This is a genomic window from Kribbella sp. ALI-6-A, from assembly GCF_001984195.1.
GTDB lineage: Bacteria > Actinomycetota > Actinomycetes > Propionibacteriales > Kribbellaceae > Kribbella.
Window position 1 is genome coordinate 280,868 of sequence record NZ_MTQN01000007.1, and the last position, 57,024, is coordinate 337,891.

General features: G+C 70.2%; 50 protein-coding genes and 2 tRNA genes (1 of these 52 running past the window's edge). 33 read left to right on the forward strand and 19 right to left on the reverse strand.

The window, feature by feature from the left end; all coding sequences use genetic code 11:
* Positions 1 to 421 carry the beginning of a LacI family DNA-binding transcriptional regulator gene (locus BWI15_RS05330; protein WP_077013154.1) on the reverse strand. 575 nt of this gene lie to the left of the window's left edge, so 421 of the gene's 996 nt are visible here — the first part of the coding sequence; the start codon lies at positions 419 to 421; its stop codon lies off the left edge, out of view.
* Between the two features lie 199 nt (positions 422 to 620).
* Between BWI15_RS05330 and BWI15_RS05335 the strand changes: the two genes are divergently transcribed.
* The 8 genes from BWI15_RS05335 to BWI15_RS05365 all read left to right on the forward strand — a co-directional run bounded on the left by BWI15_RS05335 (position 621) and on the right by BWI15_RS05365 (position 12,648).
* Positions 621 to 2,357: a discoidin domain-containing protein gene (locus BWI15_RS05335; RefSeq protein ID WP_143465411.1), complete on the forward strand. Its 1,737-nt coding sequence runs from the start codon at positions 621 to 623 to the stop codon at positions 2,355 to 2,357.
* Positions 2,354 to 3,616: a DUF1996 domain-containing protein gene (locus BWI15_RS05340; protein ID WP_077013156.1), complete on the forward strand. Its 1,263-nt coding sequence runs from the start codon at positions 2,354 to 2,356 to the stop codon at positions 3,614 to 3,616. Before BWI15_RS05335 ends, BWI15_RS05340 begins: the two co-directional genes overlap by 4 nt.
* Positions 3,617 to 3,765: 149 nt before the next feature.
* Positions 3,766 to 4,344 (forward strand): DUF305 domain-containing protein, encoded by a 579-nt coding sequence (locus BWI15_RS05345; RefSeq protein ID WP_077013157.1) that lies wholly within the window; start codon positions 3,766 to 3,768, stop codon positions 4,342 to 4,344.
* Between the two features lie 157 nt (positions 4,345 to 4,501).
* Positions 4,502 to 7,072 (forward strand): class III lanthionine synthetase LanKC, encoded by a 2,571-nt coding sequence (gene lanKC / locus BWI15_RS05350; RefSeq protein ID WP_077013158.1) that lies wholly within the window; start codon positions 4,502 to 4,504, stop codon positions 7,070 to 7,072.
* 4 nt (positions 7,073 to 7,076) lie between these two features.
* A complete protein-coding gene (locus tag BWI15_RS38675; RefSeq protein ID WP_143465412.1) occupies positions 7,077 to 7,211 on the forward strand; it encodes a SapB/AmfS family lanthipeptide in 135 nt (44 codons plus the stop codon).
* Positions 7,212 to 7,286: 75 nt separating this feature from the next.
* A complete protein-coding gene (locus BWI15_RS05355) occupies positions 7,287 to 9,266 on the forward strand; it encodes a prolyl oligopeptidase family serine peptidase (RefSeq protein WP_083750568.1) in 1,980 nt (659 codons plus the stop codon).
* A gap of 14 nt (positions 9,267 to 9,280) precedes the next feature.
* Positions 9,281 to 10,915 (forward strand): ABC transporter ATP-binding protein, encoded by a 1,635-nt coding sequence (locus BWI15_RS05360; RefSeq protein WP_237771137.1) that lies wholly within the window; start codon positions 9,281 to 9,283, stop codon positions 10,913 to 10,915.
* Positions 10,912 to 12,648 carry an ATP-binding cassette domain-containing protein gene (locus BWI15_RS05365; protein ID WP_077013160.1) on the forward strand — a complete coding sequence of 579 codons (1,737 nt, stop codon included), beginning with the start codon at positions 10,912 to 10,914 and terminating at the stop codon, positions 12,646 to 12,648. Before BWI15_RS05360 ends, BWI15_RS05365 begins: the two co-directional genes overlap by 4 nt.
* On the opposite strand, the gene BWI15_RS05370 is transcribed toward BWI15_RS05365, so the two are convergent.
* From BWI15_RS05370 to BWI15_RS05380, 3 genes are all read right to left on the reverse strand, one after another.
* Positions 12,627 to 13,229 (reverse strand): response regulator transcription factor, encoded by a 603-nt coding sequence (locus BWI15_RS05370; RefSeq protein WP_077013161.1) that lies wholly within the window; start codon positions 13,227 to 13,229, stop codon positions 12,627 to 12,629. The two genes, BWI15_RS05365 and BWI15_RS05370, sit on opposite strands and share 22 nt — an antisense overlap.
* 155 nt (positions 13,230 to 13,384) lie before the next feature.
* On the reverse strand, positions 13,385 to 13,693 hold the full coding sequence (locus BWI15_RS05375; RefSeq protein WP_077013162.1) for a DUF6703 family protein: 309 nt from the start codon (positions 13,691 to 13,693) through the stop codon (positions 13,385 to 13,387).
* Positions 13,694 to 13,755: 62 nt separating this feature from the next.
* Positions 13,756 to 14,466 (reverse strand): LysR substrate-binding domain-containing protein, encoded by a 711-nt coding sequence (locus tag BWI15_RS05380; protein ID WP_077013163.1) that lies wholly within the window; start codon positions 14,464 to 14,466, stop codon positions 13,756 to 13,758.
* 70 nt (positions 14,467 to 14,536) lie between these two features.
* Here BWI15_RS05380 and BWI15_RS38680 point away from each other — a divergent pair, with 70 nt between their 5' ends.
* The 4 genes from BWI15_RS38680 (at position 14,537) to dusB (ending at position 18,131) form a co-directional block, all read left to right on the forward strand.
* Positions 14,537 to 14,830, forward strand: coding sequence for an antibiotic biosynthesis monooxygenase family protein (locus BWI15_RS38680; protein ID WP_077013164.1), 294 nt, complete (start codon positions 14,537 to 14,539; stop codon positions 14,828 to 14,830).
* A gap of 90 nt (positions 14,831 to 14,920) precedes the next feature.
* The gene (locus tag BWI15_RS05390) at positions 14,921 to 16,306 is read left to right on the forward strand and encodes a glycine--tRNA ligase (RefSeq protein ID WP_077013165.1); all 1,386 of its coding nucleotides are present in this window, start codon (positions 14,921 to 14,923) and stop codon (positions 16,304 to 16,306) included.
* 2 nt (positions 16,307 to 16,308) lie between these two features.
* Complete coding sequence (locus BWI15_RS05395; protein WP_077013166.1) at positions 16,309 to 16,971, forward strand: hypothetical protein; 663 nt, start codon at positions 16,309 to 16,311, stop codon at positions 16,969 to 16,971.
* 2 nt (positions 16,972 to 16,973) lie between these two features.
* A complete protein-coding gene (dusB, locus tag BWI15_RS05400; RefSeq protein WP_269087156.1) occupies positions 16,974 to 18,131 on the forward strand; it encodes a tRNA dihydrouridine synthase DusB in 1,158 nt (385 codons plus the stop codon).
* Between the two features lie 90 nt (positions 18,132 to 18,221).
* Here dusB and BWI15_RS05405 read toward each other — a convergent pair whose 3' ends face one another.
* A complete protein-coding gene (locus tag BWI15_RS05405; protein ID WP_077013168.1) occupies positions 18,222 to 19,049 on the reverse strand; it encodes a DUF1028 domain-containing protein in 828 nt (275 codons plus the stop codon).
* 90 nt (positions 19,050 to 19,139) lie between these two features.
* Between BWI15_RS05405 and ligD the strand changes: the two genes are divergently transcribed.
* Complete coding sequence (gene ligD, locus BWI15_RS05410) at positions 19,140 to 20,111, forward strand: non-homologous end-joining DNA ligase (RefSeq protein ID WP_077013169.1); 972 nt, start codon at positions 19,140 to 19,142, stop codon at positions 20,109 to 20,111.
* A 21-nt stretch (positions 20,112 to 20,132) separates the two neighbouring features.
* On the opposite strand, the gene BWI15_RS05415 is transcribed toward ligD, so the two are convergent.
* The 3 genes from BWI15_RS05415 to BWI15_RS05425 form a co-directional block, all read right to left on the reverse strand.
* Positions 20,133 to 23,546, reverse strand: coding sequence for a hypothetical protein (locus tag BWI15_RS05415; protein WP_077013170.1), 3,414 nt, complete (start codon positions 23,544 to 23,546; stop codon positions 20,133 to 20,135).
* Positions 23,547 to 23,571: 25 nt separating this feature from the next.
* Positions 23,572 to 24,546: a small ribosomal subunit Rsm22 family protein gene (locus tag BWI15_RS05420; protein WP_077013171.1), complete on the reverse strand. Its 975-nt coding sequence runs from the start codon at positions 24,544 to 24,546 to the stop codon at positions 23,572 to 23,574.
* Positions 24,547 to 24,672: 126 nt separating this feature from the next.
* Positions 24,673 to 25,251: a TetR/AcrR family transcriptional regulator gene (locus BWI15_RS05425; RefSeq protein ID WP_077013172.1), complete on the reverse strand. Its 579-nt coding sequence runs from the start codon at positions 25,249 to 25,251 to the stop codon at positions 24,673 to 24,675.
* Between the two features lie 164 nt (positions 25,252 to 25,415).
* Here BWI15_RS05425 and BWI15_RS05430 point away from each other — a divergent pair, with 164 nt between their 5' ends.
* Positions 25,416 to 26,345, forward strand: a complete 930-nt coding sequence (locus BWI15_RS05430) for an alpha/beta hydrolase (protein ID WP_077013173.1) — start codon at positions 25,416 to 25,418, stop codon at positions 26,343 to 26,345.
* Positions 26,346 to 26,354: 9 nt separating this feature from the next.
* Here the strand turns inward: BWI15_RS05430 and mug are convergent, their stop codons facing one another.
* Positions 26,355 to 26,885: a G/U mismatch-specific DNA glycosylase gene (mug, locus tag BWI15_RS05435; protein WP_077013174.1), complete on the reverse strand. Its 531-nt coding sequence runs from the start codon at positions 26,883 to 26,885 to the stop codon at positions 26,355 to 26,357.
* A gap of 64 nt (positions 26,886 to 26,949) precedes the next feature.
* On the opposite strand from mug, the gene BWI15_RS05440 reads away from it, so the two are divergent.
* From BWI15_RS05440 to BWI15_RS05475, 8 genes are all read left to right on the forward strand, one after another.
* Positions 26,950 to 27,660: a Clp protease N-terminal domain-containing protein gene (locus BWI15_RS05440; RefSeq protein WP_077013175.1), complete on the forward strand. Its 711-nt coding sequence runs from the start codon at positions 26,950 to 26,952 to the stop codon at positions 27,658 to 27,660.
* A gap of 10 nt (positions 27,661 to 27,670) precedes the next feature.
* Positions 27,671 to 28,954, forward strand: a complete 1,284-nt coding sequence (locus tag BWI15_RS05445) for a serine hydrolase domain-containing protein (RefSeq protein ID WP_077013176.1) — start codon at positions 27,671 to 27,673, stop codon at positions 28,952 to 28,954.
* Entirely contained in the window at positions 28,951 to 29,646 is a 696-nt protein-coding gene (locus BWI15_RS05450; RefSeq protein WP_077013177.1) for a MerR family transcriptional regulator, read from the forward strand. Before BWI15_RS05445 ends, BWI15_RS05450 begins: the two co-directional genes overlap by 4 nt.
* Before the next feature lie 41 nt (positions 29,647 to 29,687).
* Entirely contained in the window at positions 29,688 to 31,085 is a 1,398-nt protein-coding gene (locus tag BWI15_RS05455; RefSeq protein ID WP_077013178.1) for an ATP-binding protein, read from the forward strand.
* Between the two features lie 33 nt (positions 31,086 to 31,118).
* Positions 31,119 to 33,110: a vWA domain-containing protein gene (locus tag BWI15_RS05460; RefSeq protein ID WP_077013179.1), complete on the forward strand. Its 1,992-nt coding sequence runs from the start codon at positions 31,119 to 31,121 to the stop codon at positions 33,108 to 33,110.
* Positions 33,111 to 33,392: 282 nt separating this feature from the next.
* The gene (ppdK, locus tag BWI15_RS05465) at positions 33,393 to 36,059 is read left to right on the forward strand and encodes a pyruvate, phosphate dikinase (RefSeq protein WP_077013281.1); all 2,667 of its coding nucleotides are present in this window, start codon (positions 33,393 to 33,395) and stop codon (positions 36,057 to 36,059) included.
* A 77-nt stretch (positions 36,060 to 36,136) separates the two neighbouring features.
* Positions 36,137 to 36,925, forward strand: coding sequence for a class I SAM-dependent methyltransferase (locus BWI15_RS05470; protein WP_077013180.1), 789 nt, complete (start codon positions 36,137 to 36,139; stop codon positions 36,923 to 36,925).
* Positions 36,926 to 37,055: 130 nt separating this feature from the next.
* Positions 37,056 to 37,331 (forward strand): YciI family protein, encoded by a 276-nt coding sequence (locus BWI15_RS05475; RefSeq protein WP_077013181.1) that lies wholly within the window; start codon positions 37,056 to 37,058, stop codon positions 37,329 to 37,331.
* Here the strand turns inward: BWI15_RS05475 and BWI15_RS05480 are convergent.
* Positions 37,328 to 38,548: a hypothetical protein gene (locus BWI15_RS05480; protein WP_077013182.1), complete on the reverse strand. Its 1,221-nt coding sequence runs from the start codon at positions 38,546 to 38,548 to the stop codon at positions 37,328 to 37,330. The two genes, BWI15_RS05475 and BWI15_RS05480, sit on opposite strands and share 4 nt — an antisense overlap.
* 155 nt (positions 38,549 to 38,703) lie before the next feature.
* On the opposite strand from BWI15_RS05480, the gene BWI15_RS05485 reads away from it, so the two are divergent.
* Positions 38,704 to 40,230, forward strand: coding sequence for a helix-turn-helix domain-containing protein (locus tag BWI15_RS05485; protein ID WP_077013282.1), 1,527 nt, complete (start codon positions 38,704 to 38,706; stop codon positions 40,228 to 40,230).
* Here the strand turns inward: BWI15_RS05485 and BWI15_RS05490 are convergent.
* Together BWI15_RS05490 and BWI15_RS05495 are read right to left on the reverse strand one after the other, a co-directional pair.
* Entirely contained in the window at positions 40,195 to 41,094 is a 900-nt protein-coding gene (locus BWI15_RS05490) for an alpha/beta hydrolase (RefSeq protein ID WP_083750569.1), read from the reverse strand. The two genes, BWI15_RS05485 and BWI15_RS05490, sit on opposite strands and share 36 nt — an antisense overlap.
* Complete coding sequence (locus BWI15_RS05495; protein ID WP_077013183.1) at positions 41,094 to 41,669, reverse strand: TIGR03086 family metal-binding protein; 576 nt, start codon at positions 41,667 to 41,669, stop codon at positions 41,094 to 41,096. The genes BWI15_RS05490 and BWI15_RS05495 overlap by 1 nt, the downstream gene beginning before the upstream one ends.
* A 109-nt stretch (positions 41,670 to 41,778) precedes the next feature.
* Between BWI15_RS05495 and BWI15_RS05500 the strand changes: the two genes are divergently transcribed.
* Complete coding sequence (locus BWI15_RS05500; RefSeq protein ID WP_077013184.1) at positions 41,779 to 42,414, forward strand: TetR/AcrR family transcriptional regulator; 636 nt, start codon at positions 41,779 to 41,781, stop codon at positions 42,412 to 42,414.
* On the opposite strand, the gene BWI15_RS05505 is transcribed toward BWI15_RS05500, so the two are convergent.
* Entirely contained in the window at positions 42,379 to 43,653 is a 1,275-nt protein-coding gene (locus BWI15_RS05505; RefSeq protein ID WP_077013185.1) for an MFS transporter, read from the reverse strand. The genes BWI15_RS05500 and BWI15_RS05505 overlap by 36 nt on opposite strands.
* Entirely contained in the window at positions 43,650 to 44,234 is a 585-nt protein-coding gene (locus BWI15_RS05510; protein WP_077013186.1) for a winged helix-turn-helix domain-containing protein, read from the reverse strand. The genes BWI15_RS05505 and BWI15_RS05510 overlap by 4 nt, the downstream gene beginning before the upstream one ends.
* A gap of 73 nt (positions 44,235 to 44,307) precedes the next feature.
* Between BWI15_RS05510 and BWI15_RS05515 the strand changes: the two genes are divergently transcribed.
* From BWI15_RS05515 to BWI15_RS39245, 6 genes are all read left to right on the forward strand, one after another.
* Positions 44,308 to 44,919, forward strand: coding sequence for a dihydrofolate reductase family protein (locus BWI15_RS05515; protein WP_077013187.1), 612 nt, complete (start codon positions 44,308 to 44,310; stop codon positions 44,917 to 44,919).
* A gap of 46 nt (positions 44,920 to 44,965) precedes the next feature.
* On the forward strand, positions 44,966 to 45,367 hold the full coding sequence (locus BWI15_RS05520) for a hypothetical protein (protein WP_077013188.1): 402 nt from the start codon (positions 44,966 to 44,968) through the stop codon (positions 45,365 to 45,367).
* A gap of 42 nt (positions 45,368 to 45,409) precedes the next feature.
* Complete coding sequence (locus BWI15_RS05525; RefSeq protein WP_077013283.1) at positions 45,410 to 46,639, forward strand: deoxyguanosinetriphosphate triphosphohydrolase; 1,230 nt, start codon at positions 45,410 to 45,412, stop codon at positions 46,637 to 46,639.
* 64 nt (positions 46,640 to 46,703) lie between these two features.
* The gene (locus BWI15_RS05530; RefSeq protein WP_077013189.1) at positions 46,704 to 47,945 is read left to right on the forward strand and encodes an NAD(P)/FAD-dependent oxidoreductase; all 1,242 of its coding nucleotides are present in this window, start codon (positions 46,704 to 46,706) and stop codon (positions 47,943 to 47,945) included.
* Positions 47,946 to 48,110: 165 nt separating this feature from the next.
* Positions 48,111 to 50,015 (forward strand): DNA primase, encoded by a 1,905-nt coding sequence (gene dnaG, locus BWI15_RS05535; RefSeq protein WP_077013190.1) that lies wholly within the window; start codon positions 48,111 to 48,113, stop codon positions 50,013 to 50,015.
* 852 nt (positions 50,016 to 50,867) lie between these two features.
* Complete coding sequence (locus BWI15_RS39245) at positions 50,868 to 51,008, forward strand: hypothetical protein (protein WP_168197264.1); 141 nt, start codon at positions 50,868 to 50,870, stop codon at positions 51,006 to 51,008.
* 517 nt (positions 51,009 to 51,525) lie between these two features.
* On the opposite strand, the gene BWI15_RS05540 is transcribed toward BWI15_RS39245, so the two are convergent.
* Together BWI15_RS05540 and BWI15_RS05545 are read right to left on the reverse strand one after the other, a co-directional pair.
* Positions 51,526 to 51,598 (reverse strand) — tRNA-Asn (locus BWI15_RS05540).
* A gap of 116 nt (positions 51,599 to 51,714) precedes the next feature.
* Positions 51,715 to 52,239 carry a hypothetical protein gene (locus BWI15_RS05545; protein ID WP_077013191.1) on the reverse strand — a complete coding sequence of 175 codons (525 nt, stop codon included), beginning with the start codon at positions 52,237 to 52,239 and terminating at the stop codon, positions 51,715 to 51,717.
* Positions 52,240 to 52,573: 334 nt separating this feature from the next.
* On the opposite strand from BWI15_RS05545, the gene BWI15_RS05550 reads away from it, so the two are divergent.
* Positions 52,574 to 53,218 (forward strand): hypothetical protein, encoded by a 645-nt coding sequence (locus BWI15_RS05550; RefSeq protein ID WP_143465414.1) that lies wholly within the window; start codon positions 52,574 to 52,576, stop codon positions 53,216 to 53,218.
* A gap of 546 nt (positions 53,219 to 53,764) precedes the next feature.
* Here the strand turns inward: BWI15_RS05550 and BWI15_RS05555 are convergent.
* Complete coding sequence (locus BWI15_RS05555; protein ID WP_077013193.1) at positions 53,765 to 54,667, reverse strand: sigma-70 family RNA polymerase sigma factor; 903 nt, start codon at positions 54,665 to 54,667, stop codon at positions 53,765 to 53,767.
* Between the two features lie 215 nt (positions 54,668 to 54,882).
* Here BWI15_RS05555 and BWI15_RS05560 point away from each other — a divergent pair.
* Both BWI15_RS05560 and BWI15_RS05565 read left to right on the forward strand, forming a co-directional pair.
* Positions 54,883 to 54,959: transfer RNA gene (locus tag BWI15_RS05560), tRNA-Ile, on the forward strand.
* Positions 54,960 to 55,229: 270 nt separating this feature from the next.
* Positions 55,230 to 55,439: a hypothetical protein gene (locus BWI15_RS05565; protein WP_077013194.1), complete on the forward strand. Its 210-nt coding sequence runs from the start codon at positions 55,230 to 55,232 to the stop codon at positions 55,437 to 55,439.
* 21 nt (positions 55,440 to 55,460) lie between these two features.
* Here BWI15_RS05565 and BWI15_RS40425 read toward each other — a convergent pair whose 3' ends face one another.
* Complete coding sequence (locus BWI15_RS40425; protein ID WP_269087157.1) at positions 55,461 to 55,595, reverse strand: hypothetical protein; 135 nt, start codon at positions 55,593 to 55,595, stop codon at positions 55,461 to 55,463.
* A 674-nt stretch (positions 55,596 to 56,269) separates the two neighbouring features.
* Positions 56,270 to 56,815: a GAF and ANTAR domain-containing protein gene (locus BWI15_RS05570; protein WP_237771138.1), complete on the reverse strand. Its 546-nt coding sequence runs from the start codon at positions 56,813 to 56,815 to the stop codon at positions 56,270 to 56,272.
* Positions 56,816 to 57,024: the final 209 nt, after the last annotated feature.

The following is a 57,024-nucleotide window of genomic DNA, read 5'->3' on the forward strand; positions in this document are numbered from 1 at the left end:
GCACGGCGGGCAGCGGGTCGGCGCCGTCCATCGAGACCAGCATCGCGCCGTCGACGTGGCCGGCGGCCAGGTACTGCTCGACCCGCTTGCGGCTCTCGTCGGATCCGGCCAGCACCAGCGACACCTGTTTGCCGGCCGCCTCGAGCTCGCGGCTGGCCGCGCGGACGACCATCGCGAACATCGGGTCGTCGGAGGCCAGGCCCTCAGGCGGGTCGGAGACGATGATCGCGATCGTGTTGGTCTTCTGGGTGACCAGGTTGCGGGCCGCGCCGTTCGGCACGTAGCCGAGCTCGGTCACCGCGGCCATCACGATCTGCCGGATCTCGGGCGCGACCGTGGGCTCGCCGTTGATCACCCGGGACACGCTGGACTTGGACACGCCGGCCCGGGCCGCGACCGCGTGCAGCGTCGGTCGTCTCACGGGCACCCCCTCGGCAACGTCAGGGGAGCGTTCCCCAGCCACGAGCATCCCGGCGGTTCCGGAACCTTGTCAAGCGCCTGCGGACAGTGCCGCGATGGGCACACGGTGCGTTCCCAAGTCTTGACACCGTTCCCCGAGCACGCGACTCTCAGACTCAGGGAACGTTCCCTGACCCTCCTGCCCGCCCCTGGAGATGCCCATGCGCTTGTCCCGTAGACCGTCGCGGCTCAAGGCCGCGACCCTCGTCGCCGTCGCGACGAGCTTCGTCCTCGCCCTGCTGGTCGCGCCGCCCGCCGACGCCGCCGACCCGCTGCTGTCCCAAGGCAAGACCGCCACCGCGTCGTCCGCGGAGAACGTCGCCTTCCCCGCCTCGGCCGCCGTCGACGGCGACCCCGGAACCCGCTGGTCGAGCGCGTTCGGCGACCCGCAGTGGATCCAGGTCGACCTCGGCCAGACCGCGACCATCAGCCAGGTCGCGCTCAGCTGGGAGGCGGCGTACTCGACCGCGTTCCAGCTGCAGACCTCCGCCGACGGCACGAACTGGTCGTCGATCTACAGCACCACGACCGGTGCCGGAGGCAACCAGACGCTGGATGTCAGCGGCAACGGTCGCTACGTCCGGCTGCTCAGCACCGCGCGCGCCACCCAGTGGGGTGTGTCGCTGTGGGAGTTCAAGGTGTTCGGGACCACTGGTGGCGGTCCCGGCCCCGGCCCAGGCAGCAAGCTGCTGTCGTACGGCAAGACCGGCGCGGCGTCGTCGCAGCAGCACGACAGCAACTGCTGGGAGTGCACGCCGGCCCGCGCGTTCGACCTCGACCCGGCCAGCCGCTGGGCCACCGCGACCGACTCCGGCTGGGTCGACCCGGGCTGGATCTCGGTCGACCTCGGCGCCGTCGCGCAGATCGACAAGGTCGTGCTGCAGTGGGACCCGGCCTCGGCCAAGTCCTACGAACTGCAGACCTCGAACGACAACGTGAACTGGACCCGGATCTACTCGACCACGAACGGACCCGGCTTCAAGGAGACGCTGACCGTCTCCGGCACCGGCCGTTACGTCCGGATGTACGGCACGCAGCGCAACACGCCGTACGGGTACTCGCTGTGGGAGTTCCAGGTCTACGGCACCGGTGGCGCGCCGAACACCCCGCCGGCCCCGCCGAGTGACCCGGCGAACCCGCCGCAGCTGATCTGGTCCGACGAGTTCAACGGCGCGGCCGGCAGCAAGCCGGACGCGGCGAAGTGGACGATCGACCCCGGCACCGGCCCGAACAACGAGCTCGAGTACTACACCAACAACAACAACGCCTCGATGGACGGCAACGGCAACCTGGTGATGGAGGCCCGCAAGGAGGCCACGCCGGGCTCGTCGTGCCCGATCGACCCGCTGACCGGCAGCGGCACCTGCCAGTACACCTCGCACCGGATGAACACCGGCGGCAAGTTCACCACGACGTACGGCAAGATCGAGGCGCGGGTGAAGATCCCGAAGGGCGCCGGGCTGTGGCCGGCGTTCTGGATGATGGGTGCGGACTTCCTCACCGGCCGGCCCTGGCCGTACAACGGCGAGATCGACATCCTCGAGGTGCTCGGCAAGGACGTGAAGACGGCGTACTCGACCGTGCACGCGCCGGCGTACAACGGTGGCGGCGGCATCGGCGGCTCGTACACGCTGCCCGACGGCGCCGACTTCTCCGACGACTTCCACGTCTGGGCGGCCAGCTGGGACAGCAAGGGCATCGTCTACACGCTCGACGGCCGGACGGTCTTCACGCTCGACAAGGCCCAGGTCGAGGCGACGCGGGGTCCGTGGATCTTCGACCACCCGTTCTACATCATCCTCAACCTCGCCGTCGGCGGTGACTGGCCCGGTCCGCCGAACGCCAGTACGCCGTTCCCGGCGCGGATGCTGGTCGACTACGTGCGGGTGTACCGATGACTGCGCGCCGGGTTCTGCGGCTCGGCACGGTTGCCGTCGGGCTGCTGGCTCTGCTCGGTGCGTACCTGGTCTGGACGGGCCGGCCCGCGCAGGCCGCGGAGACCCTGCTGTCGCAGGGGCGTCCGGTCGTCGCGTCCTCGGTGGAGAGCGGCGCGTTCCCGGCCGCTGCCGCCGTCGACGGTGACGGTGGGACGCGGTGGGCGAGTGCGTTCGCCGACAACCAGTGGCTGCAGGTGGATCTCGGGTCCAGTCAGACCTTCAACCGGGTCGTGCTGAAGTGGGAGGCGGCGTACGCGCGCGGCTTCGCCGTACAGACTTCCGCGGACGCGACGGCCTGGACGACTGTGCACACCACGACCAACGGGACCGGTGGTGAGCAGAGCCTGACCGTGTCCGGCACCGGCCGGTACGTGCGGGTGCTGATCACCCAGCGGGCCACCCAGTGGGGTGCGTCGCTGTTCGAGTTCCAGGTGTACGGCGGGACGCCGGGCGGCGGTCCGATCGTGCGGGTGGCCGAGTTCCTCGCGGACTGCCCGTACACGCATCGCCTGCCCGACGACCCGATCGTGTTCCCGAACATGCCCGGGGCGTCGCACATGCACAGCTTCTTCGGGGCCACCGTGACGAACGCGCACACCACCGTGAACGACCTGGTGAACTCGCCGACGTCGTGCAACCCCGCGGAGGACAAGTCGTCGTACTGGGTGCCGACGCTGTACGTGAACAACCAGCCGGTCGAACCGACCGGGACGACGTTCTACTACCTGGGCGAGGGTGTCCGGGACGACGTGATCGCGCGGACCCAGCCGCTGCCGTTCGGGCTGCGGATCGTGGCCGGCAACGCGAAGGCGACCGGACCCGGTGACAACACGATCTCGCGATGGTCCTGCCTGCACGCCGGTGACGCCGGCTCGGGGCACGACTTCGTCAACTGCCCGGCCGGGTCGATGCTCGAGTCGTACCTGGACTTCCCGCAGTGCTGGAACGGGCGTGACCTGGACTCGCCCGATCACAAGAGCCACATGTCCTATCCGGTGAACGGCGACTGCCCTGCGACGCACCCGGTTCCGGTGCCGAAGCTGCGGCAGGTGCTGCGCTATCCGGTGAACGGGCCGACCGCCGGCTTCCGGCTGGCGTCGGGTGGTGGGTTCACGATGCACGGCGACTTCTTCAACGCCTGGCCGGTGGCGGAGATGGCGCGCCGCGTCAACGACTGCATCCGGCCGATCATCAAGTGCGGGGCCAACGGTCACCCGTAGGTCCCCTCCTGCTGCCGGGCGGGTCCCCGTCCCAGGACCCGCCCGGCTGCTTTTGGAAAGAACTCTTCCTTACCCTCTGTACTGTCATCGGCACCGTCTGTACGCTCGCCTCACACCGCCCCCGTTCGTCGTTTCCTCGAGGAGCTCTCGTGAAAGCTCTTGCCTGCGTTGTGTTGCTCGCTTCGGTGACCGCCTGCGGTTCGTCTGCCGCCTCGCCGCCGCCGTCCACACCGACACCGGCCGGTACGCCGTCCGCGACCGCGAGCGTGTGGGACATCGATCCGTCGTTCAACGCGACCGATCTGGCGTGGATCGAGCTGATGATCCCGATGGACGAGCAGCTGCTGCGGGTTCTCGAGCTGGGTCGCAAGCAGGCAGCGGATCCTGCGGTTCGGGAGTTCGCCGGCCGGGTCGCGGCGGGGCATCGCGCGGAGGTCGCCCGGTTCGTCGCGCTGCGGACGCGGTCGAGGCTGCCGGTGCGGAATCCGCACCAGGGACACGACATGCCGGGCATGATGACCGAGCCGGAGATCGTTGCCCTGGGCAAGTCAACGGGTGCGGCGTTCGATCAGGTGTTTCTCGAGAATCTCGAGGAACACCTGGAGCAGTCGATCGTGCTGGCCCGCAGTATCCCCAAGGACGGCAAGGATCCCGAGGGCAAGAAGCTCGCGACAGCCATCACCACCACGCGGGCCGCCCAGCTGAAAGAACTCGCCGCCCTCCGCTGACACGCTGTCCTGGGCTGCCTACCGAACGGCCGATTGCGGACTTACGCAGGCGTATCACCTGCGTTCTTCACGTCACGGTCGTGACGCCCGGCACTACGCACAGAGCCGACGCAGCGACACGATGTGACGGACGGATCCGGGGCATCGGGAGGTCGGCGTGGAACAGTACGAGCTGTACTGCTTGGCCGATCGTCTGTTCTACGACACCCCGAGCAACCGCGGTACCGAGGAACCGGACTTCGCGGTGTGCGCCCGGCCGCTGCCGGCCGGATGGCAGCACGAGGCCGGTGAGGTGTGGATGCACTACGCCCCACCGAACGCGCAGATTCCCGCGCAGGGCTGGAAGATCCACGTCTCGGCCGGTCTCGACGACGCCGACCGGACCCTGGCCGCGGTGTGGGACTACTGCGTCGAGCGGAGCCTGGCCTTCAAGTTCCTGCGCAGCAGGCCGGTCCTGATGATGTTCAACTCCAAGTCGGCCTTCCGCGGGTCCAGCGGCAAGCTGGTCACCATCTACCCGGCCGACGAGGCGCAGCTCGAGCTGGTCCTGAAGGAACTCGACGGCATCCTGGAAGGAGTCCAGGGGCCGTACATCCTCAGCGACCTCAGGTACGCCGCCGGCCCGCTCTTCGTCCGGTACGGCGCCTTCGCCACCCGGTACTGCCTGTCCGACAGCGGCGAACGGGTCTACGCCCTGGAGGACGATCAGGGCCGGCTGGTGCCGGATGTTCGCGGCCCGATCTTCTCGACTCCCTCGTGGGTGAGCCTGCCGTCCTTCCTGGTGCCGCACCTCGAGGCCCGCAACGCGGTGACGACCAACGACCTGGCGTACGTGATCGAGAACGTCATCCAGTTCTCCAACGGCGGTGGCGTGTATCTGGGTCATCACCGCGACACCGAGGAGAAGGTGGTGCTCAAGGAGGGCCGCCCGCTGGCCGGCCTGGACGTGCTCGCCCGGGACGCGGTGGCCAGGGTCGGTCACGAGCGCGACATCCTCCAGCGGCTGGCCGGCCTGGACGTCGTCCCGGCCGTGCACGACTACTTCCAGCTCGGCGACCACCACTTCCTGGTCCAGGAGTTCGTCGACGCCAACCCGCTGCAGCGGCTGATCGTCCGGCGCTACCCACTGACCCGGCCGAACGCCGGCGCCGCCGAGCGGACGGCGTACGCCGAGTGGGCGCTCGGGATGCTGGAACGGGTCGAGCGGGCGATCGCGTTGCTGCACGAGCGCGGCGTGGTGTTCAACGACCTGCATCCCGACAACATCCTGATCGATGCCGACGACCGGTTGGTGCTGATCGACTTCGAGGTGGCGACGCTGGTCACCGAGCAGGCCCGGTCCGCGCTGGCCCATCCGGGCTACGCCGCCCCCGCCGACCGCCAAGGGGCCGACGTGGACCGCTACGCGCTCGCCTGTCTCACTCTCGGGTTGTTCGCGCCGCAGACGACCATGTTGCTGAGCCTCGATCCGGCCAAGGCGCACCAGCTGGCCGACCTGATCAGTACGACATTCCAGGTGCCTAGGGCAACGATCGCCCCCGCGGTCGAGACCATCGTCGGCGACCGGCCGGCGTCCGGGGACGGCATCGCGGCACTCCGGGCGGACCCGGCGGTGCCCGGGAAGACACCCTGGCCGGAGCTGCGGGCCGCACTCGCCCAGGCCGTCACGGCCTCCGCGACACCGGAGCGCGACGACAGGCTGTTCCCGGGCGACATCGCTCAGTTCGAGCCCGGAGGTGGGATCAACCTGGCCCACGGAGCAGCCGGTGTGCTGTACGCCCTGAACCGTTGCGGCGCCGGCCGCTTCCCGGAGTACGACGACTGGCTGCGTCGCCGCGCGTTGGACCCGGTCGCTCTGCCCGGCCTCTACAACGGGCTGCACGGTGTCGCCCTGGCGCTGGACGAGCTCGGGTACCGGCAGGACGCGTTGGACGTGCTGGATCGCAGCCGGACGCTACCGATCGACGTACTGGAGCTGGGCCTGTACTCGGGGCTGGCCGGGATCGGGCTCAACCTGCTGCACTTCGGCGCCGAGCCGGCCGCGCTGGCGCTGGCGACCCGGGTGGTCGACGAGGTCGCCGACCGGCTCGGCGGACCGGACGACGTCCCGGAGCTGAGCGGTGACGGCCGTCCACGCGCGGGATTGATGTTCGGCTCGTCCGGACCGGCGCTGCTGTTCCTGCACGCCTACGAACGATCCGGCGACACCGGACTGCTCGACCTCGCGCGGATCGCGCTCCAGCAGGACCTGCGGCGCTGCACAGCCGACGAGTACGGCACGCTGCAGGTCACACAGGGCTGGCGCACGCTGCCGTACCTGGAAGAGGGCTCGGTCGGCATCGCACTCGTCCTGGACCGCTACCTGCGCCACCGCCCGGACGACGAACTCGCCGCGGCTCTCGATCCGCTGCGCAAGGTCGCCCACTGCGGCTACTTCGTTCAGCCCGGTCTGCTGATGGGACGCGCCGGCGTGCTGCTCGCAGCGGCTCAGCTGGAGCCGAGCGCGGTCGACCAGCTGATCACCGGCCTGGGCTGGCACGCGCTCCAGTACGGCGGCGGACTGGCGTTCCCCGGCAACCAGTTGCTGCGGCTGTCCATGGACCTCGCGACCGGCTCCGCAGGTGTCCTGCTGGCTCTCGGCGCCGCTCTGCACGAGCAGCCGGTGGCACTCCCGTTTCTCGAGCCGTCAGAGCGGCTTGATCCCTACCAGAACCGGAAGGAGGTGTAGAACAATGGCTCTTCTCGACCTGCAAGGTCTTCAGGCCCCCACTGGGGGCGGAGGGCACGGTGGTGGCGGCAGCACGCTGACCCTTCTGGGCTGTCAGTCCGGCCGCCCGAGCAACCTCAGCGTTCTGCTCTGCCACTGAGGCGCCCAAGGTCCCGGGCGAGGCCCCCTGAGCTCGCCCGGGACCCGACGCTGTCACCAGGGGACAAGGAGTCCCGTGCGCACACCCGATCTGAGCTATCCCGAGGCCGAGCGGCAGGCCGGCGTCGAGTACCTGCACGGCCACGAGGTGGCCGACCCGTACCGCTGGCTGGAAGACGGCAGCGATCCGCGGACGCGCGCCTGGCAGGCGGCTCAGGACGAACTCTGGCTGACCCAGGCAGCAGCTCTGCCCGGTCGCTACAAGTTCCGGGTCCGAGTCGCCGCCCTGAGCGCTGTGGACACCATCAGTACGCCGACCTGGCGCAGCGCCCGGCAGTTCTTCGTCCGCAGGAGTTCCGGGCAGCAGCACCCTGCGCTCTACGTGGCCGACTCCGGCCAGGCCGAGCGCCTGCTGATCGACCCGGTCCGTGAGGATCCCTCCGGCCGCACCACGCTCGACCACTGGCTGCCGTCGCCGGACGGGCACCTGCTCGCGTTCCAGCTGTCGCAGGGCAGTGAGCAGTCCGTGCTGCGGGTGCTGGACGTCGACACCGGCGAGGTCGTCGACGGACCGATCGACCGCTGCCGCTACTCGCCGGTGGCCTGGCTCGCGGACGGCAAGTCGTTCTACTACGTCCGCTCCGGCCGGCTCTCGCTGCACCGGATCGGACGGCCGGACGATGTGCAGGTGCTGCCTGGCGAGGCGGCGTACGGGCTGGAGATCAGTGCGGACAGCCGGTGGCTGACGATCTCGGCTGCTGTTGCCGATCGCAACGATGTGTGGCTGGCCGACCTGAGCGTCCCGGACTTCGAGCCGGTGGTCGTGCAGCAGGGCGTCGACGCACGCACCGCGGCCGCGGTCGGACCGGACGGACGGCTGTACGTCGTCACCACGCTCAATGCACCGTCGGGCCGGGTATGCGTCGGTGATCCGCGGCGGCCGGGCGCGGATCACTGGACCGAACTGGTCGGCGAGGAGCCGGGCGCACCGGTCAGTCACCTGGCCCTGCTCGACGGGGTGCTCCTCGTCGGCCGGACCCGGCACGCTCTGAGCGAGCTGACGGCGTACGACCCGGTGACCGGCGACCGCCTGCACGATGTGCCGCTCCCGGGGCTCGGTACGGTCGGCGAGCTCAGCACCCGCCCGGACGGCGGCCACGAGGCGTGGTTCAGCTATACCGACAGCGTCACGCCGCCGGCCATCCACCGGTACGACGCCCGCACCGGGCAGGTGACTACATGGGCCGGCCATGCCCGGTCTGTACCGGACGTCGAGGCTCGCCAGGTCACCTACCCGTCCCGCGACGGTACGCCGATCCGGATGGTCGTGCTCGGCCGGTCAGGACCGGGCGGCCCGCGGCCCACGATCCTCTACGCGTACGGCGGTTTCGGGCTGTCGCTGACGCCCACCTACTCGGCGTTCGCGCTGGCCTGGGTGGAGGCCGGCGGCTGGTTCGTCACGGCGAACCTGCGTGGCGGTGGCGAGCAGGGCGACGACTGGCACCGCGCCGGGGTGGGCGGAGCGAAGCAGGCAGTCATCGACGACTTCCTCGCCGCAGCGGAGATGTTGGTCGACGGCGGCTGGACCGCACCCGGCAAGCTCGGTATCTGCGGCGAGTCCAACGGCGGCCTGCTGGTCGGCGCAGCGCTCACCCAGCGCCCCGAGCTGTTCGCCGCGGCGGTCTGCTCGGCGCCCGTGCTCGACATGGTCCGGTACGAACGGTCCGGTCTGGGGCAGGCCTGGGTCAGCGAGTACGGCTCGGCGGACGACCCGGCGCAACTGGCAGCGCTGCTCAGCTACTCGCCGTACCACCGGGTGGCGGCGACGGACTATCCGGCCGTTCTGCTCACCGTCTTCGGTGCCGACACCCGGGTGGACCCGCTGCACGCGCGCAAGATGTGCGCTGCTCTGCAGCACGCCACCACCGGTTCCCGGCCGATCCTGCTCCGGTACGAAGCCGGCGCCGGTCACCTCCCGGCCGGAGTGGATCGGGGTGTCGGTCTGGCTGCGGACCTCCTGGCCTTCCTGGCCGCACACACCGGGCTGGACCAGTGATCACCTTCGGCTCCGTGCTGCGCCAGGGACGTGGCCGGCTCCCGCTGATCGGAGTCGTTGCCCTGGCCGGCAGCGTGACCGTGCTGGCGCTGCCGACGGTGCTCGGGCGCGCCGTCGACGCCGTCGTTGCCGACGGCGAGGTCGGCCGATGGGTGCTGATCGCCTGCTGGCTGATCGCACTCGGCATCGCCTGCGACATCGTCGAGGTGCTCGCTGGTACGGCGTGCGTCGCCGGAACCACCGCCTGGCTGCGGGATCGGCTGGTCCGCCAGGTGCTGGCGTCGGGATCGCCCGCGACCAGCAGATTCGGCACCGGCGATCTGGTCACCCGGGTGTCCAGCAACGCCCACGACGCCGCCCAGGCCGGACCGGCAACGGTCACGGCGCTCGCCGCCGTGGTACCGCCGGCCGGGAGCCTGGTCCTGCTGACGTTGATCGACCCTCTGCTCGCTGCCGCCTTCTTCGGCGGGGTCGTGGTGGTGATCATGGTGCTGTGGGCCTTCACCCGCCGGACCGCCGAGATCAGCCTGGCCTACCAGGAGACTCAGGGCAGGATCGCCGCGGCGCTCACCGAGGCGCTGGCCGGCATCAGGACGATCACGTCGGCCGGGACGGTGAGCAAGGAGCAGCGGCGCATCCTGGGGCCGTTGCCGCAGCTGCACGAGCAGGGGCTGCGGACCTGGCGAGTCCTGGCGCGGTCCGGCGCGCAGGCCGCAGTGGTCGGCCCCCTGGTGCTGATCGCCGTGCTGGCTGTCGGCGGGGTCCAGCTGGTGCGCGGCCGGATCACGCCGGGCGACTACTTCGCCGCGGCGCAGTACGCCGTGATCGGCGCGGGGTTGGGCAGCCTCACCGGCGTACTGGGTGAGCTGGGCAGGGCGAGGGCGGGGATCACCCGGGCGGCCGAGCTGACCGCCGCCGAACCCGTTGCCTACGGCACTCTGTCGTTGCCTGCCGGTCCGGGGCGGCTGGTCTTCGACGGGGTCGTGGTCCGGGCCGGGCAGAACGTCCTGCTGGACGACGTCGACCTGGACCTGCCCGGCGGGGCAGCCGTCGCCGTGGTGGGGCCGAGCGGTGCGGGCAAGTCGGTACTGGCGGCCGTTGCCGGTCGGTTGCGCGACCCCGACGCCGGGCAGGTGCGGCTCGACGGAATGCCGCTGGGTGCGCTGAGCCATGCGGCGCTGCGACTTGCGGTGAAGTGTGCGTTCGAGCGGCCGGTGCTGGTCGGGTCGACGGTGGGGGAGGCGATCTCGGTCGGCAACGTCCCCTCGGTGCCGTTGCTGCACGCGGCCCGGGCCACACATGTGCACGACTTCGTCAGCCGAATGCCGAAGCGGTACGCAACCTCGCTGGCCGAAGCACCGATGTCCGGTGGCGAGGCACAGCGGCTCGGACTGGCCAGGGCATGGACGGCAGAGCGGCTGCTCATCCTGGACGACGCCACCTCGAGCCTGGACACCGCGACGGAGTTGCAGATCAGCGAGACGCTGATGGGCGACCCGCAGCGGCGTACTCGGTTGATCGTCACGCATCGGGCGGCCACGGCTTCCCGCGCCGACCTGGTGGTGTGGCTCGACCGCGGCCGGGTCCGAGCCGTCGGGCCGCACCATGAGCTGTGGGCCGATCCCGGCTACCGGGAGGTGTTCGGATGAAGCGGGAGCTGCGGTTCGCGGTCACGGCCGTCCGGCGTCGGCCGGCCGTGCAGCTGGCTGCCTGGTCCGTGCCGGAGATCCTGCCGACCGCCTGCTACGGACTGGCCGTCGCCCACGCCGCCGACGCGTTTCTCAGCGGCCGGGTGGAGACAGGCCTGGCCTGGCTCGGCGGTCTGCTGGCTGCCGCCGTGCTGGGTGCGATCGGTGCGCGCCAGGTCTACCGGCGGCTCGGCGAGCTGGTCGAACCGGTGCGTGACGAGCTGGTCGGCAAAGTCGTGGCCGGTGCGCTGGGCAACGCCCGCGCCGACGGTGCCGTCGCCCGGCTGAACCGGCAGGTGGAGATCGTCCGCGACACCTTCGCCGGGCTGGTCCTGGTGGTGCGGAGCTTCGTCGTCACGGTGATCGGGGTGGTGACCGGCTTGCTGTCGCTGGATCCCCTGGTCGCGGCGCTCGTCGTACCGCCGTTCCTGCTCGGTTTCCTGCTGTCGTTGGGAGTGCTCGGCCTGGCGGCCGACCGGGTCCGCGCGTCGTTGCGGGCCGACGAGGACCTCGCCACGGCGGCGGGAATGGTCTTCGCCGGGGTGCGGGACGTGAACGCCACCGGTGCGGAGGGGTTCGCCGCGCGCCTGGTCGGCGTACCGATCGCTGCACAGGCTGCGGCGGAGAGGTCTCTGGCCAAGGTGGCCGCGCTCCGGACGCTGTGCTTCGCGGTCGGCGGCTGGGTTCCGCTGGTCGTGCTGCTGGCTGCCGCGCCCTGGCTCACCGGCCGGGGCGTCAGTACGGGAACGCTGCTGGGCGGCATGACGTACGTGCTGCTGGGGCTGCAACCGGCGCTCAACACCGTGATGTCCGCGCTCGGTGACAGCGGTCTGCGCTACGTGGTGACCCTGGGCCGCATCCTCGACATGAGCAAGGTCCCGGAGCGCCGGGCACTGGGCCGGATGCCGACCGGGCATCACGTGCGATTGCGGCGAGTGTGCTTCGCCTACGGTCCGGGCGCTGCGCCGGTGCTGCACGACCTGGACCTGGTGGTCCGAGATGGCGATCATCTCGCGGTCGTCGGTCCGAGCGGTATCGGCAAGTCGACGCTGGCGGGGGTGATCTGCGGACTGCTGCCGCCCACCGACGGCAAGGTGCTGCTCGGCGGCGTACCGCCTTCTAGCCTGCAGCCGAGCGACCTGGCCGGCACCCGGGTACTCATTCCCCAGGAGGCCTACGTCTTCACCGGCACCGTCCTCGACAACCTGACCTATCTGCGGCCGGCGGCCACGCAGGCGCAGGTCCGCGCGGCGACCGAGGCGGTGGGAGCTGCTCGCCTGGTCGACCGGCTCGGCGGCCTGGAGGCGCCGGTCAGCCCGTCGGAGCTGTCGGCGGGGGAGCGGCAGTTGCTCGCGCTGGCTCGGGCCTACCTGTCACCGGCGCCCCTGGCCGTACTGGACGAAGCGACCTGCCACCTGGACCCGGAGGCCGAGCGCATCGCCGAAGAGGCCTTCGCGCGCAGACCCGGCAGTCTCGTCGTGATCGCGCACCGGATCAGCTCCGCGCTGCGGGCACAGCGGATTCTGGTCCTGGACGGCAGCCACGCCACGATCGGCACTCACCAGAGTCTGCTGGCGACCAGCCCTCTGTACGCCGACCTGGTCGGTCACTGGACCGGGACGGACGAAGGCGCCGCGCAGCCGGCCGACGACGAGTTCCAGCGGCCGTCCGCTCAGAGCCAGCCGGCGTCCTGAGCCTTGCGAATCGCCTCGATCCGGCTCCTCGCGCTGGTCTTGCTGAGGATGCGGGACAGGTAGTTCCGTACGGTGCCGGGACTCAGGCACAAGGTGTGCGCCACCTCCTGCACCGTGGCGCCGGTGCTGATCAGCCGCAGGATCTCGCCCTCACGCTCGGTCAACGGATTGTCACCCGCCCTCAGCGCCGCCAGGGCCAGGCCGACGTCGAAGACCGGTCTGCCGTCGGCCACCTCGCGGACTGCGTCGACCAGGTCGCCCGGCGACGCGTCGGTCGTCATCACGCCGACCTTGGGAGACTGCTTCACCACCGACAGTGCGAGTGAGATCGACCCGCCGTCGTCACGTTCGATCAGCATCAGCACGGCGCGCCCGTCGAGGCGGTCGCACAGCTCCGCCATCCCGATCTCCCCTGGCAGCAGTGGATCGAGCACGACGACGTCAGGACCCCCGGAAACCTCCAGCACCTCGTCGGCACGGTCGAACTCCGCGACCACGTTGAGATCGGACTCCCTGCTGAGCACCACGGCCAACGCTCCCCGAACCAGCTTGCCGCGGTGCCCGATGACAACTCGGATCACCGGCTCCGCCCCCCTGGCGAATCACGTGCGCTGATTCCGGAAACCATCAGTCACGTAATGCTGCCGAATCCCCGGAATCGGTCACCGACAGTCTCCATGGAGAAGTGCACGATGTCATCAGCCCAGCCGATTCTTCCTGCGGCCGGGCGCCGGTGTCAGCTCCCGGCGATCCGCGACACCGCGAACAGCAGGATCACCAGCACCGAGAAGACCCGGATCGCCCGCTGGCCACCCGTCACCACCGGCCAGGACAGGAAGCCCAGCCAGCTCAGCAGCAACGCGAGCAGGATCAGGGCAGGCACCGCGGCCGGCACCGGAGCGAAGACACCGATCAGCGCCAGCACCAGCGTGATTCCCGGCAACGTCAACTTCGGCATCGCGTGCAGCTTCGCCACGAACGGATAACTGGCCTTCGTCACCCGCTGCCGAAGCGGACTCACCGGCTGACTGCTGGAGGAACTCATTTCCCTATTGTTCCAGCACCCGTGCCCTCGACGGAAAACCTCGGTCCTGCCGGGCCGGCGGATCAGCGGGATCCGGCGGTCTTGGCGGCGGTGGCCAGGATGTGGCGGGTGCGTTCGCGCAGCAGTTGGTGCGTGCGGTCGTAGTGGTTGCGCGGATGCCACGCCATGCCGATGGTGACCGGTGGCAGTACCAGCGGGATCGGGAACGTGCGCAGCCCGAGTGCCTTCAGCATGGACAGTCCCAGCCTGGCCGGGGCGACGCTGACGACGCCGGTCTCGTGGGCCAGGAACAACGCGGTCGCGAAGCTGGGCACCACAGCGACCGTACGCCGGCTCAGGCCGAGCTCGGCGAGTTGCTCGTCGATCGGTCCGTGGGCCCGGCCGCGTCGCGACACCACGACGTGATCGGCGGCGGCGAACCGCCGCGGGGTGACGGTTTTGGCCTTCAGACAGGGATGTCCTGGCCGCGCGACGCCGATCAGGGTCTCGGTCAGCAGGGTTTCGGTGTGGATCTCCGGATCGCCCGGACGGACGGCCCCGACCTCCAGATCCACCAGGCCTTCGCGCAGCGCCGGGGTGTCCTGAAGGGTCTCGGGCCGCAGCCGCAGTGAGATGCCCGGCGCCTGGACCCGCAGATCGTCGATGAGGGACGGGACGAAGGTCGTGGACAGCATGTCGCTGACCTGGAGGTCGAAGGTGCGCACCGTGGTGCGCGGGTCGGCGGTGTCCGGTGGTGCGAACAGCGCTCGCGCGCGAGCGGCGACCGCGTGCACCTCACTGCGCAGTTCGAGGGCGCGGGGCGTCGGAACCAGGTCGCGTGGGACCGGGGCTTAGGGTGACGGGGTGTTCGTGGTGATCAGGTTCAAGGTGGGGGAGTCGGCTCAGGGGGAGTTCGCCGAGCGGCTGGCGGCGGCTGTGGAGGTGTTGTCGCGGCAGAAGGGGTTCGTGGCGGCGCGGACCGGGCGGAACGTGGACGACCCGGAGTTGCTCGCGCTGAGCATGGAGTGGGAGAACGTCGGCAGCTACCGGCGCGCGCTGTCGCCGTACGAGGTGAAGATGGTGGCGGTGCCGCTGCTGTCGCAGGCGGTCGACGAGCCGACGGCCTACGAGTCGCTGGAGCCCGCTCACCTGCCGTAGCAGGTACCTTGCGGATGCGACGTGGAGGACCCCGGGCCGTTAGCCTGGACCCTTCCGTTCCACCACCTGTGTCTTTACTGGAGTCGAAAAGTGCCCGTGGATACCGTCGATGCCGTCGTCAGCCTCAGCAAGCGCCGGGGCTTCGTCTACCCGTGCGGCGAGATCTACGGCGGCACCCGGTCGGCGTGGGACTACGGACCGCTCGGTGTCGAGCTGAAGAACAACGTGCGCAACCAGTGGTGGCGCGCGATGGTGACGAGCCGTGACGACGTGGTCGGTCTGGACTCCTCGGTGATCCTGCCGACCAAGGTCTGGGAGGCCTCGGGGCACCTGTCGGAGTTCGTCGACCCGCTGACCGAGTGCCAGTCGTGCCACAAGCGGTTCCGTGACGACCACCTGCGCGAGGACTTCGCCCGGCGCAAGAACAAGGACGCCGACGAGGTCAAGCTGGCCGAGATCGCCTGCCCGAACTGCGGCAACAAGGGCACTTTCACCGAGCCGCGAATGTTCAACGGGCTGCTGAAGACCTACCTCGGCCCGGTCGAGTCCGAGGAAGGGCTGCACTACCTGCGCCCGGAGACCGCCCAGGGCATCTTCGTCAACTTCGCCAACGTGATGGGCACCGCGCGCAAGAAGCCGCCGTTCGGTATCGCCCAGGTCGGCAAGAGCTTCCGCAACGAGATCACCCCGGGCAACTTCATCTTCCGGACCCGGGAGTTCGAGCAGATGGAGATGGAGTTCTTCGTCGCCCCGGGCTCGGACGAGGACTGGCACGAGTACTGGCTGAAGACCCGCTGGGACTGGTACACCGGCCTCGGTCTCAACCCCGACAACATGCGCTTCTACGAGCACCCGAAGGAGAAGCTCAGCCACTACTCCAAGCGCACGGTCGACATCGAGTACAAGTTCAACTTCGGCGGCAAGGACTTCGACGAGCTCGAGGGCATCGCGAACCGGACCGACTTCGACCTGTCCACGCACAGCAAGCACTCCGGCGCCGACCTGTCCTACTTCGACCAGGAGAAGGGCGAGCGCTGGACGCCGTACGTGATCGAGCCGGCGGCCGGCCTGACCCGCAACGTGCTGGCGTTCCTGCTCGACGCCTACACCGAGGACGAGGCGCCGAACGCCAAGGGTGGCGTCGACAAGCGGACCGTGCTGCGCTTCGACCCGCGGCTGGCGCCGGTCAAGGCGGCCGTGCTGCCACTGTCGCGCAACGCCGACCTGTCGCCGAAGGCGAAGGACCTGGCCGCCGAGCTGCGTCAGGCCTGGAACGTCGACTTCGACGACGCCGGCGCGATCGGCCGGCGCTACCGCCGCCAGGACGAGATCGGTACGCCGTACTGCATCACCGTCGACTTCGACACGCTCGAGGACCACGCGGTGACGATCCGCGAGCGCGACTCGATGAAGCAGGAGCGGGTCGCCCTGACCGAGGTCACCGGGTACCTGGCCCAGCGCCTGGTGGGTTGCTGACGATGCGGGTCCGGATGGTGCTGGGGGTCGCGGCAGTCGGTGTGCTCGTGCTGTCCGGTTGTTCCGACACACCGTCGGACGATCAGGCAAGCAGTACGCCGCCGCCGTCCGCGCCGTCCGCCGGTCCGACCAGCGCTCCGATCCCGACGCCGTCGACGCCCTCGCTGACCCCGCTGCCGATGCCGTCGAAGCCGTGGCCGACCCCGAAGGTGACCGGTACGCCGGACGACGACGCCCCGCTGGCGAACCGGATCCGCTTCGCGATCGCCAAGCAGGTCCAGGTCGCCGCCGGCCGCGCCGCGACCACCAAGGTGACCTGCCCGGGCATCGACGAGGCCGACCAGCCGGGCACGCACACGCTGACCTGCACGGTGACCTACGCGGGCAAGACCTTCACCGGTCAGCTCACCGTCGAGGCCAAGCAGTACAGCGCGACGTACAAGTTCACCTCGGAGTCGGTCGCGATCGTGAAGCCGAAGGTCGTCGACGCCGTGCAGCGGGCGGCGTCGGGCGCCGCGAAGGTGACCTGCACAATGGATGACGTGACCGTCGTCAAGCACACCGCGCAGGGCATCGCCTGCGACGTGACCACCGTCGGCAACGCCGTCCAGCCGTACCGGGCGCGGATCTCCGGCAACGGCCAGGTCCTGGTGGCCAAGGCGTAACTGTGTCTACTCTCTCCCCACCCCACCACCCCGGTCAGGTGCTGAAGCTCGGCAACCTCACCATCGACACCCCCGTCGTGCTCGCGCCGATGGCCGGGATCACCAACGCGGCGTACCGGCGGCTGTGCGCGGAGCAGGGCGCGGGCCTGTACGTGTGCGAGATGATCACCTCGCGCGGCATCGTCGAGGGCGACCAGAAGTCGCTCGACATGCTCACCTTCGACGAGCGCGAGACGGTCCGCTCGGTCCAGCTGTACGGCGTCGACCCGGTCTACATCGGCCGCGCGGTCGAGCTGCTGTGCTCCGAGTACGGCGTCGCGCACATCGACCTGAACTTCGGCTGCCCGGTCCCGAAGGTGACCCGCAAGGGCGGTGGCGCCGCGCTGCCGTGGAAGCGCAACCTGCTCGGCGCGATCCTGCAGTCGGCGGTGAAGGCGGCCACGCCGTACGACGTACCGGTGACGATGAAGACCCGGATCGGGATCGACAGCGACCACCAGACCTACCTGGACGCCGGGCGGATCGCCGAGGAGTCCGGCGCGGCCGCGATCGGGCTGCACGGGCGGACGGCGGCGCAGGCGTACTCGGGTCAGGCCGACTGGACGAAGATCGCCGAGCTGGTCGAGCACGTGACCATCCCGGTGCTCGGCAACGGCGACATCTGGGAGGCCTCGGACGCGCTCCGGATGGTCGAGGAGACCGGGTGCGCCGGGGTGATCGTGGGCCGGGGATGCCTCGGCCGGCCGTGGTTGTTCCGCGACCTCGCGGTCGCGTTCGCCGGGGGCGAGGCGCTGAACCTGCCGACGCTGGGTGAGGTCGCGACGGTGATGCGCCGGCACGGTGAGCTGCTCGCGGGGCTGATGGGCGAGCAGCGCGGGCTGCGGGACTTCCGCAAGCACGTCCCGTGGTACCTGAAGGGCTTCCCGGCCGGCGGCGAGCTGCGCGCCGCGCTCGGCATGGTCGACTCGCTGGACCGGCTGGACGAGTTGCTCGCCCAGCTCGACCCGTCCGCCCCGTTCCCCGTCGCCGAGCTCGGCGCTCCTCGCGGTCGTCAGGGTTCACCTCGCGACCACGTCGTTCTTCCGCACGGCTGGCTCGACGACACCGACGGCCTGAACACCGACCTGGCCGACGCCGAGATCGGCGTCTCCGGCGGCTGAGCCGGACCGAACTCAGCCGAAGCAGCCGGTCCTGCGGAGATGGTTGGTCGCGGTCCGGTGACGGTTCCGCTTGATGCCTAGAGCAACTAATTACCCGGCTTGGGCCCGGAGATGCTCGAGCACCACGGGATCCAGCTGACCGGCGACGAGCCGCTCCTCGAAGTTCTCCGTCCCGGCCCAGGCATCCAGGGCATCGGCGAGCGGTGCGGTGTAGCCGAGCCGGCCGAGCAGGTCGGTGACCTCGTCGGCGAGTGCGCCCTCCAGCGGCAGCAGCTTGTCCGGGTCGGGCTCGCCGAAGTACAGCTCGTGCAGAGCGAGCAGTCGCCCCAGTTCCTCGACGGGATTGCGATGGTCGTCCACGCGCAGATCGATCGCGAGGTCCAGCACCCCGCCGTACGCCGCTGCGGCGCGCCAGACCCGGAGCGCGGCGCTCTGCCGTCCGCGCCGATCACCGCCCGCGCGGTCGCCGGCCGTCAGCGCCTCCAGCAGGCGACGCTCGAACGGCTCGTCGGCACGGTTGCGCCAAGCGTCCGCCATGGCCTGTACGACGTCCGGGCCGGCCAAAATGTTGCCCTGGACGGCGAATCCGTCCCCGGCCTGGCCGCCGGCCCAGTCCATGCACTCCGGACCGGTGAAGGTCGCGCCCCGGCCCGCGGCGTCGACCACACCGACCTGGCGGCTGTCGCGCCCGTCGTCGGAGCCGGTGAGCCGCGCGACCACCTCGTCGGCGGGCAGACCTGCCGCGAGCAGTTCGAGGCCGTCCGGGCCGTAGGAGAGGTTCGCCGCGGCCTGGGTCGCGACCGCGCCCGCACCGGCGCGTCCCCACGGCACGAGCGCGCCGACCGCCAGGAACTTCGAGGCCACCGCGACACCCCACGACGCCGACTCCACGTCGTACGCCACGATCGAGAACGTCATCGTCCACTCCCTCTGTCGACTCACCGGACCTGGGCCGCGGAACTCGTCGGGTAGACGCTGTTCGGCCGTCCGCAGTCTAGGCTCAACCCCATGGCGAGCACACCGGACGAGACGCGGGACGGGGTCGACCTGACCAACCTCGATCAGCCGCTGTTCGACGGCGCGGACGCGACCAAGCGGGACCTGGTCGACTACCTCGACGCGGTGCACGAGCGGATCCTGCCGGAGTTGCGGGAGCGGCCGTTGTCGGTGATGCGGGTCCGGCCGCGGCAGCAGCCGTTCATGCAGAAGAACGTGCCCAAGTACACGCCCGAGTGGGTGAAGACCGTGACGTTGTGGGCCGAGGCGTCCAAGCGCGATGTGTCGTACGCGCTGTGCGACGACCGGCGGACCCTGCTGTGGTTCGCGAACCAGCGCGCCGTCGAGTACCACCCGACCCTGATGCGCGCCGAGCGTTGGGACCGCGTCACCCATCTCGTGCTCGACCTCGACCCGCCGGAGGGGGAGACATTCCGGATGGCGGTGCAGGCGGCGCACCTGGTCCGCCAGGCGCTGACCGACTCCGGGCTCGCCGGGGCGGTGAAGACCAGCGGCGCGAAGGGTGTGCACGTCTACGTCCCGATCGACGACCAGATCTCGATCGAGGACGCCGCCGCGGCGACCCGCGCGATCGCGGCGCGAGCCGAGCGGATCGACCCGGCCGTCGCCACCACGGCGTACATCAAGGAGGACCGGGGCGGCAAGGTCTTCGTCGACTCGACCCGGTCCGGCGGCGCGACCGTCGTCGCGGCGTACAGCCCGCGCATTCGCCCCGGTACGCCGGTTTCGTTCCCGGTCGGCTGGGACGAGCTCGACAACGTCACCCCGCGCGACTTCACCATCCGCAGTACGCCGGGCCTGCTGGCGACCGCCGACCACTGGGCCGGCGAACTCCCGGCACCGCAGTCCCTGCCCGAGGACCTGCTCGAAGAGGGCCGCGCGATCCCGATCGCCCGCGTCGTCGCGATGCACGAAGGCAAACGCCGGGCGCGTGCCCGCCGCGACGCCGAAGAGAAGGGCTGACTGGCGTCTGCTGCGGGCCGGCTAGTTCTCCGGGCTGGTGGTGAGGTCCAGTGCGCGGTGACGGACGTCTTCGTCCGAGTGGTTGCGCAGAGCAACTAATACGTCCCGCCAGGCGGCGTTCCAGCCGGTCCGTGGGCCGGCTGCGGTCAGCAGGGCGTGGGTGATCAGGCCGTCGGTGAGGCTCGGGCTGGTGGCCAGTGTCGTGGCGACCGGGAGCAGGTCGTCCGGTGTCCAATGGGCTTCGGTACTGCTCAGGTGGCGGGCGATCAGGTCGGCCGCTGCTGCTGCCGCCAGGGGACGGTTGCCGAGCTCGGCGCTGATGGTCGCGAGGTCTTCGGCGAGGTGGGTCGGGCGGAGCGCCGCGGTGAGCAGCTTCGAGCGGAGCTGCAAGTACTGCGGATCCGTGAGCTCGTCGGCGATCGCGCGAAGGACCTGGCGATCCTCCACTGACCGGGCGCTCAATGCGGCCGTCGCGCGCTGGACGACGGTGGTCAGCCGCTGCCGGGCGGGGTGGTCGCGGTCCGGGAGCGCGTTCGGGACCTGCGGGTTGTTCTCCAGCCGCACCAGCAGCCGGACGGCTCCGGCCAGGTCGTCGACGCCGCGACCTGCGGCGACCATGGAGACCAGCGCGGTCGTGGCGTCGTTCCAGTTGCGCGAGGTCAGGTCGGTGATGAAAGCGGCGGTGACCGGCGCGGCTGCCGGATTCCAGCCGGCCCAGCGGTGCAGGGACAGCAGGGCGAGGCGCACGACCTCGGGCTCCGGGCGGTTGGTCACCGCGATCAGCAGGTCGGCGTAGCGGAACCGGTACTTCGCCGCCAGCCCGTACGGCGTCCGTTGCGTCAGCACCGTTGCGGTGGCCGCGCTGTCGTGGACCGCCTGCTGCAGCAACGCCCAGCTGGCCGGCTCGTGCAGCAGGTACTGCGAGGCCGCGCTGGTGATCGCGGCCCGCACGTCGCGATGCGCGTCGACCCAAGCCTCAGCCAGTACGCCGGCCGCGCCCGGTGCCCGGAGCTCGCCGAGCAGGCGGGCGGCTTCCTTGCGGGAGGTCACCTTCGCCCCCTCGCCCGCCAGGACCGGATGCAGGAGTCCGGCCAGTGTGCTCGGCCGGACGAACCGTGCCGCTCGGCGGGCCGCGTAGATGGCGACTCGGGCGCGGTCGTCGCCGGCGTGGGCGAGCAGCGCCGGGAGGGCGAGTTGCGGCTGGTCGCTCCAGGAGAGCGCCCTGAGCGCGGCCTCCTGCAGGTTTACGTTCTGGCTGGTCAGGAACGGCTCGACCGCCGTACGGCCGATGCCTGGCAGGCCGCCGAGCATCAGGACGGCTTCGACGCGGGTCCAGTCGGGGAGCTTCGGATGGTCGACGACACCGGCCACGACCTCGGCGTACCGGCGGTGCTGGCGGGGGAGCCAGCGGCGGAGAGCGGTCTCTCCGACTCGCCAGGGCGCGTGGGTGCGTTCGAAGATGCCGCTCCGGGCGGGATCGGCGAGAACGACGTCGAGCAGGTCGGTGCGGACCTCGGTGACGGCGGCCCAGACCGCGTCCCACTGGACCATGCCGAGGTCGCGGGCGATGATCCTGCCGACCCGCTCGGCCCGCGTCCGGTCCGGGGCGAGCCAGTGGTACGCGGCGGTGCCGACGGTGAACTCCTGGTTGGACCAGAGCGCGACTTCGAGCAGGCCGTGCAGGTGCTCGTTGTCCCAGCCGCGGCGGCCGAACGCCTCCGCGACGGCGAACAGCAGCTTGAACTCCGACCGCTCAGTCGCGCTCTCCAGGTACGGCCGGAGAGCGGCGTAGATCGCGCTCTCCCGGCCGCGCAGCAGTCCGTCGACGATGCCGTCCAGGTCGACCGTGCCGCGGTTCTCGGTGATCGCGGCGTGAGCGCGCAGGCCCCAGTCGAGCAACGCCGATTGGTTGCGCTGGGCCCCTTGATGGACGGCGCGGCGCGCGATCTCGGTGAGTGCGGCGCGGCTCGGCCAGGAGGTGTCGGGCGCCTCGAGGGCGTCGGTGAGCAGGGTCTGCAGCGGTTCGACCAGTTCGTCGCTCAGCACAGATGGCGGAAGTTCGGACGCCGCGGTGAGCACGGACTGCCGGACCGGGTCGCGGTCGTTGCGGACCCGAGCGGCCCAAGAGAGCGCTTCCTGGACCGGCGCCGCTGCCCGCGACCGGCCTGCTGACGAGACGACGGCGCGGTAGACCGCGGCTCGGTCCGCTGCTTCGGGGCGGTTGATCTCGGGCTCGAGCAGGGCGAACGCTTCGTCGTACGGCAGGTAGGAGACGACGTCCCAGCGGCGATGCAGATCGGCGGCGACGCTCGGCACGGCGAGCATGCGGCGTGCCTGCTCGGTGCGCGTGGCCCGGGGGAGAACGTCGAGGAGATCGCCGGAGAGCGCGCTCTGGGAGAGGTCGACGTCTCTGGTCACCAAGGTGAAAACACTCGCCCGGCGCGACGGCGGAAGGTCGCGCAGGAGCCCGCTCAGAGCGCTACCGATCGGGCCGGTCCATTGCGCGGGCCGTGAGACCGGCCCGCCGTAACCGGCGCGACCGCCTGCGGCGCCGTCCCACAAGAGCCGGCCCAGCGCGGCCAGTTCGTCGTCGGCGTATCGGTGGAGGCGGCGCCGGAACGCTGGAGTGAGCGCTCTCCCGAGCGATCTCGCCCGGTCGGGCGCGAGCAGCAAGGCGAGTACTCCGGCCTGGTCGACGTCGGTCAGCCGGCCGAGGACGGTGACCACGGCCCACGGAAGCTCGTCGGCCGGCAGCGCGCTCTTGATCAGTCCGAGGACCCGCGTCGAGTCGTGGTCGAGCGCCGCGGTGACCCCGTGGCCCACGCCCTGCCACCACTCGTCGCGATCGGAACCCGTGGGCAGCGTGTCGCTCGCGTACGCGAGCACGACCTCGGGGTGGCGTCGGGTCAGCCGCTGCCACTGACTGGGCGAGAGGCAGTAGGCCAGCTCGGGCAGCAGGCGCCGTACGGTCTCGTCGTCGGTGCTGTCGAGCAGCGCGGCGGCGTACTGGTCTCCCCAGCGGTCCCGCTGCTCGTCGATCAGCCGTGCGGCGAGAAGACGGCGGCCGGTCCGGCGGATCACCTGCAGCAGCTTCGGCCGGAGCGCGGCGGGAGCGTCGTCGTGCAGGATCCGCAGGTCGTCGTCCGAGACCGCCGGCGCGCCGGATCGGGTCCAGCGGCCGACCGCGGCCAGCGCACGAGCTTGCACCGAGGGGTCGCGGTCTCTCAGCAGACCGGCGACGTACGCCGTACTGCCGGTGATCTGCGCGATCTGGAGCCCGATCACCTTCTGGTCGGCCGGGCCGCTGCCCAGCTCACCGAGCAGTTCGGTCAGCTCGGCGGTGCCGCGGAGCCGAAGCGCTTCCTGCGCGATGGTTCGCGCACGGTCGGCGTACGGGAGTTGGTCGATCGACCGAAGCAGATCAGCGGCTCGCATGGGCCCATCCTGCCGACCGCCGGTGTCAGCCGGGCCAGGGGTCGCCGAACTCGGTGTTCCGGGCGGCGCGGTAGAGCACGCCTTGGCGTTTGGAGACGATCTCCTCGCGCAGCTCGCCGTCGCCGGTGCACAGCCGCAGCGACACCAGGCCCTTGCGCTGCTGGGGATGGCGGACGACCCGGTTGGCGGCCTGGGCTTGCAGCGTCGGGCTGGTGACGACGTACGAGAACTTCTCGTCCTCGAAGCCGAGCTCGGCGCCTTTGGTACGCCGGTGGACGGCGCTGCGGTTGACGCGGCTGGTGAAGTGGCACCAGTCGCGGCCGCGCGGGATCGGGCAGGCCAGGTTGTGCGGGCAGGGGGCGATCAAACGGTGTCCGGCGGCGATCAGCTGGTCGCGGGCGGCGACGATGCGTTCGTAGCCGCCGGGGGTGCCGGGTTCGATCAGCGCGACCAGGCCCTGCTGCGTGGCGAGCTGTGCGACGAGGTCCTGCTGCTGGGCCGGGGAGAGCTCGCTGAGTACGTAGGAGACGGTGACGAGGTCCGCGGACGCGAAGGTGGTCTGGTCGAGGCGGCCGGTGGTCCAGGTCGCGTCGCGGACCGTGGGGGACTCGGCGTTCAGCGCGAGTTTCTTGCCGAGGGCAATCGCTTCGGGGACCTGCTCCAGCACGGTGGCGGCGGACAGCGCCGGCCAGACGTCGGTCGCGGCCCAGAGCGCGGCGCCGGTGCCGCCGCCGATGTCGAGCTGCTGGGCCGGCGTGAAGTCGGGCAATTGCAGGGCGACCTGCTCGAGCGCTGACCGGACCGCGGCGAAGGTCGCCGGCATCCGGTACGCCGAGTAGGTGATCACGTCGGCGGGCGTCGCCATGATCGGGGTGGTGGCGGCTTGTTCCTCGCGGTAGCGGGTGCTCAGGCGCTGGAACGTGGCGGTGAGCTGGGCGCCGGGAACGCTGCTCAGCGCCGCGTCGAGCGCGGTCCGCAGATCCTGCGGCAGGTCAGCCATCGTCCGTCCTTCGTTTGCGCCGGCAACCCGCGAATCCTATGCGTCGAGGAAGGAAGCACGGACAACGGCCGGGCGTGAGGAAGGGACATCGGCGGGCCGCAGGACTGAGCGGGGGACGGCAGGCCGTCAGGACTTGGCGGGCAGCGAAGCCTGCATCAGCAGGACCGCGGCCTCGCGGGCGTGCCGGGCCGGCTCGGCGGACCCGGAGATCGCCGACGTGGTGATCGCCCCTTCGCTGAGCAGGATCAGGTGGTCGGCCAACCGCTGGGGATCGGGTGCGCCGGCGGCCTCGGCGAGTTCGGTGAGCGCTTGGCGGAAGCCGGCCTTGTGCTGCTGGGCCAGCTCGGCGACGCGGGGCGAGACGGCGCCGAGTTCACCGAAGGAGTTGATGAACGCGCACCCCCGGAAGTCGCGCTGGGTGAACCACGTGTGCAGGAACTCGAAGACCGCCAGGATCCGTTCGCGCGGATCGGTCGCGGCGTCGACGTGCTCGGCGAGCATGTCCTTCCACTGCTGGTCGCGCTGGTGCAGGTACGCCTCGATCAGCGCGTCCTTGGACGGGAACAGCTGGTAGAGCCGCTTCAGCGAGACGCCGGACGCCGTTCGGATCGCGTCCATTCCGACGGACTGCACGCCGCGTTCGTAGAACAGCGCGTCGGCCGCCTCCAGCACCTGCCGCTGCGCGGTCGCCGTGTCGATCGCCATCTGTTCAGCCTCCACCATCTCGCTGCCGTCGACCGCGCCACCACAGCGCGGTCCCGGGTGATCCAGGACACCCCGCTTGCGCGGAGAACCAACGTTCTCTAGAGTACCGGACATCGAGTGAGAACGACCGTTCTCACCGAGCTGATCTTCTGGAGGAGAGTCCGATGACCGTCCTGGAGCCCGCCGCCCAAGCCTTCGCCGACGCGACCGCACAGCCCCCGTTCCTGTTCCAGCTCGACCCGGCCGACGGTCGCAAGCTGGTCGACGAGGTGCAGACCACCGACTACCCGAAGCTGCCGGTCGACGAGCAGTGGATCACCGCCGCCGACGGCACCAAGGCGCGGATCGTGAAGCCGGCCGGTACGACGAGCGACCTGCCGGTCATCCTCTACATCCACGGCGCCGGCTGGGTCTTCGGCAACGCGCACACCCACGACCGCCTGGTCCGCGAGCTGGCCGTCGGCGCCGGTGCCGCGGTTGTCTTCCCCGAGTACGACCGGTCGCCCGAGGTCCGGTACCCGCACGCGATCGAGCAGGCCTACTCGGTCGCCCGCTGGATCGTTGCCGAGGGCAAGAGCGAGGACCTGGATGCGACCCGGCTGGCGATCGCCGGCGACTCGGTCGGTGGCAACATGACCGCCGCCGTGACGCTGCTGGCCAAGGAGCGGGGCGACCTGACCTTCAAGCAGCAGGTGCTGTTCTACCCGGTCACCGACGCGTCGTTCGACACCGCGTCGTACCGCGAGTTCGCCGAGGGCTACTTCCTGCAGCGCGATGGGATGAAGTGGTTCTGGGACCAGTACACCCAGGACGAGAACGAGCGCAACCAGATCACCGCGTCACCGCTGCGGGCGACCACGGAGCAGCTGACCGGTCTGCCGACCGCGCTGGTGATCACCGCTGAGGCTGACGTCCTGCGCGACGAGGGTGAGGCGTACGCCGCGAAGCTGCGCGAGGCCGGCGTCGCCGTCACCGCCGTGCGGTTCGGCGGAATCATCCACGACTTCGTGATGCTCGACGCGCTGCGCGACACCCACGCCGCCACCGCGGCGATCGCCCTGGCGGTCAGCACCCTGCGCTCCGCGCTCGCCTGACCTGCCCGGTCAGGCCGCGGAGCCGGTGAGATCGGGCAACGCGGCGGCGGTCCGCAGGTCACCGAAGACCCCGGCGAGTTTCGGCAACGTGTAGTGCGCGTTCAGGCCGCTGGGGTTCGGCAGGACCCAGACCCGGGTCGAGCCGATCGTGCGGTCCTGCCGGCCGATCGTGGCCTTCGGCAACGAAAAGGCGTCCCGGTAGGCCGTGATGCCGACCACCGCCAGCCAGTCGGGCTCGAACTCCAGCACCTTGCGCACCAGGTTCTCCCCGCCGGCCCGGAACTCGGCCTTGCTGAGCTCGTCGGCCCGCGCGGACGGCCGGTCGACGACATTGGTGATCCCGAGCCCGAGGTCCAGGATCTCGCCTTGTTCGGCCGGCTTCAGCAGTCGGGGCGTGAAGCCGGCCAGGTGCAGGGCCGGCCAGAATCGGTTGCCGGGCCGGGCGAAGTGGTGACCGGTCGCGGCGGACACCAGCCCGGGGTTGATGCCGCAGAAGAGGACCCGAAGGCCGGGCTTGATCAGATCGTCGAGCGGCTGCATGCGCCCACTCTATTTCGTCAACCCAGGGTTGACGGCGACGCGGTCGTCAACCTAGAGTTGACGCATGACTCCAGGACCTGATCTGCAGCAACTCATCGACACCATCCGCCACGACGCCGGCACCGACGACGTCCTCCAGCAACTCGCGACCGCCTCCAGCACGATCTCCGATCTGACCGCCACCTCCGACGCCGCGCTCGGCTACTTCGTCGACCGGGCCCGCGGCGCCGGCAAGTCGTGGGTCGAGATCAGCAGCGTGCTCGGCGTCAGCAAGCAGGCCGCGCACAAGCGGTTCGCCGACTCCTGGCCGGCCAAGCTCGACCTCGACCGCTTCACGCTGCGGACGAAGGTGGTCATCCAGGCCGCCTCCGCCATCGCCCGCGAGCGCGGCCAGGGCTTCGTCGGTGCCGAGCACCTGCTGCTCGGTCTGTTCACCGAGCCGCAGTCGATCGCCACGCTGCTGATGACCGAGGCCGGGGTGACCGAGGACGGCGTCCAGGCCGCGATCGACGCCGAGGCGCCGCCGGTCGCCGCCGGCGACGTCCCGGCCGACGAACTCCCGCTGACTCCGCGGGCCTCGCACGTGATCGGGCAGGCGACCGAGGAGGCGCTGCTGCTCGGCCACAACTACGTCGGCACCGAGCACCTGCTGCTCGCCTTCTACCACTACCCGGCGGGCGTCGCGGCCAAGGTGCTGACCCAGCTCGGACTGCCCGAGCAGGCCGCACGCCACGGCGTCCGGGCCGCTCTCGAGAAGCTCACCGGGGGCAAGTAGTTTTGGCCTCGTGCCTGACTGGACCGCGAGACTGACGCACCTGGCCACGAAGTACGACGTACCGGGCGCGGTGCTCGGCCTGTGGGTCGACGGCGAGCAGACCATCGCGCCGTACGGCGTGCTGAACCGGCGGACCGGCGTCGAGACCACGGCCGACTCGGTCTTCCAGATCGGCTCGGTGACCAAGCCCTGGACGGCGACGATGATCGTCCAGCTGGCCGCCGAGGGTCGGCTGGCGCTGGACGACGCGGTGGTCGAACTGTTGCCCGAGGCATCGATCGATCCGCGGATCACGGTCCGGCAGCTGCTCACCCACACCAGCGGGATCGACGGCGACGTGTTCACCGACACCGGACGCGGTGACGACTGCGTCGAGCGGTACGTCGCCCTGCTGGCCGACGTACCGCAGCTGTTCGAGCCCGGTACGGCGTACTCGTACTGCAACGCCGGATTCGTCCTGCTCGGGCGGATCATCGAGGTGCTCGACGGCCGGACCTGGGACGAGTCCCTTCGGGCCCGGCTGGTCGAGCCGCTCGGGCTGACCGCGACGACAACCCTGCCCGAGGAGGCGATCCTGCACCGCGCGGCGGTCGGGCACGTCGGCGGCGACGGCTCGGTGGTGTCGACGTGGCAGCTGCCGCGCAGCATCGGTCCGGCCGGAACGATCGCAGCCACGGCCGAGGACGTGCTGAAGTTCGCGCAGCTGCACCTCGACGAGTACGCCGGGATGCGCGAGCCGCAGGTCACGTACCCGGGCAGGACCGGCGGACTGGCCGAGATCGGGCTGGCCTGGCGGTTGTACGACTGGTCGGGCCGCCGGCTGTTCGGGCACGACGGGATGACGATTTCGCAGCTCGCCTTTCTCCGGATCGACCCGGAGGCGAGGATCGCGTTCTGCCTGCTGACCAACTCGGGCAACGCACCGGCGCTGTTCGACGAGCTGGCGACCGAGGTCTTCACGCACCACACCGGGGTCGGTGTGCCCGCCGCGCCCCGACCGGCGGAAGAAGCGGTGCCGGCCGACCGGCATCTCGGCCGGTACCAGCGGGCGAGTGCGGCGATCGAGGTGCTGCGGCGGGACGGCAAGCTGCTGCTCACCTACCAGGCGACGGGGGACCTGCGGACGTTCGCCGAGGAGCCGGTACGGGAGTTCGAGCTCCTGCCGACCGAGCCGCTGGACGGCGACCACTACGTCACCCGGGAGTCCGAGGGCCAGCCGTGGACGCCGATCACGTTCCGGCCGTCGTACTTGTTCACCTCCGGCCGGGTGACGCCGCGGGTGGATCGCGGATGAGCCTGCGGCCGGTCGACCTCGCGCGGCGGGTCGGGGTGTCGACCCAGCTGATCCGGAACTACGAGGCGGCCGGTGTGCTGCCCGAGGCGCCGCGAACCGAGAGCGGCTACCGCCAGTACGACGAACAGCACCTCGCCGCGTTGCTGACCTATCGTGCGCTCGCGCCGGGCTTCGGTGCCGAGAGCGCGCAGCTGATCATGCGCGCGGTGCACGACGGGGACGTGGAACTGGCATTGCGGGTGGTCGACCAGTGTCACGCGGAGCTGCACGAGCAACGCCGGGCCACGGACACCGCCAGCGAGGCACTGGGCGCGGCGGCCGAGCAGTTCCTCGACGGTCAGCCGGTGGCGGGCCCGCCGCTGCGCGTCGGCGAGCTGGCTCATCAGCTGGGCATCAGGACGTCGGCGTTGCGGGTGTGGGAAGCCGCCGGGCTGCTCACGCCGGCCCGCGAACGCGGCACGAACTACCGCCGCTACCAGCCGGCCCAGGTACGGGACGCGCGGATCATTCACATGTTGCGCCAGGGCCGCTACAGCTTCGACCAGATCCGGCCGGTGCTGGAGGGACTTCGCCGTACCGGCAGCACCGAGGCGCTCCGGGCCGCTGTCGCCGAGCGCAGGGCTGCGCACGACCGGCGGACCAGGGCGATGCTGCACGGCGCGGCACTGCTGGACGGGTACCTCAACCGATAACCGCGGGTGTTTGTTGGGGTGAGCGAGCTAACGTCGTCAGGGTGACTAGTGCACCTGCTGACCTTCCCCGGAAGGCGGGCGAGCTTCGCGCCGCCGGTTACCTTCCCCGCACCATCAAAGCCGAGATCCGCGACAACCTGCTGACCAAGCTGCGCGCCGGCGACGACCCGTGGCCCGGCATCGTCGGGTTCTCCCGAACCGTGATTCCCCAGCTCGAGCGGGCACTGCTCGCCGGGCACGACGTCGTCCTGCTCGGTGAGCGTGGCCAGGGCAAGACCCGCCTGCTGCGCACGCTGATCGGGCTGCTCGACGAGTGGACGCCCGTGATCGAGGGAGCGGAGCTGCCCGAGCACCCGCTCGACCCGATCACGCCGGCCTCGCAGCGCCGGGCCGCCGAGCTCGGCGACGACCTCCCGGTCGCCTGGTTGCACCGCGACCTGCGGTACGCCGAGAAGCTGGCGACGCCGGACACGTCGGTCGGTGACCTGATCGGCGACGTCGACCCGGTCAAGGTCGCCGAGGGCCGCAGCCTCGGTGACCCCGAGACGATCCACTTCGGACTGGTCCCGCGGGCGCACCGCGGCATCGTCGCGATCAACGAGCTGCCCGACCTGGCCGAGCGGATCCAGGTCGCGCTGCTGAACGTGATGGAGGAGCGCGACATCCAGGTCCGTGGCTACACGCTGCGGCTGCCGCTCGACGTGTTGCTGGTGGCAACGGCCAACCCGGAGGACTACACCAACCGCGGCCGGATCATCACGCCGCTGAAGGACCGGTTCGGCGCCGAGGTCCGGACCCACTACCCGCTCGACGTGGACGCCGAGGTGGACGTCGTGCGGCAGGAGGCCGAGCTGACCGCCGAGGTCGGCGAGCCGCTGCTGGAGGTGCTGGCGCGGTTCGTCCGGCACCTGCGGGAGTCGACGGCGATCGACCAGCGGTCGGGTGTGTCCGCCCGGTTCGCGGTGGCGGCGGCCGAGACGGTCGCGGCCGCGGCGCTACGGCGCAGCGCGATCACCGGCGAGGAGCCGGCCGTCGCTCGCCCGGTCGACCTCGAGGCCGTGCCCGCCGTACTGCGGGGCAAGCTGGAGTTCGAGCCTGGTGAGGAAGGGCGCGAGACGGAGCTGCTGGAGTACCTGCTGCGCCGGTCCGTCGCCGACACCGCGCGCGAGCGCTTCGCCGGACTGGACCTGACGCCGCTGGCGAACGCGGTGGCCGAGGGCCACTTGGTGACGACCGGTGAGCGCATTCCTGGGCGCGACGTGCTGTCGGCGTTGCCCGAGCTGCCGGTGCTGCACGACGTCGCGGCGCGGGCGGGAGTCGAGGCCGATGACTCCCCGGGCCGGATCGCGGCGGCGGTCGAGCTCGCGCTGGAAGCGCTCTACCTGTCGAAACGACTGGCCAAGGACGCCGACGACGACACCACGGTCTACGGGGTCTGACATGAGTCCGGTAAGCCCGGAAGGAGGGCTGAGATGACCGCTGCGATTCCCGAAGGCTGGTCGTACGGGCCCTGGCACGAAGGGCCGGATCCGCTGGCGCCACCGGTGGATCTGCGGGACGCGCTCGACGAGCTCGGTCGCGACGTGATGGCCGGGTCGTCCCCGCGGTCGGCGCTGGAGGAGCTGCTCCGGCGCGGCACGCGGAACACCCAAGGCCTCGACGACCTCACCCGCCGGCTGTGGGAGCGGCGCCGCGAGATCCAGTCCCGGCACAACCTCGAAGGCACCTTGCGCGACGTCCAGCGGCTGCTCGACGAAGCGCTGGAGGCCGAGCGGCACGACCTGTTCCCGAACCCGTCCGACGACGCCCGCTTCCGCGAGGCGCAGCTCGACGCGTTGCCGTCCGGTACGGCGGCCGCCGTACGGGAGCTGGCCGAGTACGACTGGCAGTCGCCGCAGGCACGGCAGAAGTACGAACAGATCCGCGAGCTGCTCGGCAAGGAGCTGCTCGGCTCGCGCTTCGAGGGCATGAAGGAAGCGCTGCAGAACACCACACCCGAGGATGTCGCGCGGGTCAACGAGATGCTCGCCGACCTGAACGCGTTGCTCGCCGCGCACGCGCAGGGCCGGCCGGACGTCGACCAGCTGTTCGAGCAGTTCATGGCCGACCACGGCGACTTCTTCCCGGAGAACCCGCGCACGGTCGACGAGCTGATCGACGCGCTGGCCCGGCGGGCGGCCGCGGCGCAACGGATGATGAACTCGATGACGCCGGAGCAGCGGGCCGAGCTGGCTCAGCTCTCGCAGCAGGCGTTCGGCAGTCCGGAGCTGTCGCAGCAGCTGTCCCAGCTCGACGCGCAATTGCAGGCGCTGCGGCCGGGCGAGGACTGGTACTCCGGTGAGCGGATGAGCGGCGACGACCCGCTCGGCCTGGTCGAGGGCGCGCAGGCGATGAACGACCTGGCCGAGCTGGACGCGTTGGCCGAGCAGCTGTCGCAGTCGTACCCGGGCGCCCGGCTGGAGGACATCGACCTCGACGCACTGACCAGGCAGCTCGGCGACGAGGCGACGGTCGACGCGCGCCGGCTGAGCGAGCTCGAACGCGAGCTGCGCAACCAGGGTCTGCTGGAGCGTGCTCCGGACGGATCGCTCAGGTTGTCGCCGAAGGCACTGCGGCAGCTCGGGCAGACCGCGCTGTCCGACGTACTGCGTACCGCGCGTGGGCAGTCGGGCGAGCGGGAGTCGGCGTCGGCCGGGGCCGCGGGGGAGTTGAGTGGTTCGACCCGGCCGTGGCAGTTCGGCGACACCCAGTCGTGGGACGTGCCGCGGACGATTCGCAACGCCGTACTGCGCACGGCCGGCGAGCCGATCGCGGCGAAGGTCGGCGGGCGGGCTGACGGCCGGGTGCGGCTCGACGTGGCTGATGTCGAGATCGCGGAGACCGAGCACCGGGCGCGGGCGGCGGTGGCGTTGCTGGTGGACACCTCCTGGTCGATGGTCCAGGAGAACCGCTGGCTGCCGATGAAGCGGACGGCGCTCGCGCTGCACCAGCTGATCTCGACGCGCTACCGCAACGACGCCCTCCAGCTGATCACCTTCGGCCGGTACGCCGGGGTGGTGGAGCTGCCGCAGCTGATCGGGCTCGAAGGCACCTGGGAGCAGGGCACCAACGCGCACCACGCGCTGCTGCTCGCAGGTCGGCACCTGCGGCGGCACCCGGACGCCCAGCCCGTCGTGCTGATGGTGACCGACGGCGAACCGACGGCCCACCTGGAGCCGGACGGAACGGCGGAGTTCTCCTACCCGCCGGAGCCGGCCACCCTGCGCAAGACGATCTTCGAGGTCGACCGGCTGGCCAAGCTCGGTGCCTCACTGACCGTCTTCCGGCTCGGCGACGATCCGCGGCTGGAGGCGTTCGTGGATCTGCTCGCCCGGCGCAGTGGTGGGCGAGTGCTGGCGCCCGACGCCGACGGGCTCGGCGCGGCCGTGGTCGGCGACTACCTGAGGACGCGTCGCAAGCTCTGACCCGCTGGACCCGAAGCAGGGTGTCTACCCATCTCGAAGGTGGGTGACACCCTGCTTCGGCGTTTCGACGGAAAAGTCACACGATGTCCTGCGTTGTCAACGTGGCAAGGGCTTTCCGTCGACGCTCGTGTGGGCAGCATCACGATCTCTGCGTGAGACCAGTGTTCAACTGGACTGGTTTTTGGGCTTACTCTGAAAAAACGCCCCCGCCACCGGAGCCGGACAGGCCAGCGGCCACCGCCGCGACCGTTCACCGCATCGCTCGATCACCTGGGAGTGACTGTGCCGAAACTCGTCTACGACTTCTCCGAAGGCAACAAGGACATGAAAGAGTTGCTCGGAGGGAAGGGGGCGAACCTGGCCGAGATGACCAATCTCGGTCTGCCGGTGCCGCCCGGCTTCACCATCTCCGCCGAGGCGTGCAAGGTCTATCTGGCCACCGGCTCGGTGCCCGCGGAGCTGGCCGACGAGATCGACCACCACATCGACGCCCTGCAGCAGAAGATGGGCAAGAAGCTCGGCCAGGCCGACGACCCGCTGCTGGTTTCGGTCCGTTCCGGTGCCGCGGTGTCGATGCCCGGAATGATGGAGACCGTGCTCAACGTCGGGCTGAACGACGACTCGGTGAACGGTCTGGCCCACCAGTCCGGCAACCCGCGCTTCGCCTGGGACGCCTACCGGCGGCTGATCCAGATGTTCGGCAAAACCGTGCTGGGCATGGAAGGTGACGTCTTCGAGGACGCGCTCGACGCGGCCAAGCAGGCCAAGGGCGCGAGCAGCGACCTCGACCTGGACGCCGAGGATCTGAAAGCCCTGGTCGGCACCTTCAAGGCCGCCGTCCGTGACCACACCGGCCGGGACTTCCCGCAGGACCCGCGCGAGCAGATGGACCTGGCGATCGAGGCCGTGTTCGGCTCGTGGAACTCCGAACGCGCCATCCTCTACCGCCGGCAGGAGCGGATCGCGACCGACCTCGGCACCGCGGTGAACATCTGCTCGATGGTCTTCGGCAACCTCGGCATGGACTCCGGCACCGGCGTCGCGTTCACCCGCGACCCGTCCAGCGGCCAGCCCGGCGTGTACGGCGACTACCTGCAGAACGCGCAGGGCGAGGACGTCGTGGCCGGCATCCGCAACACGGTGCCGCTGGCCGACCTCGAACAGATCGACAAGGCGTCGTACGACGATCTGATGCGGATCATGGCCACGCTCGAAGGCCACTACCGCGACCTGTGCGACATCGAGTTCACCGTCGAGCGCGGCAAGCTGTGGATGCTGCAGACCCGGGTCGGCAAGCGAACCGCCGCGGCGGCGTTCCGGATCGCGACCAGCCTGGTCGACGAGGGCGTGATCGACATCGACGAGGCGCTGAAGCGGGTCAAGGGTGCCCAGCTCGCGCAGCTGATGTTCCCGCGGTTCGACTCGGACGCGGACAAGAAGCTGCTGACCAAGGCGATCGGCGCCTCGCCGGGCGCGGCCTCCGGCACGGTGGTCTTCACCTCGGCGGCCGCCGTCGCCGCCGCCGAGCGCGGCGAGAAGGTGATCCTGGTCCGGCGGGAGACCAACCCCGACGACCTGCACGGCATGATCGCCGCCCAGGGCATCCTGACCAGCCGCGGCGGCAAGACCTCGCACGCGGCCGTGGTCGCGCGTGGCATGGGCAAGACCTGTGTCTGCGGCGCCGAGGAGCTCGACGTCAGCGCGTCCGCGGAGACGATCAGCGTGAACGGTACGTCGATCGGCCCGGGCGAGGTGATCTCGATCGACGGCACCACCGGCGAGGTGTTCCTCGGCGAGGTACCGGTCGTGCCGTCGCCGGTCGTGCGGTACTTCGAGGGCACGCTCGCGCCGGACTCCGGCGACGAGCTGGTCGAGGCCGTGCACCGGCTGATCACGCACGCCGACGAGACCCGCCGGCTCGGCGTACGGACGAACGCCGACACCGCCGACGACGCGGCCCGGGCCCGCCGGTTCGGTGCCCAGGGCATCGGTCTGTGCCGGACCGAGCACATGTTCCTCGGCGAACGCCGGGAGTCGGTCGAGCGGCTGATCCTGGCCGAGGACGACGCCGAGCGCGACGCGGCGCTGGCCGAGCTGGAACCCTTGCAGCGCGGCGACTTCCTCGAGCTGCTCGACGCGATGGACGGGCTGCCGGTGACGATCCGGCTGATCGACCCGCCGCTGCACGAGTTCCTGCCCTCGATGGAGGACCTCGCGGTCAAGGTCGCGCTGGCCAAGGAGCGGGGCGAGGAGCCGGGGCACGACGTGAAGCTGCTGGCCGCGGTCGAGCGGCTGCACGAGCAGAACCCGATGCTCGGACTGCGCGGCGTACGGCTCGGGCTGATGATCCCCGGCCTGTTCGCGATGCAGGTCCGCGCGATCGCGTCGGCGGCGGCCGAGCTGCGCAAGCAGGGCAAGGATCCGCGGCCGGAGATCATGATCCCGCTGGTCGGTGCGATCCAGGAGCTGCAGCTGGCCCGGGACGAGGTCGAGGGCGTGCTGAACGAGGTGGCCGAGGCTTCCGGTGTGGAGTGGACCACGCCGATCGGCACGATGATCGAGCTGCCGCGGGCGGCGGTGATCGCGGACCAGATCGCCGAGGCGGCCGACTTCTTCTCCTTCGGCACCAACGACCTGACCCAGACCACCTGGGGCTTCAGCCGCGACGACGTCGAGGGCTCGTTCTTCTCCCGCTACCTGGAGAAGGGCATCTTCGCGGTGTCGCCGTTCGAGTCGATCGACCGCGAGGGCGTCGGCAGCCTGGTCCGCACCGGCGTCGAGCGCGGCCGGGCCACCCGTCCCGACCTGAAGCTCGGCATCTGCGGCGAGCACGGCGGCGACCCGGACAGCATCCACTTCTTCCACGAGGTCGGGCTGGACTACGTCTCCTGCTCGCCGTTCCGCATCCCGGTCGCGCGCCTCGAGGCCGGACGCGCCGCGCTGGACTGAGCACCCGCCCGCCCGGGCGTCGTACCGGGCGGGCCGCAGGACCGACTCCCGCGCGCCGGATGCCCTAGCCTGCTCGCATGGGGCGGGAGCTGCGAACGACGTTCGGGGAAGACGCGGAGTTGTACGACCGCGTGCGGCCGGGCTACCCGAGTCGCCTGTACGACGAGCTCGCGCGGCTGCTCGGGCCCGTCGCGCGGCCGCGCGTGCTGGAGATCGGGTGCGGGACCGGCCAGGCGACCGCGCCGATGGTCCAGCGGGGCTGGTCGGTCAAGGCCGTCGAGCTGAGTCCGGATCTCGGCAGGATCGCCCGCGACAAGCTGCCCGAGCTCGAGGTGATCACCGCGGACTTCGACACCTGGCGGCTGCCGGCCGAGCGGTTCGACCTGGTGCTGTCGGCGACGGCGTGGCACTGGCTCGACCCGGCGACGCGGGTGGACAAAGCGGCTGACGCGCTGCGGCCGGGTGGACTGCTCGCGGTGGTGGCCACGCACCATGTCGCGGGTGGCAGCGAGCAGTTCTGGGTCGACGTCCAGGACTGCTACCGGCGCTTCACCGATGGCGCGGACGAGGCCGGGTTGCCGCCGGGGGACTCGGTTCCGGGCGAGGAGGACGAGCTGGCGGCGTCGGGCCGATTCGAGCCGGCAGTGGTGCGGCGGTTCGAGTGGGAGGTCACGTACACGACCTCCGAATACCTCGAGCTGTTGTCGTCGTACTCGGGTCATCGGGCCTTGACAGCGCAGGCGCGTGACGGTCTGTACAACTGTATTCAGGCCCTGGCCGACGCCACCGGCGGTTCGGTCACGAAGCGTTACATGACTCTACTGACTGCAGCAATTCGTCCTGACCAACCCCTTGCGCCGGCCTGATCCGGCAGTCCAAGATGGCCGGGCGGGAAGGGCATCACACGTCGACTTTCGGGTTCGACTCGAACCAGCCGCTGTGGCGGCTCGTGACTCCCTTCCCGCACCAAATCCCTTTTTCTTATAGGGTTTCGGCATGGCCCTCTTCGCTGTGCAGCTGAGCTTCGACGTCGACAACCCCGAGCCCCGGATGCAGGTCCGCCCGGCGCACCGCGACTACCTGACCTCGCTCAAGGAGGCGGGCAAACTGGTCGCGGCCGGGCCGTTCGCGGACGAGTCCGGCGCCCTGCTGCTCTACGACGTCGCCGACGAGGCCGAGCTCCGCGACATCCTCGCGAAGGATCCGTACACCCCGGCCGGCGTGTACGAGCTGGTCACCCTCAAGGAGTGGAACCAGATCTTCAAGCCCTAGGCCTCCGCGCCTTCCAGGTCCAGGTGGTCGACGTACGCCCAGAACCAGCTGAGCGGTCCGAGCACCAGCTCCGGCTCGCCGCCCTCGTCCTCGATGAACAGCAGCGTGCCCTGGCCGCTCTTGATGTCCTCGAGCACGGCGCCGCAGACCTCCAGCGCGGCCTCGAACGGGACCAGCTCCGGCCCGCTCTCCCAGTGCGGCTTCGGTAACGGCAGCACCGGTGCGTCCTCGGTGCCGTCCAGGTCGACCGAGACCTGCTGCAGCAGCTCGTACAGGTCGTAGGAGATCAGCCCGGCCAGCGGGTGCCCGTCGACTCCGACCAGGTACGGGTCGTCGGCGCCGTCGCGGAAGCTGTCGCGGACCTGCGGCAGCGCCGCGGCCAGGTCGTCGATCTCCAGGTACGGCGCTTCCTGCAGTTCTTCGTCGTTGTCGGCCGTCAGCCCGCTGCGCATCTCGTCGAACTGGTGCAGCAGCCCGGACAGCTCCTCGTGCGCGCCGCCGTTCGGGGCCTTCTGGGCCCGCTCCTCCAGGTCGCGCAGGTGCTCGACCAGGTCGTCCTCGAAGTGCAGGTCGTAGCGCGGCAGGCCCGGTTCGCGGCCGGCGTTGATCTGGGCGACGATCTGGGTCGAGATCGGCCCGAGCCGCTCGGCCAGCACCTCCAGCGGCGTGGTCGGCTTGTCCTCGTCGTCGTGCGCGCAGGAGTCGTCCTCGGTCTTGCCGCCGCCCTCCATCGCCAGCAGTACGGCGAACGCCGGGAACGCGATCAGCGCGGCGGTCGCGAGCATGCCGTCGCCGATGAGCATCAGCGGGTTGCCGCCGGCCTCGGTCCGGCGCAGGTGGTCGGGCAGCAGCACCGCGGCCTGCTCGACGTTCACCTGGCTGGCCAGCGAGCTGAGCCCGTGGTCGGTGTCGACGCCGAGCAGCTCGACCAGCGTCTCGGAGCTCATGTCGAAGTTCGACCGCAAGTAGTAGCGCAGCCAGCCGGCGTCCACCGGGTTGCCGAGCAGCTCGGCGATCCGGGCCCGGAAGTCGGCCAGGTCGGCGATCGCCAGCACGACCAGCACCGGCTGGTCGCCGTCGCCGATCACCAGCGGGCGGGTGTCGCCGTTCTGGAAGCCGTCGATCACCTGGGCCAGACCCTCGGCGGCTGCGTCCAGAGGCCAGGACTCGGCCTCGAACTCGGTCACACCGGCGGCGGTGCTGACGTCGTCGGGCATCTGCTGGTCCTCTCCGATGGCGGCGGCGGGGTGGCGCTAACTGTAGGGGGCACCGGTTCCAGCCGGGTGGGCCGGTCGGTGCGTCGTGACATCGGCTACGCTCTCAACGGCGGGTCGGCGAGGTGGTATCTCACATGTGAGATATGGTCCGGCGCATGACTGTTGACTACCTGAGCCGGATCGGCAACCTGATCCGGGACGCCCGTAAGCACCGCGGCTGGACGCAGACCCAGCTCGCCGACGTGCTCGGCACCAGCCAAAGTGCCGTGAACCGGATCGAAAAGGGTCATCAGAACCTCACTCTCGAGATGCTCGCCCGGATCGGCGAGGCACTCGACTCCGAAATTGTCTCTCTCGGTGGCGGTCCGGTCCACCTTCGCGTGGCCGGTGGACGGCAGCTGTCCGGATCGATCGACGTCAAGTCCAGCAAGAACGCCGGCGTCGCGCTGCTGTGCGCCAGCCTGCTGAACAAGGGCCGGACCACGCTGCGCAAGGTGGCCCGGATCGAGGAGGTCAACCGGCTGCTCGAGGTACTGAACTCGATCGGCGTCCGGACCACCTGGCTGAACGACGCCGGCGACCTGGAGATCGTGCCGCCGGAGCACCTGAACCTGGCCGGGATGGACGCCGAGGCGGCCCGGCGGACCCGCAGCATCATCATGTTCCTCGGCCCGCTGCTGCACCGCGAGGACACCTTCGCGCTGCCGTACGCCGGGGGCTGCGACCTCGGCACCCGGACCGTCGAACCGCACATGTCGGCGCTGCGCCCGTTCGGGCTGGAGATCAAGGCGACCGCGGGGGAGTACCACGCGGTGGTGAACCGGGCGATCACGCCGGGCAAGCCGATCGTGCTGACCGAGCGCGGCGACACGGTGACCGAGAACGCGATCATGGCCGCCGCCCGGCACGACGGCGTCACCGTGATCCGCAACGCCTCGTCCAACTACATGGTGCAGGACCTGTGCTTCTACCTCGACCTGCTCGGGGTGAGGATCGACGGCGTCGGCTCGACCACGCTGACCGTGCACGGCCGCGCGGAGATCGACGTCGACGTCGACTACGCGCCCTCGGAGGACCCGATCGAGGCGATGAGCCTGCTCACCGCCGCGATCGTCACCGGCTCGGAGATCACCATCCGGCGCGCGCCGGTGGAGTTCCTGGAGATCGAGCTGGCGCTGCTGGAGGAGATGGGCCTGGACTACAGCCGCTCCGACGAGTACCTGGCCGAGAACGGCCGGACCCGGCTGGTCGACCTGACCACCCGGCCGTCCACGCTGCACGCGCCGATCGACAAGATCCACCCGATGCCGTTCCCGGGGCTGAACATCGACAACCTGCCGTTCTTCGCGGTGATCGCGGCGACGGCGACCGGCCAGACGCTGATCCACGACTGGGTCTACGAGAACCGCGCGATCTACCTGACCGACCTGAACAAGCTCGGCGGCCGGGTCAAGCTGCTCGACCCGCACCGGGTGATGGTCGAGGGACCGACGCACTTCTCCGGCGCCGAGATCATGTGCCCGCCGGCCCTGCGCCCGGCCGTGGTCACGCTGATCGCGATGATGGCCGCCAAGGGCACGTCGGTGCTGCGCTCGGTCTACGTGATCAACCGCGGCTACGAGGACCTGGCCACCCGGCTGAACTCGCTAGGCGCCCAGATCGAGACGTTCCGCGACATCTGACCCCTCAGTCGCGTCCGAAGAACCGTGGCCTGGAGCGCTCGGTTCTTCGGACGCTGTGAGGAAGGTGATGGCCTCGGCGACGACCGTGGGGTCGACCATGATCCGGCGGTGGCCGAGGCCGTTCGTCTGGCGGAACCGCGCCTTCGGCCCGTACGACGCCAGCAGCACCGGCGCCTGGGCCGGGTCGACCACGTCGTCCTCGTCGTTGTGGATCGACAGCAGCTCGGACCTGCCGGGCACGATCGAGAACTTCGTCCAGATCTCCGGATCGCCCGCGAACAGCTTGCGCTCGACCTGCCGGCGCAACGCCTGGTTGGTCCGCGCGCCGAGCCCGAGCGCCCGGCAGAACGCGTCGGCCAGGTAGCTGAACTCGGCGAAGCCGCTGATCACGACGACGCGCTCGGCGGTCAGCTTGTCGTCGCGCAGCGCGTAGAGCACGAACGGCACACCCATCGAGTGCGCGATCACGCCTTCGAAGGCGCCGTACCGGGAGCCGAGGCGCTGGATGATCCGCTCGTGGTCGAGGATCGTGCCGGCCCGGCCGGGGGTGTCGCCGTGGCCCGGCGCGTCGTACGAGACCGGGCTGTAGCCGAGCTCGACCAGCCGCTCGACGAAGGCGGCGAACCGGGACGCGCGCGACCGCCAGCCGTGCACGAGCAGAACGGGCTTTGTGCCGTCGCCCCACGCGTACGTCACCACTCCGTCGACCACTTCGACCCGCGCTGCCGCGTGCACGGCCTGCTCGGTGGCACGGACCTTGCCGCGTCGCAACGGACGCCGCCACAGCTCGAACGCCAACCGCCCGGCCGCCTGGGGTGAGAGTGCTTCGATCATCCGCAGTCCCGCACCCACAGCTCGGGTCATCACAGCGTTCCTCCCCATCGAGGATCTCTTCCGGTCAGACCGAGGAATCGGTCCGATGCCGTTCCGTTCGTCGCCACCGTTGGCGCGAAGGCGCTGCCGGGTGGCCGGTCGGTCGGGATCTGTTCGGCGTACGGGATCGCCGCCTCCGCCAGGTGGGGCGGGATCGGATCGTCGAGCCCGATTGCCCGCGCGATGTCCCAGCTGTGCGCGAGGTAGTCGACGAAGTGCATCGCGATCGCCGTCCGCGCCGGGAACACGCCGAACTCGCGGACCTCCACCGGCGCGTCCAGGTCGGCGATCCGGAACGCGCCGGTCACCAGGTTCACCGACTCGGCGAACGACTCCAGCGCGGTCTCCGCACGGCCGGGCCGCCAGATCTCACGGTTGATCGCACCGGGCGGATTGATCACGTTGGCGGCGAATCCCCGATTCTCCGCCACCTGGTGGGCGAGCAACTCACCGAGCGACCAGTCCGTGCAGGGAGTGGGCAGCTCGAGCTGGTCGGGGCGGACCTGGGCCACCACCGCCAGGCAGACGGCCGCGGCCGCTTCGTCCAGAGCTCTGGGGTCGGTCACATTCTCCTCGATCCGCTGTAAACTATACGAACGATCGTATTATTAGTTCATCAGAGCTCGGGCGTCAACGGCAATAGGATCGCCGCACGCTCGAAGGGAGAGGGTGACGATGGAGACGACCCGCGTCGACGGTCGCCTGGTCCGTGGTGACCAGACCCGCCGTGCCGTGCTGCGCCGGGCGGTCGACATCGCGTCGGTCGACGGGCTCGAAGGGCTGTCGATCGGCCGGCTCGCCAAGGACCTGGAGATCAGCAAGAGCGGGTTGTTCGCCCACTTCGGCTCCAAGGAGGAGCTGCAGCTCGCCACCATTCGCGCCGCCCGCCGGATCTACGCCGAAGCGGTGGTCGAGCCCGCTTTCGCCGTACCGCCTGGCCTGGCGCGGGTCTGGACGCTGAGTGAGAGCTGGCTCGACTACTCGCGGCGGCGGGTCTTTCCGGGTGGCTGCTTCTTCGCCAAGACCTCGCACGAGTTCGGCGCGCGGCCCGGCGTCGTACGGGACTATCTGGCCGAGGTCAACGCGGAGTGGATGGCGCTGATCGAGCAGACCCTTGCCGAGGCGGTCGAGCTGGGGGAGCTGACCGGCGATCCGGCGCCGCTGGCCTTCGAGCTCAATGCCTTCTACGACTCGGCCAACCTCGCGTCCCTGCTCCGCGACGACCACGACACGATCTACGGCCAGGCTCGGCTGTCGATCCGCAGCCGACTGGAATCAGCTGCTCCGGCTGGGACTGCCCGGCCCTGGTGACACCTCCTGCCGGCGTTCGGGGAGATCTCGGCGGCGGCGGATGGGGGAGCAGAACAGGACGAGACCCGCGAGGGGGATGCCCGCGGTGGTGATCCAGAGGGCCGGGGTGAGGCCGAGCAGTTCGCCGAGCGTGCCGCCGAGCAGGGCGCCGATGGGGATCGTGCCGTAGTTGACGAACGACGACGTCGCGGTGAGGCGGCCGAGCAGGTCCGGTGGGCAGTAGGCCTGGTAGAAGGTGGCTTTGACGACGTTCCCGGCGACGACGCCGACGCCGATGCAGAACGCGCCGGCCAGGTAGAACCATGGGCTCACCGTGCTCAAGGGGATGAGCAACGCGAACGTCGGCAGGCCGAGTTCGGCGATCAGGATGGCTCGGGCGGTGCCGAACCGGCGCATCAGACGCCGGGCCGCGAAGGCACCGGCGATGCCGCCGCTGCCCGAGGCGGCGATCAGGGCGCCGACGGTGCCGGCGCTGAGGCCGACCTCGCGGACGAGGAACACGACCGCGATCGACTGGTAGCCCATCAGGGCGAGGTTCGAGACGGCACCGAAGATCGTGAGCGTGCGCAGCCAGACGTCGCGCGCGACCAGGCGCAGGCCGTCGACGATCTCGACGGCGATCGTGGGACGGGCTGGCGCTTGGCGGGCCGGCGTACGGGGTGGTTCGCGGTGGTGGATCGCTGCGAGGCAGGCGAGGGCGACGAGGAAGGTGGCGGCGTCGACGAGCAGACCGTTGACCGGTCCGGCCAGCTGGATGATCAGCCCGCCGCAGCCGGCACCGGCGATCTGTGCGGCCGAGGCGCTGCCGTGGAGCTTGGCGTTGCCCTCGGCATGGTCTGCGGGGGCGATCAGCGTCGGAAGGTAAGCGGTGTAGGCGGTTTGGAAGAGCACGGCCGCGACGCCGGTCAGGGCGACGGCGGCCAGAAGGAGGTGCACCGTGAGAATTCCGGTGGCCGACATCAGCGGGACCGAAGCGATCAGCGCGAACGACGCCGCCGCGGCGGCGAGCATGATCGGGCGGCGGGGGAGCCGGTCGACCCAGGCGCCGACCGGGAGGCCGATCACCAGCCAGGGGAGCCAGGCGAAGGCGGTGAGCAGGCCGACCTGAAAGGTAGTTGCGTCGAGCAACGAGATGGCGACCAGGGGGATGGCGACGCCGGAGACCGCGGTGCCGAACCTGCTCGTGGTCTCGCCGGCCCAGAGCAGGCGGAAGTCGCGGTGGCGCCGGAGCAGGTTCATGCGCGGTCGGCGTTGTCGGCCTCGGTGGCTGCGGCTGGCTCGGGGGTTCTCGGGAAAGACTGGAGTTGGACGATCACCGGCTTCGCGTCCTGGCCGGGCTCGACCTTCGTGTAGCGGTCGATCACGGCGGCGATCTCGTCGTTCAGGGCGGTGAGCTGGTCGGGGCTGAGGCGCAGGTCGCGCCAGTCCGACAGGGCTGCCGCGTGCTGCCACTCGCCGGGCCAGTTCTGGTCGACGTACGCCTGCACTCGCGCGTAGTACCGCTGGACGAGGTGCTGCAGATAGACGCGCAGCGCCCCGCTGGTCTCGGGGTCGTCGCGGAATTCCGCCGGATCCAGCACCGTCGGCTCCGGCGGCACTCTCCACCACCGCTCGCGCTTGGTGCCGCGCTCGGTGTCCTCCTCGATGTAGCCGTGTTCGGCGAGCAGCCGCAGGTGCCAGCTGATCGTGCCGGTGTTCTCGCCGAGGCGCTGCGCGAGCGTGCTGGACGTGGCCGGACCATCTAGCTCCAGCGCCTCGAGCATGGTCATTCGCAGTGGGTGGGCCAGGCCGCGCAAACTCCGGGCGGTGATTCTTCGCATGATGCAGAGAATACTCTGCAGAGAGTTCTCTGTAAATGCGAAAGTGTCGGTTGCGGCCTCTAGCGTCTGGGGTATGCGGCCACATGTGGTGGGTCATCTGGCGGTCTCCGTCGACGGCGTGACGGCCGGGTTCGACGTCGACCTGGCGCGGTTCTACGCGATGGCGACGCTGTGGCAGGAGGACGTCACGCTTGTCGGCGCGGACACGATCCTCGCGCAGGAAGCAGCGCTGCGTTCGGCTCCGTTGCCCGGCCCGCGCGAGGCCGGCCCGTTGCTCGCCGTCGTCGACAGTCGGAGGCGCGTCCGCGAGTGGGATCGCCTGCGTGACGTCGGCCACTGGTCCGACGTGCTCGCCCTGTACGCCGACCAGACGCCGGCCCGGCCGCCGGACAGCCGGACGCGCGAGTTGATCACCGGCTACGACCGGGTGGATCTGGACGATGCACTTCAGCAGCTCGGCAAGTCCTACGACGCGCGAGTGGTTCGCGTCGACACGGGCGGCACGCTGCTCGGCGTACTGCTCGAGCTCGGGCTGGTCGACGAGCTGAGTCTGCTCGTGCACCCGGTGGTGGTCGGTTCGGGCCCGCGCTGGCAGGGCGGTTTCACCGGTCGTCTCGACCTCGGACTGGCCAATGTGGAGGTGTTCGAAGGCGGCGTCGTGTGGCTTCGGTACTGCACCTTGTAGAAACCGGGTACGGTGTACGGAGTTGCATCGACGTGAGGAGTTCCGAATGCCTGGATACGTGCCGACCGCGGACGACGTCGCGAGCGTGCTGGCCTGGTTCGACACCTACGACGCGCTGGCCGCGGCGCGTGACTACGAGGCGATGGCCGACGTCGCCGTCTTCCCGCTGAACGAGGTCACCGACGACGGCAAGGGCAACGCGTCGGCGACCCAGACCGATCGCGCGGCGTACGTGGCCCAGATGGCGCAGGTGATGGGCGGCGCCGACGACGTGAAGCTGGAGACCACCCGGACGCCGCACTTCCTGTCGGACTCGCTGGTCTTCGTGATCAGCGACGGCACGATGACGTACCAGGGTGAGACGACGCCGATCCGGTACGGCGACCTGCTGCTCAAGACCGGCGGGGAGTGGAAGTTTCAGACGATGGTGCAGGGCGGTTGGGGCTGATGTTCACCTGAACGTCGGTGGCGGCCGGTAGTTTGAGGGATGATGAGGAAGCAGTCCGAGGGCTACGACGAGCACGACGCCGAGCGGTGGGTGCCTGAGCCGGTCAAACGGCCCGGGCGGACGGCGTTCGCCCGGGACCGGGCGCGCGTGCTGCACAGCGCCGGTCTTCGCCGCCTGGCGGCCAAGACCCAGGTGGCGACGGCCGGCAGCGACGACTTCGTCCGCAACCGGCTGACCCACAGCCTCGAGGTCGCCCAGATCGGCCGCGAGCTGGCCGGCACGCTCGGCTGCGACCCCGACATCGTCGACGCCGCCTGCCTGGCCCACGACCTCGGCCACCCGCCGTTCGGGCACAACGGCGAACGCGCCCTTGACCAGATCGCCGCGGACATCGGCGGGTTCGAGGGCAACGCGCAGACCCTGCGGCTGCTCACCCGGCTGGAGTCCAAGGCCTTCACCGCCGACGGCCGCAGTGCCGGGCTCAACCTGAGCCGCGCGACCCTCGACGCCGCGACCAAGTACCCCTGGCCGCGGCGCGAGGGCGTGCGCAAGTTCGGGGTGTACGACGACGACCTGACCGTCTTCGAGTGGCTCCGCCAGGATCTGGGCGACCAGCGGTGCCTGGAGGCCCAGGTGATGGACTTCGCCGACGACGTCGCGTACTCGGTGCACGACGTCGAGGACGGGATCGTTGCCCATAGCATCGATCTGGACCGGGTCGGCGCCGACCGGGCGCCGTACTGGCAGACCGTGCGGGAGACCTACCTGCCCGACGCCTCCGACGCGCAGCTCGACGAAGCGTGGCAGCGGCTCACCATCCTGCCGTACTGGCCGACCGGCCCGTTCGACGACAGCCGCCGGGCTCTCGGCGGCCTCAAGGACATGACCAGCCAGCTGATCGGCCGGTTCTGCACCGCTGCCGAGCAGGCCACGCATGCTCGGTTCGGCCGGCGCTCCCGCCTGGTCCGGTACGACGCCGACCTGGTCGTGCCCGACGGCACGCGCGCCGAGATCGCGCTGCTCAAGGGCATCGGCATGTGGCACGTGCTGAACTCCCCGGAGCGCCAGCGCCGCCGCGCCGTCCAGCGCGAGCTGCTCACCGAGCTGGTCGAAGCGCTCGTCGACACAGCGCCCGCCCACCTCGACGCGCCGTTCGCGGCTGACTACAAGGCAGCGACTGACGACGCCACGCGGTTGCGGGTGGTGATCGACCAGGTCGCGTCGCTCACCGACCCGTCCGCCCAGGCCTGGCACGCCGCGCTCACGAACTGACCCGGCGGGAGCGTCCGCGACGACGGGCCGACCGCCCGCGTCGGACAAGGTCTAATCTCGTGGCATGACGGATGCACAGCGGATCGTGATCGTCGGAGCGAGCTTGGCCGGGGCCTCGGCGGCGGAGACTCTGCGGTCGGAAGGCTTCACCGGAGAGCTCGTCCTGATCGGCAGTGAGACCGAGTTGCCGTACGAGCGACCGCCGTTGTCCAAGGGAGTGCTGCTCGGCAAGGACGAGCCCGTCTCGGCGCAACTGCACGACCAGCAATGGTACGACGACCACTCGATCAACCTCCGGCTCGGCACCACCGTGACCGCGCTCGACACCGCCGCCAAGACCGTCACGACCGACGACGGCCAGGCCACGCCGTACGACGAACTGCTGATCGCGACCGGCTCGCGCGTCCGTCGCCTCGACGTACCGGGCGGTGACCTGTCCGGTATCCATTACTTGCGCACCGCGGCCGACTCTCAGGCCCTCACCGACGCGTACGCCGCGAAGCCGCGGGTGGTCGTCGTCGGCGCGGGATGGATCGGGCTGGAGTCCGCCGCGGCGGCGCGGGAACGCGGCTGCGAGGTGACGGTGATCGAGCCGCAGTCCACCGCGCTCGCGTCGGTGCTGGGGGAGCAGGTCGGGGAGTTGTTCGCCGAGCTGCACCGGCAGCACGGCGTCCGGCTGCTGTTCGGGACCGGCGTCGAGGGCTTCGAGGGCAGCGACAAGGTGACCGGCGTGCGTACGTCGTCCGGCGAGGTGGTTCCGGCCGACCTCGTGGTGGTCGGCGTCGGCGTCCAGCCGAACATCGAACTCGCCGCCGAGGCCGGGATCGAGGTCGCGTCGCGGGAGAACGGCTCGGGCATCGTCACCGGGCCGGACCTGAAGACCTCGGCGCCCGGGGTCTTCGCGGCCGGTGACGTGGTCCGCTGGGAGCACCCGCTGCTCGGGCGGCCGGTCCGCGTCGAGCACTGGTCGAACGCGAAGGACAGCGGCGCCACGGCCGCGAAGGCGATGCTCGGCCAGGACGTCGCGCACGACGCGATCCCGTTCTTCTTCACCGACCAGTACGACCTGGGTATGGAGTACGCCGGTGACGTTCCGCGCGGTACGTCGTACCAGGTGGTGCTGCGCGGCGACCCGGCCTCCGGCGCCTATCTCGCGTTCTGGCTGGACGACGACCGGCACGTGCTGGCCGGGATGCACGTCAACACCTGGGGTGCGATCGACGGCATCCAGGACCTCATCCGCTCGGGCCGGACGGTCGACGTGGACAAGCTCGCCGACCCGTCGGTCGAGCTCGGCGAGGTCTGACCAAGGACTGACCCGGCTCGGCGGGTGCGGGCCCCTGCCGGGCCGGGTCGGGTACGCCGGGGGCCGTGTCGGCCGAGCCGGTGCTCGAGTGGTCGCGGGCCGGTCGGGCAAGCCGGTGCTCGGGCGGGGCAGCGGGCGGCTACGGCGCCCCCGTAGACTCGCCGCGTGGCAGGCAGGATCAAGGACGAGGACATCGCGCTGGTGCGCGAGCGGGCGCGGATCGACGAGATCGTCGGCTCGTACGTGACCTTGAAGAACGCCGGTGGTGGATCGCTGAAGGGGCTGTGCCCGTTCCACGACGAGAAGTCGCCGTCGTTCAACGTGACTCCGGCCCGGGGGTTCTTCTACTGCTTCGGCTGCCAAGAGGGCGGCGACGTGATCGACTTCATCCAGAAGATCGACCAGATCAGCTTCCATGAGGCGGTCGAGACGCTGGCCGCCAAGGTCGGCATCCAGCTGCGCTACGACGAATCCGGCGCGCCGATGCCGAAGTCGCAGAGCAACCAGCGGCCGCGCCTGGTCGAGGCGCACAAAGTGGCGGCCGAGTTCTACTCCGAGCTGCTGTTCGGTGCGCCCGAGGCGACGCTCGGGCGGCAGTTCCTGGACAAGCGCGGCTTCGACCGCGACGCCGCGGCGCACTTCGGGGTCGGGTTCTCGCCGCGCGGTGGCGAGCAGTTGGTCGCGCATCTGCGCGGCCGGGGCTTCAGCAACGCCGAACTGGTCGCGTCCGGGCTGTGTGCCGAGGGTGCGCGCGGGCTGTACGACCGGTTCCGCGGGCGGCTGATGTGGCCGATCCGCGACGCCAGCTCCGACGTCATCGGCTTCGGCGCGCGCCGGCTGTTCGACGACGACAAGATCGAGGCCAAGTACCTGAACACGCCGGAGACGGTGATCTACAAGAAGTCCAAGGTCCTGTACGGCGTGGACCTGGCCCGGCGGGAGATCGCGAAGGGCAAGCAGGCGGTTGTCGTCGAGGGCTACACCGACGTGATGGCCTGCCATCTGGCCGGCGTACAGACCGCGGTGGCGACGTGCGGTACGTCGTTCGGCGAGGACCACGCGCGGGTGCTGCGGCAGTTGCTGCTCGACCACGACCAGTTCCGTGGCGAGGTGATCTTCACCTTCGACGGCGACTCGGCCGGCCAGCGCGCCGCGGTCAAGGCGTTCGAGGGTGACCAGGCGTTCGCGGCGCAGACGTACGTAGCGGTCGAGCCAGACGGGCTGGACCCGTGCGACCTGCGCCTGCAGAAGGGCGACGCGGCGGTCCGCGAGCTGATCGGCCGGCGGGTGCCGCTGTACCGGTTCGTGCTGACCGACCGGCTGTCGAAGTACGACCTCGACCGCGCCGACACCCGGATCGACGCCCTGCGCGACGCCGCACACCTGGTGGTGAGCATCCGGGACCGGTCGAAGGTCGACGCCTTCACCCGCGAACTCGCCGGCCTGCTCGGGATGGAGGTCGACCAGGTTCGCGCCGAGGTCCACCGCGCCGCCTCACGCCCGACGCCGGCTCGCGGCGGCGCGCCCGATCGCAGCCCGGTCGTCGTACAGACCGAGGCGCCACCGCCTCCCCGCCAGAATTTGCCGTCCCCCCGCGAGCCGCGCTTCCTGATGGAATGGGACGTTCTGAAGCTCGCAATGCAGTACCCAGCCCTGGTCGGCGCCGCCTTCGACGAACTCGACGACCACGACTTCACCCACCCCTGGCTCGCCGCCGTCCGCGCCGCAATGGCCAAGCTCGGCGGCCCGACCCAGGCGGCCCCCGGCGAAGCCTGGGTCGTCGCCGTCCGCGATGCTATGGGCAACGACCCGGCCGCCGCGGTCGTCTCAGCCTTGGCCGTGGAGGGCCTGCGCCTCGGCCGTGACCCCGACGAACGCTTCGCCCGGGCCCATGTGGCGAGGTTGCAGGAGCTCACCTGTCTGCGGCGGATCGCGGACCTCAAGTCGAAGCTCCAGCGCACGAATCCGATCGACAAGGCGGATGAGTACAACCGGATGTTCGGCGAGCTGATCGCGTTGGAGCAGTACCGGACCGAGCTGAGGGAACAGGCGATCTCCGGGGCGTTGTAGGTCGGGCTTGGCTGGTGGGCCTCTTCGGGGGTCTTCGGGCGGACATCGGCCGCCGTTCGGCGGAGGGCCGCTCACCCGGCCCCGCTCAAGGCGCTCGACCGCAACGCCAACGGCCACTACGGGCAGTCAGCTGCTCTTCGGAAGGGCCTCCAGGCGGCGCTCGGCCGCCGTTCGGCCGAGGACCGCTCACCCGGTGCCGCCCAAGGCACCCGACCGCACCGCTGACGGCCACCGCGCAGCAGTCGGCCACCTTTCGGCAGGGCCTCAGCGCGGCCGTCGGCAGCCCTTCCGCGGAGGACCGCTGACCCGGCCCCGCTCAAGGCGCTCGGCCGCACCCGCCCGCGTCCACCGCCCGGCAGCCGGGTACCTTTCGGCAGGCCCCAGGCCCCAGGCCCGGGCCCGGCCGCGGGCGGCGTTCGGCCACCTTCTCGGCGGGGCCTCCGCTTCCCCCGCCCCGCGCGAGGTGCTCGGCCGACGGCCACCACGCGGCAGTCAGTCGCCCTCGGGCGGAGGACCGCTCATCCCGTCCCGCTCATGGCGCGCGGCCCGCAACGCCAACGGCGACTGCGCGGCAGCCGGGCACCCTCCGGCGTGGCCGCCGGGCGGCAGTCGGGCACCTTCCGGCGTGGCCGCCGGGCGGCAGTCCGGCACCTTCTCGGCGGGGCCTCCGCGCGGCAGCCGGACACCCTTCCCCGGCCCTTCGGCGACCGTCGGGCACCCTCGCCCACCTCCGGGCGACCGTAAGGCCCCCATTTCCGGCCGGAAACCAGGGCTGTCTCAGGGGTGTGACCCAGTGCTTCTCACCACCGGCAGGGGATGATGGAGTCCAGGTCCGACCGAAGGAGAAATTCGATGGGCTGGTTCATCCTGCTGGTGCTGATCGTGGGCGCCGTCGCGGCATTCAAGTACCGCGTCCCTCTGATCGCCAAGCTGACCGGGCAACCCCCACACCGCATCCAGCGTGCCCTGGAGCGCCGCAAGAACAAGAGCTGACCCACTGTCGTCATCGCCCCGTCGCACCAAGCGACGGGGCGTTCGAACTCACGCCCGAGCGAACGCGCTCCGCCCCGGGCGCAGCAACTTCGACCCGATCTCGCTCGAGTGGCCCACACCGACGGATGCGGGCTGGAGAGCCCGCGCAAACGCGGTTGGCTCAAATGCCCCACATCACCGCGGTGCAGCCGGAGCGACCCACACCAAAGCCGTCCGGATCGCATGATCCACTTCAGCGCCGTCCGCCTCAACCATCCTCTATCGACGCTCTCGCCCGAGATGTCGCGCATCACCGCGGATCAGCTGAAGCGCCCCGCAACACCGCCGTCCGGCTCGAATGACCCACTTCAGCGCAGTCCGGCTGGAGTGCCCCACTTCAACCCCGTACGGCTCGAGTGCGGGCGGAATTGTTGCCGGCCGGCTCGAGCCCAACCGGCTCATCGCCGACCGCCGACCGCCCGGCGTTCAAGCAACAAAAAGACCGATTCCGAAGCCGGAACCGGTCGATCGTTTGTTGCTCCCGCGACTGGACTCGAACCAGTAACCTGCCGGTTAACAGCCGGCTGCTCTGCCAATTGAGCTACGCGGGATCGGTGGTCTTGCGTTGTCCCCGATCCCCGAGGACCGGATTAGGTTAGCAGGCTCCGGCCGAACTACAAAAACGGGATTCGCGCACCCCGATCGCGGGCCCGAACCGCCTTCCGCGTCAGACTCCGAACTCCTCCCGAACACCCTGCAACGCCGCCTCCGCCCGCTCGATCAGCCCCGGCTGGTCCGGCGACAATCCCTTGTCCAGAACGAAGTTCCAGGCGATCGGCGCGTCCGTCGTCGCCGGGTTCCGCCGGCCGACGATCCGCACGCCCTTCTTGCCCGCCAACGGAACGTGCCGCTGTACGACGATGCTCGCGTCGACCCGCTCCCGCAGCAACTGCCCGAACCGTCCCGGGTCGTCCACCGCCAGATCGGTCGACCGCAACGGCGTCCCGAACGCGGTCGTCTCGTACACGTGCAGCACCGACCCCTCGGAGTCCCACGCCGCCCGCTCGATCGCCTCCCAACCCACCCGGCGAAGCTTGTCCCCCTCCGGCAGATAGACCGCCGACCGAGTCCCCGCCACCCAGGCCCCGTCCGTCAGCTGCACCGCCGCGAGAATGTCGTCCCGCTCACCCGCGGCAACCCGCACCGCCTCGACCAGCTCAGAGGGCCATACCGAACGCCGAAGTTTGAACACACCTCCATCGTCGCAGCCCACGCCAACCGCCCCGCCGCCTGGTCTCCAACGCCATCGACCCGGGCGCCTCGCGCAGTTGCTCACGGCCTTCGCCGCACCTACCGCTCAGGCGCCCGGGTTGCAGAGCGCGACAGAAGCCCAGTGCGAGGAACTCTGACAGCCTCCTGGGGCGAAGCGCAGGTCTCCAACCAGTGGTTGGCGCCACTCGACGCCAAACCCTAAGTTGAGACCTATGCGACTCTTCCGGCGGCAGAAGACCATCTCCGTGCCGGACCGATACGGCCTCGGCCCCGGCGACGCCATCGAACTGCCGGCTCAGCCGAACGTGCAGCGGTTGTTCGACGGCGTCGCGGACAAAGACCGAACCCGCATGATCGTCGGCTACCTGAGCCACCCCGACCCGGCCGTCCGCCTCGCTGCCATCCAGCAAGGCCCGGCCCCCGGCACTGCGACCGTCGCCGAGATCGAAGAACTGGTCGACCGCCTGGCCGACCTCGACCCCGCCGTACGAGCTGCCGCGGGCGCCGCCCTCTGGGACATCCAGGCCGACACCGCCTGCGAGCGAACCGTCCTGATCCTCCGCGACGAGATCCGCGGCCACACGATGACTTTCGGCGCCCCCAGCACCGAATCCCTCCGCCTGGGCCGCGAACCAGCCGAACAGGCCCTGCAAACCCTGCTTGCCTCAGCCCCCGACGACGAAGCCCAGGCCCGCCTCCAAGCCCTGATCGACGAACACGTCCTTCTCCCCGACACCGTCGAGCCCGACCCCACTCTCGTCCTTGAGTTCATCGAAAAGGTCATGCGCCGAACCAGCGACGGCGAGATCGCCACGTACGAGGCCTACCGCGCCACTGACCGCGTTCAAGCCCTTGCCTACCTCAACGCCCACCCGGTCACCGAGGAGTTCTACTACCTCGAAGTAGAAACCCCGGAAGGCACCTTCGGCCGCGACATCAAGGGCATCTACGACATCTGACGCACCAGCCGGACGTCGACAACAACTTGGTCGCGTCGACGCGAATCGTCGACGACCTCGTCGGCCCACTCGAACTTTCGACGACCTCGGCGCGGCCCACCTTCAATGACGTCCTCGTCAGCTCCTTCGGCAGATCCGGGTCACCAGAGCACCGCGAGCCGGCCGCGCCGAACGGCGGCGAACGAGCGCCCCGAGGACTCGTACGACCGCAGCCGTGCGGCTGAGTTTCAACCAGCGCCGATCATCTCCCTCCTCGGCCATACGCTCCGCGAGCCGACGAGCCGCGTGGCTGCCATACGCCGACTTGTTGTGGGTGACAGAAGTCGACGTACGGCAGATGTAACCCCGCGCAGTAGCGAGGCAGCCGCAAGCGCACAGCGGCGTCGCGGGTCAGGTCCCGCTCGGCGACCCGTTCCGGCGGGACGGGCCCTGGCCTGCGGCAGCTGCAGCGCACAGCGGCGCCACCACGGGCAGGTCGCGTCGGCGAGCCTGTCCGGCGGGGATCAGCCTGGCCCTCGCCCGAGGTCCGCACAGGCGAGGGCTGGGTCAGGTCGAGTTGGCGTACTCCCTCAGTCCGGGCGCATGCCGCAGGTAACGGAGGGCCTCCAACTCAAGAGCCCGGACTTTCGCAGGCGGAAGACAGAGGCGTTCGGCGGTTTCCTCCAAGGTGGAAGGGGACGTGCTGTGCAGCCCGTAGCGGAGGCGGAGGACGTCCTGCTTCAGGTCGTCCAGGTGTTCCAGTTGGCAGTGCAAGTCCCGGTTCAAGGCGGCCCGCTGGAGTAAGTGCTCGTCGTCGACGATCTGGTCGGTTTCGTTGATGTCCAATGAGGCGGGTCGAAGCTTCCAGGCTTGTGCTCGTTCAACGCGCGCGACAGTGAGCGACGCGGCTTGAGCGAGCTCTTCGGTAGTGGGTTCTCGTTCGAGGCGCTGGAGGAGTTCGCGATGCACGGTGGCCACGCGGCCGGCGTCGACGTACGCCTGCGCGGGCATGCGGATGAGACGTGACCGGTCGGAGATCGCGCGGCCCAGCGCCTGCCGAATCCACCAGATCGCGTACGTCGAGAAGCGGTGGCCGAGCTTGTGGTCGAAGCGCTCGACGGCCCGGATCAGGCCGATGTTGCCCTCCTGGATCAGGTCGAGCAGCGACAAACCCTTGCCGCCGTACCGCTTGGCCAGGTTCACCACCAGCCGGAGGTTTCCCTCGATCATGCGTCGCCGAGCGGCCCGACCCAGCTCGGCGACCGCAGCCAGCTCGGCACGGCGGTCCAGCTCGGCGCGGTCCGTCGTCGGCGCCGCCCGGGCCAGTTCGTCAGCGGCCAGTACGCCGGCCTCGATCCACGTCGAGAGTTCGTACACCTCTTCCGGGCTCAGCAGCTCGTGCCGCCCGAGGTCGCGCAGGTAGGCGACCAGCCCGGTCACGTCAGCGGCGTCGCAGTCCATCTCGGCCATCGTTCTCCCCTCTCTCTTGAAGGGATGGTGCCGCGATTCACCACGCCAGAACGGGCCGATCTGAGATCGGTGGACAACTACGGGAAGTAACCGTGTGGTAACCCGGTGTCTGTGGATAACGCGCGACAGCCAAGCGGCCCGCCGGGTTATCCTCCGGCGCCGACGATCCGGAGCCCACCAGATACGATCTCCCGACAAGCGCCGACCAGGCGCCGGGGGCGGTAGCTCAGCCGGTCAGAGCAGGGGACTCATAATCCCTGGGTCGTGGGTTCGAGCCCCACCCGCCCCACCACAAGACCGCAGGTCAGGTGCATCGCATCCGGTCGACGTTGGCTCTGCGCGGTATCTGGCCACGGTGAATCCCGTGGCTCTCCCTGGCGCCGGTCGTCAGCTCACCGTCCAGGTTGAGGTCGGTCCCCGGCGGCTGAGGGGTTCCTGGCTGGGTCGGCGGTCCACCGCGTGCGTTGCCTGTCGCAGCTGCACGCGAGCAGTAGATCGTGATCGTGGAAGTTGGGTACTGGTGCGGTAGGCAACTACCTAGCGACCACAAGGGAGTCGATCGATGGCTGAGACGAAGTCGACCCGCAACAGCGGCCAGGAGTGGACCGACGACGACGTGCAGCAGTTGCGCGAGCTGGCCGAGGGCAACACCCCGGTCGGTGTGATGAGCGTGAAGCTCGGCCGCACCGAGGACGCGATCCGGGGCAAGGCGCAGGCGGAGGGGATCAGCCTGTCGCCGCCGAACCGGTCGCCGTACGGCGACATGAGCTGACACCGGCCGCTGCTGATTCCTTCACGGGAAGGGCAGCGCGGCGTCGACCCGGCTGCCGGCCGATCTGGTCGGCCCGGTCGACGTCGAGTTCGCGAAGCTGGTCGAGACGATCCCGGGCGAGTCCGCGCTGCCCGACGGTAGTCGGTACGACGTCAAGGATGGGTACCTTCACTGAACTCGTCAAGTCGTGTTTGAACGCTCGACTGGTGCCTCGGCGCGTGGAGTGCGGGTGCGGGGTCGCAGGTGCGTCGGTAGCTTGTCCGGTGAAACCGGGGGTAGCGCACCGACGAGCCATTAGGCGAAACCCGCATGGTTGGTGGCTCGCTGAGCGGGAACCTGTTGGTAACGTGGTCAGGATCCCGCGCGGGAGATGGGCTGCCAGGTCGCGCGCTTGGACAATGCAGCGCGCGTGACCGTTCCCATCTACCCGCTCGGGTGGATCTTAGGATGCACCCGCAGCGTCGCCTGGCGTGAGGAGTTCGCACAAGTTCGACGAGGCAGCGGATCGAGTGGGCCACCGGAGTGCTGATGCAGCACCTTGACCTGGCCGCTCGTCCGGCCCGCGCTAGGTCGGCGATTCTGGCGATCGACCGGTCGCTGGCGACGACTGCACGTGAGGTGGTTGTGGCTGCGGTGGCCGGGCGCTGTGGGTGATGGTGTGCGGGGCGGTTCTGGTGCTGCTGGTCTGAACAACCGGAACCTCGGGCGGCCGGACCTCGCGCGCGACTGCTCCCCGTGCGGGTGGAGTGCCCCCGCTGATGCACCGACTCACCGAGTCAGCGATCCATCGCCAGTATCGCAAAACGAGGTCGAACCGTTACACCGGGCGCTCAGGGCAGTTTGCGGCTGTCGACCAGCTCTTGGGCGACGTCGCGCAGTTTGCGGTTGGCGTCCATGGAGTAGCGCCGCAGCACTTCGAACGCTGGGGTCGCGTCGAGCTTGTAGCGCTCCATCAGAATGTCCATCGCCTCGCCGACGAGCCGGCGGGCGTCGACCGCCTGGGTCAGGTTGGCTGTATAGCGAGCGGCGGCGATCGCGGCCGAGGCGTGCTGGGCCAAGATGTGCGCGATGTCCAGATCGTCGTCGCTGAAGCCGTGGGCTTTGGCGCTGTACAGCGCCAGCACCGCCTCGGGGCGCCCGGCCACCAGCAGGGGCAGGTGCATCGCGGAACGGATCCCGGCAGCCAGCATCTGCTGGCACCACTGCGACGACCACCGGTCGTCTGCGGCGACGTCGGGGATCAGCAGCGCGGACCGCTCCTTGAGCGCGGTGATCATCGGACCGGCGCCGGCATCGATTTGATCGTGGTACAGCGCGGCTAGCTTCGGGTCGGTCATTGCCATGATCTGAGCGCGTCGGGCCTTGGCGATCAGCACGACCGCGGCGTAGTCACACCACACCCTGCAGCGAGAACTGCACCACTGTCTCGACGGTCTGCTCGACGCCGTCGGCGGCCTGCAGGTCCGCGGCCAGCCGACCGAATTCCTCGGCTGACGAATGGTTCATTGACACAGCAGGCTCCTCCTAGCCCTCGCCCAATGCTGCTCACACGAGCAGGAGTGACCCCGCGTCGCCGACCAATACC

What these genes read in the sequence shown, in the direction of transcription:
- BWI15_RS05335 (WP_143465411.1), top strand. Translation starts at nt 621, where the DNA reads ATGCGCTTGTCCCGTAGACCGTCGCGGCTCAAGGCCGCGACCCTCGTC.
- BWI15_RS05340 (WP_077013156.1), top strand. Translation starts at nt 2,354, where the DNA reads ATGACTGCGCGCCGGGTTCTGCGGCTCGGCACGGTTGCCGTCGGGCTG.
- BWI15_RS38675 (WP_143465412.1), top strand. Translation starts at nt 7,077, where the DNA reads ATGGCTCTTCTCGACCTGCAAGGTCTTCAGGCCCCCACTGGGGGCGGA.
- BWI15_RS05365 (WP_077013160.1), top strand. Translation starts at nt 10,912, where the DNA reads ATGAAGCGGGAGCTGCGGTTCGCGGTCACGGCCGTCCGGCGTCGGCCG.
- BWI15_RS05375 (WP_077013162.1), bottom strand. Translation starts at nt 13,693, where the DNA reads ATGAGTTCCTCCAGCAGTCAGCCGGTGAGTCCGCTTCGGCAGCGGGTG.
- BWI15_RS05395 (WP_077013166.1), top strand. Translation starts at nt 16,309, where the DNA reads ATGCGGGTCCGGATGGTGCTGGGGGTCGCGGCAGTCGGTGTGCTCGTG.
- BWI15_RS05405 (WP_077013168.1), bottom strand. Translation starts at nt 19,049, where the DNA reads ATGACGTTCTCGATCGTGGCGTACGACGTGGAGTCGGCGTCGTGGGGT.
- ligD (WP_077013169.1), top strand. Translation starts at nt 19,140, where the DNA reads ATGGCGAGCACACCGGACGAGACGCGGGACGGGGTCGACCTGACCAAC.
- BWI15_RS05415 (WP_077013170.1), bottom strand. Translation starts at nt 23,546, where the DNA reads ATGCGAGCCGCTGATCTGCTTCGGTCGATCGACCAACTCCCGTACGCC.
- BWI15_RS05420 (WP_077013171.1), bottom strand. Translation starts at nt 24,546, where the DNA reads ATGGCTGACCTGCCGCAGGATCTGCGGACCGCGCTCGACGCGGCGCTG.
- BWI15_RS05425 (WP_077013172.1), bottom strand. Translation starts at nt 25,251, where the DNA reads ATGGCGATCGACACGGCGACCGCGCAGCGGCAGGTGCTGGAGGCGGCC.
- BWI15_RS05430 (WP_077013173.1), top strand. Translation starts at nt 25,416, where the DNA reads ATGACCGTCCTGGAGCCCGCCGCCCAAGCCTTCGCCGACGCGACCGCA.
- mug (WP_077013174.1), bottom strand. Translation starts at nt 26,885, where the DNA reads ATGCAGCCGCTCGACGATCTGATCAAGCCCGGCCTTCGGGTCCTCTTC.
- BWI15_RS05440 (WP_077013175.1), top strand. Translation starts at nt 26,950, where the DNA reads ATGACTCCAGGACCTGATCTGCAGCAACTCATCGACACCATCCGCCAC.
- BWI15_RS05450 (WP_077013177.1), top strand. Translation starts at nt 28,951, where the DNA reads ATGAGCCTGCGGCCGGTCGACCTCGCGCGGCGGGTCGGGGTGTCGACC.
- BWI15_RS05460 (WP_077013179.1), top strand. Translation starts at nt 31,119, where the DNA reads ATGACCGCTGCGATTCCCGAAGGCTGGTCGTACGGGCCCTGGCACGAA.
- BWI15_RS05470 (WP_077013180.1), top strand. Translation starts at nt 36,137, where the DNA reads ATGGGGCGGGAGCTGCGAACGACGTTCGGGGAAGACGCGGAGTTGTAC.
- BWI15_RS05475 (WP_077013181.1), top strand. Translation starts at nt 37,056, where the DNA reads ATGGCCCTCTTCGCTGTGCAGCTGAGCTTCGACGTCGACAACCCCGAG.
- BWI15_RS05480 (WP_077013182.1), bottom strand. Translation starts at nt 38,548, where the DNA reads ATGCCCGACGACGTCAGCACCGCCGCCGGTGTGACCGAGTTCGAGGCC.
- BWI15_RS05485 (WP_077013282.1), top strand. Translation starts at nt 38,704, where the DNA reads ATGACTGTTGACTACCTGAGCCGGATCGGCAACCTGATCCGGGACGCC.
- BWI15_RS05490 (WP_083750569.1), bottom strand. Translation starts at nt 41,094, where the DNA reads ATGACCCGAGCTGTGGGTGCGGGACTGCGGATGATCGAAGCACTCTCA.
- BWI15_RS05500 (WP_077013184.1), top strand. Translation starts at nt 41,779, where the DNA reads ATGGAGACGACCCGCGTCGACGGTCGCCTGGTCCGTGGTGACCAGACC.
- BWI15_RS05505 (WP_077013185.1), bottom strand. Translation starts at nt 43,653, where the DNA reads ATGAACCTGCTCCGGCGCCACCGCGACTTCCGCCTGCTCTGGGCCGGC.
- BWI15_RS05510 (WP_077013186.1), bottom strand. Translation starts at nt 44,234, where the DNA reads ATGCGAAGAATCACCGCCCGGAGTTTGCGCGGCCTGGCCCACCCACTG.
- BWI15_RS05515 (WP_077013187.1), top strand. Translation starts at nt 44,308, where the DNA reads ATGCGGCCACATGTGGTGGGTCATCTGGCGGTCTCCGTCGACGGCGTG.
- BWI15_RS05520 (WP_077013188.1), top strand. Translation starts at nt 44,966, where the DNA reads ATGCCTGGATACGTGCCGACCGCGGACGACGTCGCGAGCGTGCTGGCC.
- BWI15_RS05525 (WP_077013283.1), top strand. Translation starts at nt 45,410, where the DNA reads ATGAGGAAGCAGTCCGAGGGCTACGACGAGCACGACGCCGAGCGGTGG.
- BWI15_RS05530 (WP_077013189.1), top strand. Translation starts at nt 46,704, where the DNA reads ATGACGGATGCACAGCGGATCGTGATCGTCGGAGCGAGCTTGGCCGGG.
- BWI15_RS39245 (WP_168197264.1), top strand. Translation starts at nt 50,868, where the DNA reads ATGGGCTGGTTCATCCTGCTGGTGCTGATCGTGGGCGCCGTCGCGGCA.
- BWI15_RS05555 (WP_077013193.1), bottom strand. Translation starts at nt 54,667, where the DNA reads ATGGCCGAGATGGACTGCGACGCCGCTGACGTGACCGGGCTGGTCGCC.
- BWI15_RS05565 (WP_077013194.1), top strand. Translation starts at nt 55,230, where the DNA reads ATGGCTGAGACGAAGTCGACCCGCAACAGCGGCCAGGAGTGGACCGAC.